Origin of the sequence: Acetivibrio mesophilus, assembly GCF_004102745.1 — a bacterium.
Classification (GTDB): Bacteria; Bacillota; Clostridia; order Acetivibrionales; family Acetivibrionaceae; genus Hungateiclostridium; species Hungateiclostridium mesophilum.
Genome location: NZ_RLII01000014.1, coordinates 1 through 57,671, shown reverse-complemented (window position 1 = coordinate 57,671; position 57,671 = coordinate 1). Strand labels below are relative to the sequence as shown.

Sequence of the window (57,671 nt, the reverse complement as noted above, 5' to 3'; positions counted from 1 at the left end):
TTCTCCAATATAGATCCGCGTCATCCATATTATCCAGAGTGATTTGCCCAAAAACCATGTCTTTAGATGGAGAGTTCCAGATTTCCGCTCCACGCTGCACTGTTCTGTCAGCAATAGCCTGTATGCATGATTTTTGATACAGGAATTCGCTAATCAGTATCAATGCAAACATGATTAGAATGACAGTAGGAACAATTACAGCCGCTTCTACCGTAAAACTCCCCCTATTATCCTTGATAAGCCTTTTGATACTTTTTCTACAATTCATATAACCTGCCCTCTTAGACAAAAATAATATACAAGTACTAATAAGAAAAGAATCTATTAGGGCATAAGCCCATGCCCTAATAACATTAAAGATCGGTACATCGAGTCCCTTTGCTTTAGCCTCTTTAATTTCACTTCAAGAGACTAAATAACAAGCAAATACTGTAACATAATTTAATCGGGCACTCCCTCTAAAACTTCACCCTCTAGTTCTTCACCAAATATCTTACTCATTATGTTCTTCACAAAGTTGAATATGGCCCTTCTGAAGATAAGGGCAATTGCTACCAAAACAGCCACAATTATTACTACCTCAACTGTGCCCATACCATCTTCTTCTTTAATAAAATTTCTTATCAACTTTAGCATTTATTTCACCCCCTTTCACCAATAAATCCTATACTGCCGCAAATTACATACTGCTAGTGAGTGTCAAAATCGCTGGAGTCGCAACAATCAGAATCACGGCTATAAACATTAGCATCATTGGAAACAACATCTTTGAAGATGCTTCTTCCCCGAGCCTTTTTGCTGCATGCTTTCTCATTTCCCAGCACTCTGTAGCCTGAAGCCGCAATATAGATATCATCTCCGCATTTCCTTTGTTAAGGTTCTGCAAAAGAGCTGATACAAATTTGGTTATTTCAGGAATTCTACACCTTTTGGCAAAATCCTCAAATGCACTTGTCTCTGATTTGCCACCTCGGATATCTGCCAATACCATTCTTAGCTCCCTATACAAAACAGTATCCTTGTCGTTATCGGTTACGGACTTCTCCCAAGCTTTTGAGACTGTCATGCCTGCATTTACAAGTAAAATAAGCTTGTTTAAAAAGTCGGGAAAGTCAATCTGTATGCTAAGTCTCCTCTTATTAACCTTCTTTGTAAGCTCCCGGTCCATAAAAAATGGGATGGACAACATTACTAAAATTCCAAACACTGCAGTTGCCACATCTCGGGTTGCAGCAGATAATAAAATAGAAAAAAGCAGTATTACAAGCATAAGAACTATCTTGTTGGCATGATGAATCTGCAAATAATACACTGAATACTTCACTCCCTTTAATTCAGCAACTTTTGAATGAAGTATCCTATCATACTTGGAAGTATACTTGTATTGCACTTTATCAAGAATGAAAAGCCCTATGGGTAACAAGCTTCTTAATTTGTACTCATTCTTATCCAAAGGCTCAATATAATCGTTATACTTGTTTCTTGACAAGAAAAACAATAGTAAAAAAAGTACAAAAATCACAGCAAAAACTATAAAACCTACAATCATACGCCCTCCACCATCAAATCTCTATGTCGATAATTTTTTTCGATATAAAGTACCCCACAGCTATAATAATAATTGCGAACGTCATCACTATTCTACCGATTATTGTATTGAACACAGGAGCCATATAATCATCAGTGGTTACAGATAGAATAATTATCATAATAAGGGGCATAACAGATAAAATCTTCTGTTCAAACTTCTTTGCCGCCAGCAAAGTGTTTATCTCCTCTTTAATCTCAATCTTGTCGTTGATAATGTTAGTTGAGTTTCTTATTACATTTACCAGATTTCCACCCGTCCTCTTACAGGTCTTAAAAACATCGGTGAAATTCTGTATATCCTCTAGATGTGCCCTTCTTGCGAGGTCTTCCAATACATCTTCGACGGTTTCATTCATTTCCAGTTTTCTTATTATGTACTCTACTTCACGAATAATATATGTATCAGGATCCGGGTATAAAATGCTCAAATCCTTAAGCGCTTCTTTAAAAGACATCTCCACCGACCTTCCCGCAGTAAGGGAAGACGAAAGCGAATAAAGCATGTCTTTGAACTGCAAATTCAATTCATTCTTTCTCTTCTTAATTATATCTTTGGTCCGTCTTTTCGGATATAAAAGCGCAAAAGGCGTCAGAAACAATGCCAGTATTATGTTGTGATAGAAAATATATCCTATAGCAAATAACACTGATGCCGCAAGCAGAATATACAAAACCGTCTCTTTAAAGCTCATGACATATACATCATAATCAATCAAACTGCTACTTTGCTCGATACTTACTTCTTCCAATTCTTTATTTTGCAACCCCAGCTCCATTTATTAAGACCTCCTTGTCGGCAAACTTAAAACTTGTCCGATATACCTGACATTTTGAATTTGAGCTTGTTAATCATTTCATTTTTTGTCCTTATAAGAGAACCAATTACCTGATTTTCCGGAGTTTCTCCTTCTTCAACAAACTCATAAAGCGGATTTAACACAATCTGTCCATCCTTATATCCTACAACCTCTGTGATCTCAAGGGTTCTTCTCGATTTGTCCCTGAGTCTTCCCAGATGAATAATTATATCTATTGCAGAAGCTATCTGCTGCCTTATGGCCTCTAACGGCATATCGGAACCACTCAATACCATGGTTTCAAGCCTTGAGAGCATATCCTTTGTAGAGTTTGCGTGTCCGGTGGAAAGGGAACCGTCATGTCCGGTATTCATCGCCTGAAGCATGTCCAATGCCTCTTTTCCACGCACCTCACCGACGATTATTCTCTCAGGCCTCATACGAAGGGAAGTTTTGATGAGATCTCTAATCGTAATCTCTCCCTTTCCCTCGGTATTGGCATTCCTCGTTTCCATCCTGACAATGTTTTCTATCTCGACAATCTGAAGCTCGGCCGAGTCTTCTATTGTAACAATTCTCTCATCCTTGGGAATATAATTGCTAAGAGCATTCAAAAATGTTGTCTTTCCCGACCCTGTACCTCCGCAGATAAATATGTTATATTTGGCCTTTACTAGCCTTTCCAGTACATCAGCAACTTCTTCGGTAATTGAACCGTATTTTATAAGCTGCTCCACCGTCATCGGTTTCTCCGAAAACTTTCTTATGGTGACAACAGGTCCGTTTAAGGCTATCGGATGCAAAACCACGTTTACACGGGAGCCATCTGCCAGCCTCGCATCAACAATCGGAGATGACTCGTTTACTGTCCTGTTTACCCTTGACACAATTGTCTGAATTACGTCCTCAAGCTTACGGCGATTTTCAAATCTAATATCCAACTTGGAAACTCTGCCGTCTCTTTCAACAAATATTGAATCCGGGCCGTTTATCATTATTTCAGTCACACTTTTGTCATCAATGATGGGTTGAAGAACATCCAGCCTTCTCATGGAGTTAAAAATGGCGTCGGCAATTTCCTTCTTCTCCCCGACATTGAGGTAATAATCCTTGGACCTTTCAAATACAACATTTGTAATAACATCCCTTATCTCTTCATCTGAGAAGTCCTTTCTCAAATCGATGCTATCACTTATCTGCTTCCTTATCTGGGCAATAAGCCTTTCCTTTTCTTCTATCTCCACTAACAACCACCCGTACTTCCTTGTAATATGTTAATTATCTGCCTTACAGCAGATCCAAGGGGATTTGAATCTCCTATTAAATTTTCCAAGCCATAGCTTGCATTCAGGCCTTTTATGTAAGGTATCCTGATAGAAGCAGATTTTCCGTTCAAAGTAAGATTTTCAACATCGGTAAGTCCGGAATTCAAGCATTTATTCAGTATAAGCTCTACCTTATCCATAAAGTTTAAGCCTTTTCTCTTGCTAAGAATCTCAAAAGCCCTAAGGAGTGTTGCCAGCTTAATCTTTGACGTAGTATCATAGGGCAAAACGCAGAACACCAAATCACTGCTCTCCAACAACGGTATACTTACGTCATTCAATTCCGATCCCATATCAGCTATAATCACATCATAGCACTCCATTGTCCTCATCTGTCCTATAAGCCTCTTAATTTCATCGGAGGTCAATTCATCAAGGTCAAAGATATTTTCCGGGGGCAGAAAATAATGAACCCCTGTTTTATTGTCTATTGACCTGCTTCCTTCTATTTTTAGACCAAGATTTTTATTGTTCTCCTTTAGAAAAAACAAAATATTCGAAAGACTCTCTCCACTGCCATAAGCATCAAAGTATGCTGTAGTGGCAGGAAACCTTTCAAAGTTCAGATAAAAAGCATTCCACCCATTCTGCGCACATTTGGCGCTCAGGCCCGCAGCTAATGTAGACGTACCGGCACCGCCGCATGGAGAATAAAAGGTAATAAGACGGGTCTTCTTTTTACCGTCACCGGTGATAAACTCGCAATTGCTTTTTTCGGAAAAAATGTTTAATATATTGCCGATAAGCTTATCACCCATCTGATATTTACTGATTATCTCACAGTTTTGAATATCCTTTGAGAGAATACCGGTTGATAACACAATAGGAGCAACTACCTTCTCTAAGTCAAGTTCATCATTATAAAAGTCAGGACTTATAAGAAGTATGTCAATTTTATCTGTTTTGCTAAAAAAGTCATTAAAAGTATCCTCAGTGGAAAAAGCCTGAACATAAAATCTGTTATTGTATTTTGAATAAATGAAGTCAACCACACTATAAAGATAAGCCCGATCTTTGTCAGCGATTACAAGATGAATTACAGCCATCGATTTACCCCCATTTTATTACTTATTAATAACAAAAGCGCTTCGCAGCAATTCTCAATTCTAGCTATTATCGCATTGCATATTTTTAATATACTGTAAACATATCATTTGTTGTAAACTCTTGTTGAAAATTAGGCATTATATATTAATATAAAATATATTATAATATAAAATATTACAATTTCAAATATATTTTAATATTTTTTTTGTCAAATTAAACCTCTAAAAACATTATAATATATAATGCTGTCATTATTCAACATTCTTAGTAAGAGATTATTGATTTTGAAAATATAGATTATTCTCAAGAATTTTTATAGAAGTGTATTTTTTCTTTCAATCATTTCGTCAATTCGGCTAATATACTCCTCAACACTCTTTACATTAAAAGCCCTTTCAATCCTGTTGCTTTCGGGGAAAACCACCTTAGTTATAGCTCCTGCCCCCAACGCAATAATAGACTGCTTTTCTTCCATAATCTGTACATTATATATTGACTCATAGCCCAGCTTGCTGTATCCCACATTCTCCAGATTGCCCAGCATATTCTTCTGCCTGTAAAGATAATAGGGCTCCAACCCCATTTTTGTCAGAATATCATATGCGGCATCAACCATTTGTGCCACTTCATTTCCCGATGTCAGGCTATAGTTTTCCTTATCTTCATTAAGCCGTGACGCGCGCTTGATTGCCATGGTATGAACAGTAACGCTTTCAGGCCCTAAGCCCCCTATTTCGTCTATGGTTTTTACAAAGTCCTCAAGATTGCTTCCCGGAAGTCCTGCAATAACATCCATGTTTATATTGTCAAAGCCTATGCTGCGGGCAAGTTCAAAGGCATCAACTATATCCTTGGATGTGTGAAGCCTTCCAATTTTCTTTAAGATTTCATCCTTCATGGTCTGTGGATTAATGCTTATCCTATCTACCTGGCTATTTTTAATTATCTCCAACTTCTCGCCAGTAATGGAGTCGGGTCTTCCGGCCTCCAATGTATATTCCTTTAAATCCTTTAAGTCCAATATCTGCTCAATATACATAAGAAGCTCTTTAAGATGTGAAGCCTCAACAGAAGTAGGTGTGCCGCCGCCTATGTATATGCTCTGTATTTTCAGCCCTTTTTTGTCCAAAATACTGCCGACACTCATTATTTCCTTCTTTAGTGCCTGAATATAGCTTGCAACCATATGCTCGTACTTCTTAACAGGATTGGAGGTAAAAGAGCAGTAAAGGCAACGGGTAGTACAAAAGGGTATGCCAATGTAAACCCCTACCATATCCTGTCCGGTAGCATCGAGTATATGTCTCTCCTTTTTTGCAACACTGTATAAAATCTTTGACTTTTCTTCAGAGACAAAATAATACTGGGTCAATTTTGAGTTTATTTCCTCCCGGGAACAGCCCATATCAATCAGTTCATGAACTATTTTTGCAGGCCTTATCCCTGTAAGCATCCCCCAGGGCATGCTTTTCCCAGTGAATTGCGACAGCGCTTTATATATCTGTCTTTTAACTTCTCTCTTTTGAATCTTTCTTTCTTCGTAAATAGAGCTTGCATCCTTTGCAGGCAATGAAACCGAAAAGAAGTGATTTTCTTTGAATACATTCTCCCCATCTTCATAAATCATAGTTTCTATTTGATATCCCCCATCATCTTTAGAGGGTGCGTCAAAGCGTGAATAAAGCAAAATTCCCCGGTAATCCTCTCCGGGGTCCTCATAGCATATTCTTATATTCTCATATCCAAAAAACAGTTTTAATACATCCTCTATCTCGTATTGAAACTCATGTCCTTCAAGCTTTATGTATATTTCCATGCAAACTCCCACCAAATTATAGAACTCAATAAATTGCAGTTTTTCTAAAAATTTCAAAAATTTCACACAGTGAAGCCTATCAAAATATATCAAACCTAACGAAACCTATTTCTTTCACGTCCAATGGTAGTCGGCTCCCCATGTCCGGGGTAAACCACAACATTATCATCAAGCTTCATAAGCTTATTCTCAATAGAATCTAAAAGAGTATTCAAATCACCATCGGCAAAGTCAGTGCGACCTATACCCATATTAAACAAGGTATCCCCGGTAAAAACCTCATTCCCCACTCTTATGCAAATGCCCCCTACGGAATGTCCGGGCGTGTGAATTATCTCAAAATCAAGTCCGCCAGCCGTTATCACGTCACCGTCTTTTAAGAGACTGTCAGCTGCTTTGCATTCCCTGCCCAATCCAATTCCAACGGGATCATTTAAAGACGGATCTGTCAATTTATCCGCTTCCTTTTCATGAATAAGAACCTTGGCCCCTGTCATTTCCCGAACCTCATCCACCGTCAACAAATGGTCGATATGTCCGTGGGTTATTATTATATACTTAATTTCCAGATTATTTTCATTAACGGTATCCACTATTTTTCTCGGGTCACATCCTGGGTCAATAATTATTCCTTCCCCATTCTGTCCCACAATATAGCAGTTTGAACCAAAAAGTCCAATCGGCAGACACTTTATTATCATGTTATCCTCCACCCTAAAATTCTTTTTTGCTGTCAATAAGCATCGTAACAGGCCCGTCATTATGGATTTCCACCATCATCATGGCCTGAAATCTACCAGTTTCAACCTTTACACCGTAGTTTTGGCACTCTTGAACAAATTTCTCATACAGCTCTTTTGCCGCCTCAGGTCTTGCTGCCTTGTCGAATCCCGGCCTTTTACCCTTTCTGCAATCTCCGTAGAGGGTAAACTGGGATACAACCAAAAGTTCTCCTCCAACATCCTTCAGGGATAGATTCATTTTCCCATTTTCATCTTCAAAAATCCTTAAGTTTACGATCTTGTCTGCAAGGTACCCAACATCCTTTTCGCTGTCATCGCAACCTACCCCCAGAAGCACCATCAGACCTTTTCCTATCTCTCCAGTTATCTCACCTTCGACCGTAACCTTCGAGGCTGTCACCCTCTGTACAACTGCTCGCATAAAATCCCCTTCTTAACTTCATCTGAAGCAAATTGCTTCAGTTCTTTTATTGTCTGTTTCTTGTTACTTCAAATACCCCATCAACCTTTTTAACCTTTTTGATAATTTTCTCAAGCTGCTCGGTATTTGTAATCTCCAAAGTAAGGTTCATAATCGCAATCTGATCCTTTGTGGTTCTCGCATTTATTGCCTTAAGCGGAATCCTTGACTCACCAATGACATTGGTTATTTCCATCAAAAGCGCCGTTCTGTCATTGGCCATAACAGTGATCTCAGCCTTATATGCCACGTTGTTTGCGGTATACCAGCTTACCTCAATAAGTCTGTTGTCACCGTCGATATTATTTATAACATTAACGCAGTCGTTCCGGTGCACCGAAACACCTCTACCCCTTGTGATATATCCGATAATATCATCACCGGGAACAGGGTTGCAGCACCTAGAAAGTCTTACCAAACAGTTATCTATTCCTTTAACAATTACACCATTTTCCGGTACTTTCTTACGCTGGGCCTGGTTTTTCCTCTCGTCGGCTTTGGCTACCTGCTCTGCAAGTTCCTCGGCCTTGACGGTTTTCCTATATTCTTCCCGCAGTCTGGAGATAACCTTGTTTGCCGTAAGTGCTCCATAACCTATGGCTGCCCAAACATCTTCAAGGGAGACAAAAGTATATTTTCTGAGTATTATTTCTATCCACTCGGGCTTAAAGAGCTGACTTGCCGTAAAGCCTTGCTTTTTCAGCTCCTTATCGATCATTTCCTTGCCCCTAATAATATTTTCTTCCCTTTTTTCTTTTTTAAACCACTGATTAATTTTGTTCTTTGCCTGGGAGCTCTTTGCAATTTTCAGCCAATCCCGGCTTGGTCCGTGAACATTCGAAGAGGTAAGTACCTCAACAATATCACCATTTTTAAGCACATACTCAATAGGTACAATCTTATTGTTTACCTTTGCTCCGGACATCTTGTTTCCGATGGCACTGTGGATTGAGTAGGCAAAATCTATAGGCGTTGAGCCGGCAGGAAGACTTATAACATCCCCCTTAGGTGTAAAGACAAAAACCTCATCGGTGAAAAGGTCTATTTTCAAAGTCTCCATAAACTCATTGGCATCACGCATTTCCTTCTGCCATTCCAGAAGCTGCCTTAACCATGCCAATTTATTGTCGGAATCATCCGCAGTTTTTCCCTCTTTGTATTTCCAATGGGCTGCTATACCCACCTCAGCTACCCGGTGCATATCCCATGTCCTTATTTGCACCTCAAAGGGAATACCCTCATGTCCAATTAATGTGGTATGAAGGGATTGATACATATTCGGCTTCGGCATGGCTATATAATCCTTGAATCTGCCCGGCATAGGCTTGTAGATTTCATGCACAAGACCCAAAACAGCATAACAGTCTTTTACCGATGTAACAATAACCCTCACTGCAAAAAGGTCATATATTTGCTCAATGGTCTTATTCTGCTGCACCATTTTCCTGTAAATACTGTAAAAATGCTTCGGTCTGCCCTCAATATGTGCATCAATGCCAATCTCTACGGTTTTCTCCTGAATGGTTTTAATAATATCGGAAATATAGGCCTCCCTTTCCATTCTCTTCTTGGCTATCTTGTTTACAAGGTCGTAATATCCTTTAGGGTCAAGATAGCGTAGACAAAGATCCTCAAGCTCCCACTTTATCTTTGATATACCAAGCCTGTGAGCCAAAGGAGCATATATCTCAAGGGTTTCCTTAGCCTTCTCATGTTGCTTTTCAGGGGGCATATACTTAAGAGTACGCATATTGTGCAAACGGTCTGCCAGTTTAATGAGAATAACTCTGATGTCCTTTGCCATTGCAAGAAACATCTTCCTGAGGTTCTCGGCCTGCAATTCTTCCTTTGTCGTGTAAGGAATCTTGCCCAGCTTGGTTACTCCGTCCACAAGACTTGCAATCTCCTCGCCAAACTTCTCCTTGATCTGTTCAATAGTGTAAGTAGTATCCTCAACAGTATCATGAAGAATGCCCGCAACTATAGCAGTACAATCCAATTCAAGATCCGCCAGTATGTTGGCAACCTCCATGGGATGCACAATAAATGGATCCCCGGATTCTCTCTGCTGCCCGTTATGCGCCTCTTGCGAAAGATTGTGAGCCATTTCAATGAGTGCAAAATCGCAGCTTGGGTTATATTTTTTAATTTTTCTTATGAGTCTGCTGTAACCATCACCCATCAAGTATTCCCCCACATCGATTCAATGCTAATTCTACTTTATGTATTCCCCATATATATTAATACGAAACTATGGATTCTACATTGTATCCTTTCAACTTGTCTCTTCCATTTAGAAATGAAAGCTCAACAAAATAAGCAATTCCCACAACTTCTCCCCCAAGCTGCTCCACAAGCTTTATGTTTGACTTGGTGGTCCCTCCTGTTGCAAGAAGGTCATCAACAATAACTACCTTCTGCCCCTTTTTAATTGCATCTATATGCATCTCAAGCATATCCGTGCCATACTCAAGCTCATATTCAACACTAATGGTCTTGTATGGGAGCTTTCCCTTTTTCCTAATAGGTACAAAACCTTTTCCCATAGCATATGCCAGCGGTGTACCAAAGATAAATCCCCTGGATTCGGGCCCTACAATAAGGTCGTAATCCCCAAAAGATTCTATTTTCGCTTTCATGACATCAATACACTCTTTAAGAGCCTCTGCATCCTGAAGTACGGTGGTAATATCAATAAAGTTTATACCTTCCTTCGGAAAATTGGGTACTTCTCTTAGTTTTGTCTTTAAATCCATACTAAACCCTCCATACATTAAATATATATATTTTCCAGTAACATTTGCATACTTCTAAACAAGCAAGAGTTTTCAAGATTTGTTCTGTTATTTCCGATATCGTTCAAAATAATAATATGACCCTTCTGACCGTAAGGAAGCTTCTTTACAAGGGATAGTTCCTCAAAAACCTGTATTGCTGTCTTTACCTTGAAATAATTCATGGGTATATGATATTTTCTCGAAACATCCCGGGCAACCGCAAATAAATCCTCCAAAACAACACGATTATCCTCTTTTGAGCCGGATTTCAAATACTTATATACCGCAGCCATATCTTGCCTTTTTAACACAATATCATCTTCAATAAAATCGATTATTATTTTATTATAAACATAAACCCTGCTTAAATCAATCTTTCTTACAATCTGATACACATAATCCTTCGATATCCACGCACCGTATAATATCACACGGTCAAAGCTCGATAGCAAAGCCCCTTCCGGATGAGGATTCACCACAATAGATACCGATTCGATATTATCATGGGGCAAAAAAGAGTAAAATATTCCATATTTAATTTCTACAGACAGCGAAGCTTTTTTCAAAACATTTTCAATATACTCAAGACTTGCAGGAGAATTTATCAGAATAGCCGTCTTCTCCCCTCGGGCAGAAAAAACATCTATGGCTTCCCCAATCCCCCCGGGATAGTCAATGGCAGGTAGCTTTGCCAAAACTTCATCAACAATATTATCCTCCTGAGGAATAATAAAATCAATACAACCGTCAAGGCTAAAATAAAATTTATTTTGCCTTTCCATCGCCCCTGCGGGTCTGATATCCTTTATGTTCAGCTGAACATTTTCCCTCCCGTTCCATGAATTCACCTCCATGGAACACACAACGTCCACAAAATCCGCTTCACCGTAACATTCTACCAAGTCGCCTGAGTTAAAGAAGATGCCATCAATAACAGCGCCGTTGTCATCAAACCTGATTTTTGCATGCTTACTGTCCTGTCCCACAGAACGTATTTGTCCAACTTTTAAGTTGTCATATCTTAATACCGGTAGAGGATTGCCTTCCCCGAAGGGTGCTAGAAGCTTCAGTTCTTTGCAGTTGTCAATGGTCATATCCTCCCCGGTTATGGAAACATCAATCTTCATCCGCGGAACAAGGTCATCTTCTCCAAGGACCGAATCGGCATATTCATTTATCATTCTTCTGAATTCATCGATGTTTTCCGGCTTTAGTGCAAGACCGGCCGCCTGCTCATGGCCGCCATACTTTTCTAAAATCCCCTCACAATGCGTCAGGGCTTTAAACAGATTGAATCCTTCAATGCTTCTTGCAGAACCTTTTGCCGCGTCACCATCAATAGAGATAAGTATGCTTGGCCGATAATACTTCTCTGTTATCTTGGAAGACACTATCCCGATAATACCATGGTGCCATCCCTCTCCTGCGACCACAATCACCTTTTCCTTGCTTAGGTTTATATCGGTCTCAATAGTATTAACCGCTTCCTCCAATATGGCAAGTTCATTTTGCTTACGGTATATATTCTGCTCATCCAGCTCCTTCGCAATCTTTAGCGCCTCTTCTTCATCATCTGTGGTCAAAAGTCTTACAGCCCTAGATGCATCTCCTATTCTGCCTGCTGCATTTATCCTTGGAGCGAGAATAAAGCTAAGTAAAAAAGAGTTGATTTCCCTGTTCTCTGCCCCCGCCACTTTGATGAGACTTCTAAGTCCTATATTTGACGTCTTCTCAATCATGGAAAGACCATATTTTACAATGATTCTATTTTCCCCCAAGAGAGGAACCACATCCGCCACAGTCCCTAATGCAACAAGGTCAAGATAACGCCTCTCAATACCCTGAATACCCATTTTCTTTGCAAGGGCTTCAAGCAGTTTGTATGCAACCCCAACCCCGGCAAGCTCCTTAAAAGAATAGGTACAGTCAAGCCTGTGGGGATTCACTACGGCACAGGCATCGGGAACGCTTTCCCTGCATTCATGGTGGTCGGTTATTATTATATCTATGTTTTTGTCAGTAAAATATTTTACCTCTTCGAAAGCGGTAATCCCACAGTCAACAGTAATTATCAGATCTATATCCATATCCGATATTTTTTCTGCAGCAACCATGGAGATTCCATAACCTTCATTTAATCGATCGGGAATATAGTAGCAGACATCTGCATTATGTTTACTAAAAAAATCATAAAGAATGGATGTGCTAGTTACCCCATCCACATCATAGTCACCATATATCAGAATTTTCTCATTATTATGAACAGCCTTGATTATTCTGTCGGCAGCTTTTTCCATGTCACGAAGCTCAAATGGATCATTGAGCTTGTCCAATGTGGGATTCAAAAAATCTTTTATATAATCCGGATCATCCACTCCCCTGGACAAGAAAATCCTGGCAAGGAGCTTTGATACTCCGGCTTCTTTTGCAAGTCTATCAACCTTTTCCTTAGGCAAATCGTTCATTAACCATAGTCTGTCCCGTTCCATTCCATCACCTGCCTAAAATAGTGTAATAATGACTTATATAAAGTATCTAAACCGAATACAATGTATTAATTATAATGTATTTGATTCTATTGTTCAAATGAAATATCTAAGACAAAGCAAAGGAGATTTTTCAAATGAATCAACTATACTTGTGACTTGTGTGGCCATATCGAAGTCAGGTATTGATACATAGTATCCGTCATTTTCTTTTGTGATTATTACTGGATAAGCCTCTTTCATTTCATTCCAAGAGGGCAAATAAAAAAAGCTCGATTATTTATCGAGCTCTTGGCCTTAGCCTAAATACTTCTTAACAATATTATTCACCATTTTTCCATCAGCTCTGCCTTTTACTTTAGGCAGCACAGCCTGCATCACTTTGCCAATATCACTGGCCGAACCTGCTCCCGTCTCGTTTATTGCTTCCTTTACAATAACCTCTAGTTGATCCTCAGTTAGCTGTTCAGGCAGGTATTTTAGTAGAACATCTATTTCAGCTTTTAAGCCGTCTATAAGATCCTGTCTGCCGGACTTTTCATAATCCGTTAGTGAGTCTCTTCTTTTCTTCACTTCTTTAGCAATTATTTCTAATATACCATCGTCGTCAAGGGTAATCCTACTATCCTTCTCAACCTGAAGCACTGCCGACCTGGCCATTTGGATGGCGTTCTTTCTAATATTATCCTTATCCTTCATGGCTGCTTTCAAATCATCCATAAGTTTTTCCTTAAGGGACATCCATACTCGCCTCCCTTATTTAAACTTTCTTTTTCTTGCAGCTTCAGATTTCTTTTTTCTTTTTACACTTGGTTTCTCATAGTGCTCCCTTTTTCTTACTTCTGCCAATACGCCTGCCTTAGCGCATTGTCTCTTAAATCTCTTAAGAGCACTATCGAGAGATTCATTCTCTTTAACTCTAACTTCAGACACGTATTTCCCTCCCTCCGATGGTAGCAATTGTGCTAAGACTAAAACTACGACCTTTTTAGTGTGGATTTAATTGGGAACTCAGCTAAATATAGCACACACTTTATTATATATTAGACGGAGAACGCGTGTCAATACTTATTTTTACTGTTCTTTAAGCCATAATTGTTATTTTCTTTCTATTGGATAAAAATATTCTTTATTTTTTCCCAGAATAGTGCTAAAATATTCCTTAACAGCATTAATAGTATATTGATAAGGTAGGTAAATACGATGCATAGACTCAGTAGACAAGCTTATTTAAATGTAATTCAATTGATGCTGGACATTCTCTTTTTAGTAGCTTCATATTTTTTATCATACTATATTGCTTCATTTAATACAAGTCTGCATGATTATAAAGAATACTTATGGATTTTGGTAGTTTTTATTCCTCTATGGTTTTTCAGCATGAGTAATCTAGGAATGTATGATAAAACAACTTTTTGCTATCCCGATAGAATAATTCGAAACTGCCTTCTTTCCACACTAATATCCAGCATCACCCTTGCTTCAATGATATTTTTTATTAAGGAAACAATGTTCAGCAGACTTCTGTTTATAACCTTTGTTATTTCGGTAATGACACTTTTGATTCTGGAAAGACTTGTTTATACCTTCTTTATATGCAGGAGAAGCAAAGCCAAGGAGGACACCACCAGGGTCATCATAATCGGTTCTCCCAGTGAGGCGCAAAAGTACAGCCAGTATATCGATAAGACCAATATCAACATAAATATTATTGGTTATGTAAAGGTAGATTCAATTGAGGACGATAAATATTATTACAACCTCGGACATATAGAAGACCTCCAGCAGATTCTAAAGGAAAATGTGGTAGATGAAGCAATATTCGCTCTTCCAAAGGATTATGTAGGAAAAGTCGAAGAATACATCCTATTGTGCGAGGAAATGGGCATTACCGTTAGGATGGTACTAAATCTCTATGACTTAAAGCTTTCCAAAACCCATTTAACCAGCATAGGAACTCTTCCTGTACTTACATTCCATACGGTTTCTTTTAATCCTCTACAGCTCTTTTTAAAGCGTTTGCTGGATATTGTGGGTGCATTGGTCGGTTTGTCTTTGACAGCTCTGGCTTCAATTCTCATAATTCCCGCAATAAAGTTTGATTCCCCCGGTCCGGTCATATTTCAACAGGATAGAGTTGGCCTTAACGGTAGGGTCTTCAAATTGTACAAATTTCGCTCAATGACCTCGGATGCAGATTTTAGAAAAGCGGAGCTGTTGGCATTAAACGAAGTCAGCGGTGGACTGATGTTTAAGATAAAAAATGATCCAAGAGTAACAAGGGTCGGGAAATTTTTAAGAAAGACAAGCCTAGATGAGCTTCCCCAGTTTATAAATGTCTTAAAGGGAGATATGAGCCTTGTAGGTACAAGACCTCCAACAGTAGATGAGGTAAAGAAATACGAAACATATCACCGGCGAAGAATCAGCATAAAGCCCGGCATCACGGGATTGTGGCAAATAAGCGGCAGAAGCAGCATTACCGATTTTGAAGAAGTCGTCAAGCTCGATACAAAATACATAGACCAGTGGTCCATCTGGCTTGACATAAAGATTATATTAAAAACAGTGCTTATAGTATTAAAAAGGAATGGGGCCTGTTAATTCCGAATAATTTATACTATTTTTTAATCAAATACTAGTAATAGGATCTTTTTTTACTTAAGTCCTATGGATTTATTTTTCATTACGAATTATAATATTAGTGTCAATATATTTAAAGCTCGAATCATATTTTTATTTTTCTAATTTTTCTTTTGTTTAGGGGGCAATTATGCATAGTTCAAACAGACACGCTTTTGTTAGCATAGGACAATTATTTTTAGATATATTTTTTCTCATATTGTCGTTTTTCGTTTCATACTATATTGCGTCGCATCTTAGAGTATTGCAGAGTATTACCGCTTTCGTGTGGGTGCTGCTTATATATATTCCCCTCTGGATTTCATCCATGGGGTTCTTAGGTATGTACAACAAAACAACCTTTAATTATTATGACAGAGTATTAAGAAATATATTATTCTCTTCTCTCATATCGTGTATGTTTGTTGCATCCTTTATGTTTTTTATTAAAGAAACCATGTTCAGCAGAACACTTTACTCAGTTTTTACCGTTACCAGCATAGTTTTTTTGGTCTTTGAAAGATTCATGTCCGTTTATCTTGTCGGCAAGCACCGGCGCAAAACGACTTCCAACGTAATATTTGTTGGAGATCGCAATGTAGCACTTAAATTTGTATACTTCCTTCAGAAAACAAATATCACTATAAATGTAATAGGTTATGTAAATGTACATAAATGCAACAGAACATTTAATAGCAAAAAAACGTTGGGATATATTGAGGACCTTGAAAATATACTTAAAAACCAGGTTGTCGATGAGGTGATTTTTGCCCTCCCGAAAGACTATGTCGGAGATGTGGAAAAATATGTATCCATATGCGAGGAAATGGGAATAACAGTTAGAGTCATTCTGGATTTGTACAATCTCAGAGTTGCAAAGACGCATTTTAGCTGCATGGGTACTCTTCCTATGCTTACCTTCAATTCCGTAAGCCTTAATCAATTTCAACTTATGATTAAGAGAATTATGGATATTCTCGGTGCTCTGGTAGGGCTAGTTATTACCGGGATAGCTTCGATATTTATAATACCTGCCATAAAGCTGACATCCCCGGGTCCGGTTTTATTTAAGCAGGACAGAGTCGGAATGAACGGAAGAGTATTTAAGATATATAAATTTAGAACAATGTATATCGATGCGGAAGAACGCAAAAATGAACTTATGGGACAAAACCAGGTCGAAGGCGGTTTAATGTTTAAAATCAAGTCTGACCCAAGGATTACTCCTGTGGGTAAGATACTCAGAAAAACAAGCCTTGACGAGCTTCCCCAATTCTTTAATGTATTAAAGGGAGATATGAGTCTTGTAGGAACAAGGCCTCCTACAGTGGATGAAGTCAAGAAATATAAAACCTATCACAGAAGGAGAATAAGCTTCAAGCCGGGTCTTACAGGCATGTGGCAGGTAAGTGGCAGAAGCAACATCACAAACTTTGAAGATGTTGTAAGGCTTGATACAAAATATATAGATGAGTGGTCAATCTGGCTCGACATAGTCATAATTTTAAAAACTATATGGGTAGTTATAAGAAAAAGTGATGCCTACTAAAGGCATCACTTTTAAAATGGCAAATCATCATCTTCTATCGGGAAAAATCCTTCGGCATCGGTATTTTTGGGTTCAAAACCGTCCGATGTATAATTATCCTTTTTGCTGTCGGCAAAATACGCTTCCTCTGCAACAATTTCCGTCATAGTACGTTTATTTCCCTGCTCATCGTTCCATGACCTATTCTGGACCCTGCCTATTATCGCAACCTGCTGTCCTTTTCGAAAATAGTTATTACAGAATTCACCGGTCTTCTCCCATGCAATTATCGGGAAAAAGTCAGCCTGATCCTGCTCTCCCTGTCTTGAAAATCTCCTGTTTACCGCAAGGCGAAAATGACATACCGATTTACCGGTAGTAGTGTGTCGCATTTCGGGATCCTGTGTCAATCTCCCCATTAAAATAACTTTGTTCATATATCCAACCTACTTTCAAATAGTTTTTCCATAATTATATCAAACACTTGTTCGGTTGTCTATATTCTTTTTAGCAAAAAGCCAACATATCAGAATAGCCACAAGCGCACCCGAGCAATCTATAAGAACATCCATAATTTGAGAATTGCGCCCCGGCACGGTTCTCTGATATAACTCGTCACTAATAGCTGTCAGACAGGCTATTAGCATCGCAAAAGCCGAAGCTTTAGTCTTATTTAGTTTAAGAAATCGCAGCGCATTAAAAGCCAACAGAGTAAGAATAAAATACTCCGAAAAATGCATTGCTTTTCTAAACAAGTAATTTTTGTTTTCCATAAGTACTTCATTTCGCGCAATGGTATCATCAAGGTTTAAAAGGCTTATAATCTTGTCAACAATTTTTTCGGAAATACTTACAGAATCCCCACCATTTTGACTGGAGAAACCAAGTATTATTACGATCATAGCAATTACAGCAACCCATGCTACATATAGTGAAACAGCTTTTGCTCTTTTCATACCCTAACCTTTCTTTAAGTTTTAAGCTTTAAACTCCGGTGCCTATAAACACAAATCCTTTTTCTTCTATATCCTTTCTTGAATAAATATTCCTTGCATCATAGAAAATATTACCCTTCATTATTTTTTTAAGAAGAGTCAAATCCATATTGCGGAACTCATGCCATTCTGTAATAATAATCAAAGCATCCACATCCTCAGCAGCATCATAGGCATGCTTACTGTAATTAATATTATCCGCATATTTATCAAGAATCTTTTTTGCCTCATCCATAGCTTGTGGATCGTAGGCTCTGATATTAGCTCCCTTTTCAACTAAATCCGGTATTATTGTCAATGAAGGAGCATCTCTCATATCATCCGTCTCAGGCTTGAATGCAAGCCCAAGTATACCAATTGTTTTGCCCTTCAGATCTCCTGCAACCTTTTCAAGTTTTTCCGTCACCATCTTTTTCTGCCTGTGGTTTGCCTCTATTACCGAGCTTACCACAGACATATGAACACCATGCTTTTCAGCTATTTGCACAAGGGCCTTGGTATCCTTAGGGAAGCAGCTTCCTCCAAAACCGGGGCCTGCATGCAGGAACTTCGGACTTATCCTTCCATCCCTCCCCATAGCCTTCGATACTTGCTGAACATTTGCCCCTACCTTTTCGCAAAGATTTGCAATTTCATTTATAAAAGTTATCTTCGTTGCAAGAAATGCATTACATGCATACTTAATCATTTCTGCAGTCTCTATGTTAGTTATTATGAAGGGCGTTTCATTAATATACAAAGGCCTGTATACCTTTTTCATTATCTCTGCAACCTCTTTACTTTCAACACCTATAACAACTCTATCAGGATGCGTAAAATCATAAAGGGCTTTGCCTTCACGAAGAAACTCCGGATTTGACACAACACCAAATTCGTATTCTACTCCTCTTTCCTTAAGCTTATCTGCTATTATTTTCTTTACAACCTGGCCTGTCCCAACAGGGACAGTGCTCTTATCAACTATAACCTTATAACCGTTCATATGCTCTCCGATGGTTTTTGCAACAGCATATACATACTGCATGTCTGCCTCTCCATTCTCCATTGGAGGTGTACCTACAGCAATAAACAAAACATCGGATTCTTCTATTGCTTTCTTTGAATCAGTAGTGAATTGTATCCTTCCTGCTTTTATGTTCCTTTCAAGGAAAACATCAAGACCGGGCTCATAAATAGGAATTTTTCCATTATTGAGTCCATCAATCTTTTCTTTATTAACATCAACGCAAATAACGTTTACACCAAAATCAGCTATGCACACTCCGGATACAAGTCCAACATAGCCAGTCCCGAACATTGCAACTCTTGGTATCATGTTGATCCCATCCTCATCTACTTATATTTACTCATTTTACATCTTCTATGATATACTATTTCTTTTTCTTTTGGAAGACTATCCTGCAAATTAATAATATTGCTTGTACCATCTTGCAAACCTCAATAATTATTGAGAAATTCTATTATATTACTATCTGTATACTCTTGCAAGTTCAAAATACTGCATCTTACTCGTGCCTGGACTACAAGACAAATATACAAACTAAGAATCAATTTAGTAAGAGTTATCCTTTGAGGAAAGATTTGGTATTATAGTTGAAAAAGAATGGGAGTCAAGAAAAAACTCTAGGATTAAGAGATATATGCATAAAGCATCTTTTAGTATTAATGCTTGCATTGAGGATATAAACTATGCAAACTCTTTCTACTTGCGCCTACATTATTCAGAAGCCAAATATAGTTATCGCTAGAAAAACCTGAAGCACCAAGACATTTCTAGCACGTGGGTTTAGTAATATCGCTTACAGTCATGGTTATACTGCAAAATACTACCGTATTTCTGAACTTTTGCTTGAAATACAAGATGCAAAAAATGAAAAAAGAGGGCTAATCTTTTAGATAAAATACTTGAAGGGTATGTCTCATTTCGGGATCCTGTGTCAGTCTCCCCATTAAAATAACTTTGATTATATATTGGACCTACTATCAAATAGTTTTTCCATGATTATATTAAGCACTTGTTCGATTGTCTATATTTCTTCTAACAGAAAGCCAACATATCAGAATAGCCACAAGCGCACCCGAGGAATCTATAAGAACATCCATAATTTGAGAGTTGCGTCCCGGTACAGTTCTCTGATATAACTCATCAATAATAGCTGTCAGACAGGCTATTAGCATCGCAAAAACCGAAGCTTTAGTCTTATTTAGTTTAAAAAATCGCAGTGCATTAAAAGCCAACAGTGTAAGAATAAAATACTCCGAAAAATGCATTGCTTTTCTAAACAAGTAATTTCTGTTTTCCATAAGCACTTCATTTCTCGCAATGGTATCATCAAGCTTTAAAAGGCTTATAATCTTGTCAACAATTTTTTCGGAAATACTTACAGAATCCCCACCATTTTGATTTGAGAAACCAAGTATTATTATAATCATAGCAATTACAGCAGCCCATGCTACATATAATGAAACAGCTTTTGCTCTTTTCATACCGTAACCTTTCTTTTAAGTTTTAAGCTTTATTTAGTATTTTTCTGAAAAGTTTTTTCACGCGTTTTCTCTACTATTCTTACTTAGAACGCTACGTATCCTTCTTTTTATTCTCACATGTATTGCTGGTTTAAGTAATTGAAGAAGTTTTTCAGTTTCAACTCCACGATTCAAGAGGCTAAAAAACTTATCTCTCTTGGGGTGCATCAATACTGACTTTCTGGAATCCGCTGAAGGAGGAAGAATTTTATCTACTTCAGCTTCCTCAAAAGTCATCTTCTCCTTACATGAATCAAATAAACGTCTCCCTTTCTCAGAATGAATGAGTACAACAGATGTACCTTTATCATCATCCATATGTGGTTTATACTTTTCTATTCCCCAACTATCACCTAAAGTAATATCCGAAAGCCGATTCAAACTTTTAAATTTGCAATCATGACACGACAGACGCAAACAAATATCATTTAAAAACAGCTTCATATAAGGGTTTTTATAGGCAGATTCTTTGTATACTTTATCATTTTCAAATGTAAATTTTACATCATACTGCTTCCAGCCATTCTCTTTATCACGAAAAGAAACCGATTGTCCTTTTCCATACAATTTGTTTTTCTCACTCCAGTATCTCTTCCATACTTTTGGGCTGGGTACACCATGGCATAATACATCTATTGTAAACAGATTGTCGTATTCACATCCTAAAAAATGCTTCAATCCTTCGATCTGGCAACAAGTGCCTGAAAATAGCACAGTCCTTCCCTGTTTCAAAAATTGCTCAGCCTCATTAAAACTATTGCCTATACAACTCTCTAAATATTTACTTCCCTGCAATTTCCAAAGTTCTTCCAACTTATCTATTTTTATGTGCTGTACAGCAAAATCTTCATCAAAAGCAGCTCCAAATACCACGCCACCCATCTCTAATACTCTTTCAACACATAAAGAGAAAATTGCTCCTGAAGAACTTCTTTCTCTCAATTGTAAATCATTTGCATATGCTACATACGCACCTAAAAAAGATTCTTTTTCTTCTTTATTTTGAATAGGGCACACTTTCTCGCACAACCCACAAGAAATGCAAGCAGCATTATTTATATTTGGATAAAGGAAACCTTCAAAATTCTCTTTCATGGTAATACATTTCTTTGGACACCGCTGTGCACAAGCAGAACAACCACAACAATCCTTTTTATTTGTAATGTCTATCATAATCTTCCCCATCTTTAGCTCCAAGTTTTTTTAACAATTTTATTTTTCCCTTAGTCATTTTATCCGCAAGCTGTACACTTTGCTTAAACTCATCCATATTGCGGTATGCCAAGAAGAAAATTATATTTGGAATTATGCAACAGCAAACCAATCGAACTACAACTAGTAATATATCGGTCAAACTAAAAAGACTACACACAAAAAACGTAATAACACAAGAAATAAATACTACTATTACATATCTCGCTAGTTTTTTTAGATATGGAATCAAATTTTCTCTGTCAAATAATGTTGTAAACAAGTTATGAAGCAACCACGGCATCCCGACAAATAACATTGATAAAATCGTCGAAAGAACAACCCCATATAATCCCATAAACTGTACTGAAATTAAATTTAATGTCAGATTTGTCAAGGCTGTTATCAGCGGTCGAAAACGATCCTCATGCCATATTCCAGCAGCATCTTTATATGTATTTAATAACTGATTAATCTCAAAGATGAAAAAGTATATGCACAAACAGACCACAATTGAAAAATCCAACAATAAATCTGTTCCTACCCATAGTCTCATAAAAGGTTGATACAGACATAAAAAACAGGATGTACATACTCCTGCAATCCAGGCAATAATGAATGTGAACTTTCGTAAATCATTGAAATTTTTCTCTTGGGTTTCTACTACTATACTATTACCTATGCCTGCTGTTACTGAAGCAAATATAATAGTAATCATACCGGTTACTGCAGTAATTAGATAAAAATAATTCTGATAGACAGCAAGTACACTTAGTCCAAGAAATGCAGAAATAACAATCGTATCTGCAGAGTTTACAACTACTGCTCCAATTTTTGAAGTAAATAAGTCACGAATCCTATGATTTATCTGCTGAATCATTTCTTTTGGCAGATTACCCTTTGGCTGATACTGCGGATACATACGGTTTGCCACAATAGCAGTAAAAATATTAGTCAGCACCTGAGTAAATAATAGAACAATTACAAAGTAATAATAGTTATGAAAAACTGCTAATGTAGCAAACTGTATTATATACTTTAAAGTTTCAGTAAGTAACATTACCTTACTTATTATATCTGTTCTCTGATGCGCCTGCAAAATACTATTTTTATATGCAAAAAGCCAATAGGATAAGACTGTAGCGCCAAGGTTTAAGATATATAAAATGTAAACATTTATATCAGGCGGCACTTCTCCTTTAATCAAATATGGTATAAACGGCAACAATATCAATCCCGCCACACATACTACCAATCCTATTATTCGGTAATATATTTTATATAAGCGCATTAAGGCACAAATAGCGTCCGCGTCATCATTCGCAATCGGTTTATACATGGAGTAGACCATTGCAGATCCAACTCCGAGTTCCGCTAAATTTAATACCTGCAAGACCGAAGTAAATAGGCTATTCAATCCCAAATATTGCACGCCTAAAAGATAAATCATTGCCGTCCGCATCACAAACGGAATTAACAACTGGTATATTTTTAAAATGCTTCCGAAAATCATATTTCTAGATGCATTTTTAGTTCGTTCAATCCTCATTTCTTCACAATCTCCTTACTATTCTCACGAGCTCATTACGCTCTATAAGAAATTACGCTTTAGCAACTACACAAGAATGTTTATACAATAGTATACTTTATTATCTTCGCTCATTTTGAAAAGCAGAAGTTAAAAAATCTTTGGCAATATTTCGTTCATTTAATAGTACTTTTTGAGATTTACTGTAGTCAATATCCAATGCATTTTTTAATTCAATATTCTCTCTCTTTCTGTTTTCCAATTCAAATTTTTTTAACAATGTATTTAATCTCGAATTCATTTTCTCCGCTCTATCTTCTCTATCATATACAATAAACGGCACTTGAAAATTGATAGAAAAAGCACTTCCATGAAAAGAATCTGTGCATATTAAATCAGCATGAGCCAACATATATAAAAATTCTCTCGGTCCAACAGACTGAAACTCATTTGAATCATCAGTATTTAAATAAACAATACCTAAATTATGTATTTGGGATATTGAATCAAGTTCTTTTTTGCGCTGGGCTGAGATATTGCCCAAAAAATAACACAATATATATTTTTCAGGAAGACCCTTGGGCTTTTTCATAATTTTAGACCACTCTTCTTTATCAATCAACATTGTTGGATCCAACAAAACTGTTGCCTCACGGCCTGTCAATTCTTTAATTAAATCAGCTCCCTCATGCTCCCTAACAGAAATATTTTTAAATCCGCGTACACCTTTAACAAATTCATCAATGTATTGATCGCTAATCTTTGATATTCCAATACTAGCAGCAAAAGAAATTCTCTTATTTTCAGGAGCAAACCCAAGAAAAGTATATGAAAGATGTCTATTATTACAAGAAAAAGTAGGATTCCAAATCTGATCACTTCCACAAACAAAAAAATCATATTTCTCAACTAGTTTAACAGGCACATTTCCTTTAATTGGTTTTGTATACCGAAGATATTTTCTTCCAAAACTATCAAATCGAAGTTCTTTTAACCTCTTCTTGTAATCGCCCTTTTTTAAAATAACATATACATAATTCTTAATCTTATGAGCAAAAGAGCACCAATATTCTGCTCCTTCAACATTATATAATGTTTCGCTGTTACTGATTCCAATCTCCTCAAGGAACTTTAAAACAGCAAAATTTTGTAATTGATTTCCATAGTTTGGACCATTGTTTGTAATTGTAACAATCCCAATTCTCACTATAATAACTCCTCTTCCTATTGGTAAAAATATAATTTTTATTATCAATCTGAAAACAACCTTTTAATTTTCCTCTTAACTCTCACAATAAACTTATCCTTACCGTATTTATCCAAAACATATTCTAATCCTTTACATTCATAATCATCCCAGAATACCTTTCTATTTTGAGGACATTCTGTTGGATGACACAAGTTTGGTTGCAAGCAACTTTTTATATCACTATCCCACACATCAAAAACTTTTTTAGTTTTTTCGAACAGCTCTTTTCCTCTCAAAGTATGTATCAAAATTAAAGAACAGCCTTTTTCGCTGTGAAATTCCGGATTTACTTTTTCTATCCCCCAATAGTCACCAATAGTTATATCAGTGTTACGTTCTAAATTGGTATACGGACAATGATAGCAGGCTGGCCTTAATACGCAGTGTTCATAATAAATCTTAATATAATCCTTTAACATAATCTCTTTATTCTGACCAATTTTAACTGCTGCTGTTGGACGATTCCATCCATTTCTCTTGTCTTTAAATGTTACGTAGGTAATCTCACCTTTATATCTTCTTTCCAAATATGTACAATACTGTGTCCAAAATTGAGGGCTAGGAGCTCCATGACATATAATATCAACAAAATATACTTTATTCAAATAATTCTTATCAATATTTTCTATAAATTCTCTAAAACCTGCTGTTTGACACCCTGTTCCAATAAAAAGTAAATCTTTGTCAGGGTTATTTATGATCCAACCATATGCATCTAAAAAAATGTCTCCTATATAGCTCTGCACATAAATAGATCCTCTCGCTAAATCTCTTTGTTTCTTTTCAGAAGCAATCACAAACTTAGGTATTTTCACTTTGTAATCAAACATACTACAGGCAATAGCTCCACCTTGTTCCAATATGATATCGGATAATCCTGTAAAAGCTGCACCAGATGAGCTATTAACTAAAATATTTTTTTCTTTATGCTTAACTGCATATACTAGAGTATCTTCTGAATGTGGTATATGTTCCTTTTTAAAATTACAAGTATTAATACACTTATTGCATTTGACGCATACTTCTTCATCTATGACAGGATAATAAAATCCTTCTCCATCTATTTTCATAGAGATTGCCTTTTTAGGGCAAATACTATAACATGCGAAACACCCACAACATTTTGCATTATCAGAACTTAAATCAGGAATCGAATATTTCGGTGATTTACTCAAAAAATCATTCATATCTTATTCTCCTGCTACAAATATATAATAAGATGTCTATATTAATAAACTTGTACAAATTTATATAATTTAAACAATCGTCGATATGCTTTATTTTTCAATAAAAATAAGCTCACTAAATAAACAGGAGCTAATTTTCTTAATTCTAAAAATTGGACATAACGTACTTCTTTTATAGCGTTATTTATATCAGAAGTACTACATAACTCTGCAAAATCAGATATCTTTTTGTCCATATCCATATTGTTTTGATTGTGCAAGTAGTATTTAGAAATGCATGCTAATGCTCGTTGTACAATAAACTTTTTTACTGAATATTGAATACTTCTTTCCTGACATATAGCCCACTTGCTATATAATTCGGCAAGATTTTTCGTGTTGGCTACTCTTTTATTATTAAACCCTCTGCTTGCTGAATTATCATTGCTATTATAGAAATATGTTTTTTGAAAACTTACTTCTACACTACTACAATAGTCGTAGCAATTTAGCAGAAAAAAGATATCTTCTCCCAATGTCAGGTCTGAAGAGAATAAAAGCCTATTTTCTATCAAAAAATTTTTCCTGTATAATTTTCCCCAGCAGGTCCAAAGCAAAAAAGCATCGTTTAAATGTTTATCTTTTTTTAGATACCTTGAATCCAGCGTTAACAACTTCATTTCATAGGCCTTTTTAGTAATAGCCTTTTTCCTTTCTTCACAGGTTAATTTATTGGTATCATAACCAGTTATAATTATATCCGTATTATTGTTTGAAATTAAATCAACCAAAACGTCAATTGCATTATCCATTAACATATCATCTGCGTCAATAAAATAGATCCAATCACCACTCGCCAATTCAATTCCTTTATTTCTAGCTGATGATACTCCACCATTATCTTTTCTATAGTATTGAATCCATGGATACTTTAAGGAATAGGATTTACAAATTTCACTTGACTTATCAATTGAGCCATCATCTATTAAGATAAGTTCTATCGAATGATTTTTTCTATTATTAATTATTTTTTCGATATTGTCTATTATGACTTCTTCTGCATTATAGACTGGAATTACAAATGATATGCTGCTTTGCTTTTCCATCGTTGATCTCCTTTTTCTTTTGCACTTCTATAGATTTTTTTACCTTAATTATTAACATTCCAGCTAACACGAACCAAGCAAATTGATGAAAATAATATAATACATTTCCTGTAATACCATAGATTAAAGTCATAGAAACTATATAAAACGCAAAATAGCTATACCGCAACATTTTTTGAGTACAATACTTTTCCCTTTTCTTTATATCCCATAATTGCTTATATATCACAATAACCATAATAGCGAACAGAATAATTCCAATCAAACCTATCTCAGCCAACATTTCGTAATATATGCTATGCGCATAGTAGTTCCATATACCTCCAGCAATTTTATACCCCGAATCAGCAAAATAGGAATTAAAAGAATTTATTCCCCAGCCGGTCAGCGGCTTCGTTCTATACATCATCTTACAGAAGTTCCAAAATATAGCTCGTCCGCTTATTGTTGTATCACCTCTGCCCTCAATAATCCTTTCTATAATTATAGAAACAGAAGGTATAGTATATAAGGCAACCAAAAAGGCCATTGCCCCCATGGAGACTATTGAGAAAATTTTAATAAATTTATTTTTAACACCGGAGAGCAAAGTTAAAGAGCAAATCATAACGATTGGTATTACCAATAACATTCTTTTTCCGGTCAGAGCCATTGCAAGAATATACATTATTAGTATTACATCATTCTTTATGTTTTTTAATGAAAAGTTTGAATACGCCATCATATCTGAAACTTTTAAAGCAAATCCTATATTAAGCAAAAAAGCAGCCTCCGCTTTTTCTCCAGCCAATCCAGAATATTGTCCTGCTGCTATTTCTGACGCTGTGACGCTTGGGGTAAAGATCCAAAACCGGAATAAATCAATAGCCAGATTATGATAGAAAGCTGAAAGTAAAATTGAAATTGCTACAACGAAACAATACATAGAACTGATTTTCAAAAATCCATCAATTATACCGTCCGAATACTCAAAACATATTAGACCTATAAGACAAGTATACATAATTGCCGAATGGATAGCCAATGATTTATCATATGCATATATAACACTTATAATAATCCAAATAAGGAAAAATACCATACTATACTTAATAGCATTATTAGTAGATAGCTTAACTTTTTTCATGCTTGCAAAAACAATTGTTAAAGCAAAAAGCAGTTCAATTTTCAAATCTCTTCCCTTAATAAGAATTGTTTGTCCACTCAAAAGGATAGTTGCCAATAATATTATTATTGCAAAGTGTACAATATTTATTTTTATGTTTCGTTTTATTTTTATTTTCATATATGATATTCCTTCCTATTTATAAGCCACATCTCATATTTATTAATGGCATATTGCCCAAATAAAGCATTACGATTTGCATTGGCTTACAATACTATTCAAGTAATCTATAGATCCCTTCCTAAGATTTTGAATTGTTCTGTTTACATAATCATAATCAATCTTACTTAACGTTTTTTGCTTTTCACCGTTACTTAGTAACCTGTCTTGTAATTTGCAAATATTTAAAATATCAATCAATCTAGAATTGTCGTGATTCGGATTACTATTCTTTATTGTCACAAATTCCTTATTAAATATTATCGAAAAAGCTGTGCCATGAAACGAATTCGTAACAACAAAATTGGCATTTAAAATGTATCCCAAAAATTCAGTTGGAGATACAGTAACAACATTTTTTCTGTTTTTAACAGTAAACAAATTATCTAGAGTACAAAATACTAGCTGCAATCCTGTGGCTTTTTGCAACTGTTGAGCATAATCAACAACTTCCTCCGGCATTGATAACGAATACACGAAAATATAATTATTTATACCTACAGGCTGTGCTACTTTTAACCATTCTTCTTTTGATAGCAAAAATGTTGGATCTACACTTTGAACGATGTCTTTTGCTTTATCCTCATTTAAAGTATTCTGTAATATCTGAATTGAAGATTCTTCTCTTACAGATATCTTTGAAAAATCCTCCAATAAGTTTTTAATATGCTGACTTCCCAAAAAGTTGTAATCTACTACTCCTAAACAAGCTGCATAAGAATACTTCTTCTCTTTTTCTGTTACAAAATCCAAAAAATATGTTTCGTCTTTGCCTGTACACAAAGGTGCCCAAACTTGATCACTGCCGACTATAAACAGGTCATATTCCTTATTTGCTTCACCAATATTCTCTCTAGTATAGCTCCTTTTTGAACCATCTAACAAATATCTATCAGTAAATTGCGTAAAAATATGATTGCGCTTGCGCTGAACATGCCATGTGAGCAAATTTTTAAGTGTCGTTTTAACACTATTTCCATGACGATATATTTTATTATAAAAACTCTCTATTTCTGTACAACGGTAATCTAAAATGTCACATTTTATTCCGTATTCCTCAATAGTGTGTTTTAATGCATATGCTTGCAAACATGCGCCATAATTTATTGCACGATGAAAAGTTAGAATCGCAATTTTTTTCATCCCTTATCCTCTCTATGTTTAATTATTTTTCTCCTTTAAATATGTTCAAAATAAATGACAATACCCCGTAAAAATCTTGCATTAATAAGAATTTTCTTATCGAATCTGCCTTTCCTGAATAGGAAATATCTAAAATTGTTTTATATACTTTACTTTCAACCAAACCTCTCTTTATTTCACGCTTTGTTACACTCACATTTTTCAAATTTTGAATATCCCTTGTTATAATATGTAATAATAGTATTTCGTTTTCTTTTTTATAGGTATCATCAAGTTTGCTAGATTTAATATATGTACCTATTTTGCTATATACCTTTAATTGCTGTGCAAAAAAATTAGTGTTCACCCTAGAACAAGCACTTTCATCATTTTTTCGATAATAATAAAAAGGCAAATCAAAGTATGTAAAACTACAAATATGGTCTAGATAGTCTAAGAAAAAGCAAATATCCTCTCCCATAAACATATCCTCAGGAAAACGCAAATCATGCTCTAAGATAATATGAGACAAGAATATTTTTTTCCATGGCTCATTTAACTTCTGCCTAACAGTTAACATATTCAATTCATCTAAATCGCTATGCTTTCCTTCTTTTATTTCATATGATTTTAATAGATAACCATCTTTATCATTTCCCTCGAAATAAGGAAAAACAAACAAGTCTGTTTGCTCGCTGCTTTTTAACATTTCAATACATTTTTTCAAAGCAATTGAATCTACCTTATCATCGCTATCTACAAAGCAAGTATATGTACCGTGTATATGTTGCAGTGCTAGATTCCTGGCGCTGCTCACACCTCCATTTTCCTTAGACAAAACAATAAAATTACTTGCTTCTTTTGCATATTCCTTTGCGATACTTAAAGACGAATCGGATGACCCATCATCTACCAAGATTACTTCAACGTCTTTATCAATAGCAGCAATCAGCGAATCTAAACAACTCGGCAGAAACTTTTCAACATTGTACATTGGTATAACAATGCTTAATAGGGTTTTAGCTGTTCCCATAGATTATCCTCGCTTTTTGGCTATTACTTTTGCTCCTACAAGTGCTAAAAAATGCATACGCATCTTTAACAATATGAGATATAATTTTGCCGATTTTGGTAGTCCCTTTAACTTTATTCCGTCTAATACTCTTGTCTGTTTAATCTTTTTCCTTATATGAATCGTGGATTCTAATATTTTTCTTCCACATTTCACTTCATGAAAAACCGCCATAATCAGCCAGTATGCCTTAAAAGCATTAATTTGCTCATCTACAATTGGGCTTTTTCCACCTAGATTTTTTTCGATATAGTTTGTAAGAAGTTGATTGTTTTCAAAGCGTTCTGCATCATAATTACTTGTCATGGATCCACTATTTAATTGATTATAATAATACAACATATCATTACAGAACACTACCGAATTCGCAACAAATAAGCATTCAAATATAAAAGCATTATCTTCGCCCATTTTTATGCGTTCTTCTTTACAATAATGTTCCTTCAATAGCTCTCTTTTAAAAACTTTATTCCAGGCAACTGGGAAAATTAATCCTGTACAAAACGGCTTACGGTTATCATACATCATATAAGGATATATATATTCATTTAATTTATTTTTATCATAATAACCCTCTTCGATTTCAGATGAATTAGACAATTTTGTTTGATAATCCTCAAATTGTCTGACAGCATTAAATACAACCATGTCAGGGTGATATGGCTCAATTGCTTTTTGCCATACTGTTTGTAGAAGCTTCTCCGAAACCCAGTCATCACCGTCCACATAACAAATATACTCTCCTGTGGCAGCTAAAACACCAGCATTTCTTGCGCTTACAAGTCCACCATTTTTCTTATGAATAACCTTCACTCGATTATCTTTTTGTGCATATTCATCACAAATCTTAGGGCAATTATCTGTGGAACCATCATCCACAAGTATTAATTCAAAATCTTTAAACGTTTGATTTAATATACTATCTACACACTTATGCAAATATTTCTCAACCTTATATATAGGGACAATAACAGAAAAAACTGTAGCCACTTTTTACATCCTTTCACTAATTACTTTTTCAACTGTTCTGCAATATCTGCATCTACGATCTCTTCACCTGTCTTATTTTTGAGCTGTTCCCTAGATGCTTCACTCAAACCGTCATTAACGACACAATTTAAGTCACAAGTTGAGCATTTATCAAGCTGCTCTTTCGTTACTTTTCCATCTCTATAGTCCCTAACAATTTTATTCTCATACATGCTATATTTCTTTTTTGTCCAAAACTTTGCCTTGTGCCTAATTACCCACCACATCGGGACCCAGATATATTTATGCATAGCAGGAGACACAGATCCAATCATCCAACACTGACGATCACATTTACGAACCTTATTTCTGACAGCTTCCGCCTGCGGACTGTTCCAAAGTTCATCCCAACTCTGTGTATTTAAATTACCCATAACTTCTTTATCCTTTGTTCCATTACAAGGCATAACATCTCCATAGGGATCAATGAAAAAAGTGTCAAATGCCATATCACAAGGGAGAAGACGCTTTTGTCCATAAATATAGTTGATTAATCCATGGTTGAAGTAAGCACGAAACCATTTTTTTGGGCTCTTAGAAGCAAGCAGCTCATTGACCAAATCTTCAAAGTTTTTTGCAACCATAGGGCGATCATGAATAATGTTCTTATTTTCCACAAAGTAGAAACTATTATGTAAAGTAGCTGTTGCAAATTCCATGCCCATCTCATTTGACAGTTCATATAGAGGAACCAAATCCGGAGCATTTTTATCCTGAACAGTCATACCAAATCCAACATCTTTCATTCCCATTTCACGGAGCTTTTTCAACGTTGTATAACCGCGATTAAAGCCATCTTGCAAACCACGGATTTCATTGTTTGTCTGTTCCAATCCTTCGATGGAAATACGAATACCCACCTGAGGGAATTCTTTACAAAGATCTATAATACGGTCGGTAAAGAAACCATTTGTAGAAATAACTATACGTTCACTTTTCTTATACAGCTCTCGTACAATGTCCTTCAGATCCGTGCGGATAAACGGCTCTCCACCTGTAATATTAGTAAAGTACATTTTAGGCAGCTTTTTAATTGTATCTAGAGAAATTTCCTCCTCTGGTTTAGATGGGGCCTTGTAACGATTGCACATTGAACAACGTGCATTACAACGATATGTAACAATAACAGTTCCATTTAACTTTTTTTCCGACATAATTATTCTCCTTAACTTACAACTTGATATTTTACTTATTAATCAAACGAATAATTTGCATTACCTATGAGACTTTTCTCAATTTTACTTCTAGTATATTGACTATGTGTAAACATATAAAAATACCTCCTGGCGAAATTTAATTTCAGCTAGGTACTCTTATTAGATTATTTTCCATAGTATAATTCTAGAGTTCGATCAACTACAGCATTCCAATTATATTTACTACAAATAAAGTCTGCAACTCCTGTTTTATACTTTAATACCATATTCTTATCATCACATACTTCTTGTAGTTTATCTCTCAAGTTAGCCACATCTGCCTTCTTAAAGATAATTGCCTTATTTTCGACAACATCAGTGATTTCCGGAATGCTAGAACCTATAACAGCATTTCCAAAAGACATTGCTTCCAGCAGACTTAATGGCATTCCCTCTAAGTTTGAAGGAAGTACATATACATAAGCATTGCTAAATAACTCTTCAAATAAATTACCCGATACAAAGCCAGTAAAAATTATATTAGGATTTCCTGCTGCCATGTGTTTTAACTTCTTAACATAGTCATCTGTATCACTGGTATCCCCAGCAATAACTAACTTCTTATCAGTTTTTACTTGCTGATATGCTTCAATTAGATAATGAATTCCTTTTTCTTCTGTTAACCTAGACAATGCACATATATACTCATCTTTATGGAGCCCAAACTTCTCTGTAATTAACTGAGCTTCCCGTATTTGTGGGCGACTTACTCCATTAGGAATAAGTACGGTTTCTCTCCTGTAAGTATCCATGAAATACTGTTGTACGCTTTTGCTTAGTACAATGACTTCATCTGCGAATTTTGCGGCAACCTTTTCACCAAATTTTATATATTTTGAACCAAAGCCACCTTTCCACTTTTCTCGTTTCCAATCGATTCCATGGATAGTACAAACGCATTTTTTCCCAAAGAGTTTAGGGATCCACAAAGCCGCACATGGACCTTCGGCATGAAAATGAACAACATCATATTTTTTAAAGGAAGCACAAATAGCCGCAGAGAATGAGGATGTCATCGCCGCCAATCCCTTTTTATTAACTGTGAAAACCTTCTTAAGTTTCACACCTTTATACATATTATTTTTAACTGTTCCGGCATATTCGTTTTCAGCTTCCCCACCTGAACGATTATAGCAAGTAACATCATGTCCCTTCTCTACCATTATGGGACACATGGTTGTCAAAACAAGCTCGATCCCTCCTCGTCGAGAAGGAACCGCCTTATGCCCAATCATTGCAATTTTTAATTTTTCCTTTTTTATTTTTTCTTTCATAACTCAATCCTTTAAGTATAATTGATAATTTATATATTAAATCACAATTTGTGCGATAGCGCTCTTAACTTAGTTATTTAACGACATCAAGCCTGTCAGTGGATACCTTTTCTCATCCGTCAACAGGCTTAATCTCATCTTTCCTCATATAGAAAATTTTATCATCGCCAATATCAACAACTGTTAATAATTTATTATTTGCATTCCAATGCGGTTGTAACTTTGATGTAAATGCTATCTAATCATTACAATCCGGAACCTTCTTAACAACTTCCAAAGCTACGGTCACCAATCTGACATCTCCCATTATCTCTATCTCGATTAGTGCCTCTCTCTTATGTCTATTCACCTTTCTAACAATACTTTCCATGCCTTTTAACGGTCCATCAAATATATGTATTTTATCTCCTTCAATAATTCCATAAGATACCTCAATACAATGGTCGTTATTGCACAAGCTAAGTAACCTCAGCTTTTCCGATTCTTTCATAGCAACTTCTGTATCTGAGTATTTTAATAGACTTATAATATCTCCAGACTTATTAATCAAATAATTAGTTTCTTCTAAAAAATCTTGTCCAGGTAAGATAGACTCAATAAACACATATCCGGGAAACAAAGGCCTTATTTCTTTTCTTACAGTTCCCGATCTTCTGAACAATATTTCTTGTAATGGAATAAATGGTATAGATATATCGGTATCTAATTCTTTCCTTAAACATTGCTCTACTTTTCTCTCCTTACCGGACTTTACAAAAAGTACATACCAATACATAAGTCTATCCTCTCAGTGCTATATTTCAATATACATAGCTTCGCCCATTCACTTATAAGTAAAATAAGCTACAATAACTCTCACTGTATATTCCCCATTGACAGATAACGTGCCCCCCCAACGATTACCCACCAATAAGTGCCTCAAAAAACACCCCTATATATTAAGAATCCAATACAATAACATGGTTTATACAAACAGTATATCTCTATAAATCACTCATACTTGTAGCTGTAATAACCTGTTCTTTCAGTATCCAATTTCGTAAGAACTGCACCTACAAATCTTGCCTTTACACTTTCAAGTGATTTAGTAGCCCTTTTTGCCATTTCAATTCTTGTTTGGCCGCTTGCCAATACAAGCATGACCCCATCTGTAATTCCGGCAACAATTGCCGCATCGGTAACCTGTCCGACTGGAGGAGTATCAATGATAATGATATCATATTCCTCCTTCATTTTTTCCAATAATTTTTTCATTCTGTTCGAGTTAAGCATTTCCGCAGGATTCGGCGGAATCGGACCGCTTGTAATAATATACAGGTTTGAAATATCGCTTTTTTCTGTTGGTTTAACTTTTATGTCTTCCTTTGAATCAGTAAGGATATTAGTTAAGCCTTCTTTGTTCTTCACACCAAAATAATGGTGTACCTTCGGCTTTCTTAAGTCAGCATCTATAACAAGAACCTTCTTACCGGAACGCGCAAGAGTAACTGCGAGATTTACAGCAGTAACCGTTTTTCCATCTCCAAGAGTTGGACTTGTTACTACTATAGTTTTGATTTCCCTGTCTACACTTGAATAATACAAATTTGTACGAAGCTCTCTGAATGCCTCCGCAGAAGTAGCCTTCGGATTATTATGTACAATAAGATTCTTAAGATATTGTTCTTGAAGCTCCTTCTCATCCTTAGCTTTTTTCTTTCCTCTTTTGCCGCCTTCAAATTCCGGTATTGTACCGATAACATTAATCCCGAGCGTTCTTTCAACCTCTTCCGGCTTTTTAAATGTATGGTCAATTAATTCAAGAAGGAATATCAATCCAACTCCCAGCACCAAACCAAACAATCCCGCTGCGCCCACATTCATTTTCTTATTGGGCTTTATGGGGTTCTCCGGTATTTTTGCTGTATCTATAACCTTAATATTCTTTACTTGTATAATCTCATCTGCCATCTTTTGAATAACTGATGCCAGCTCATTTACCACATCTGCCGCACGTTTTGGGTCAGTGTCCTCATAGCTTATACTAAAAAGTCTCGAATCTTTTACTGTTTTAACATTTACATTATTCTGAAATTCGCTTATACCAACGCCAAACTTTTGATTAATAATCTCTGCCACGCGTCTAGATTGAAGTATTTCTCTGTAGTCCACAACAAGCTGATTATTCACCTGTATATCTGCAAAGCTCAAAGAAACCTGGTCCTTCTCTTTACCAAGAAACAGCGTAGTTTCAGCTTTATAGATTGGCTTTATATAGAACTGAGTAACAACAAAGGCTGAGCCTGCTGCAAGAACAAAACATAATACAATAAGATACCACTTCTTGAGAAGAAGATATACCATCTCGCGTATATCAATTTCTAAGATATCATCCTTTTCCATATTCTTATGACCCCTTTTCGTACATCCTTAGCTTAATTATTATAGATATGATAAGCAATATACCCCTAACATTACCATTTTACATAGTACGCATTTTATTGTCAATATAGTATCCTTACAAATTTTTCATATATTGCAACTTAATTAGTTATTATCCCATGGATATAAACATTTGAATCTGCTGATTTAGCATTCTTTACGTTGGCTACCTCAATTCTTAATTTATGCAGCCCCAATCCTATATTATCACTTATCAGTACATGTCTTAAAGCTTCATTAGGCGCATAACAATCATAGGTCTGAATCAACTTGTCATTTAAATAAATATCAACAGTTCCGCAATCAGGGCCTCCCAGCAATGTTACCCCCAACACACGGCTATTATTTACCTCATATGTGATAGAGTCGTTACTGCGATTACTTTTCATAAAAATCTTATCACAGGCCAACACACTGTTATAAAAACCGCGAATTGTTAGAAATTCTGTAGTAATTTTTCCATTAGTAAATGCATTACTTTCTTCAAACAGCAAAGGCTTTTCTTCTTCAAAACCGGGCTCTCTTTTATTATCAATATTTGACTTAATCAAGTCGAATACTGCATCGGTATATATTTCGTAACCTTGCTCACTTGGGTTTGCACCATCTTCTGTCAGAACATCAATTGCCATTCGTGAGTCTATAAAGGCTTTAATAGTATCAACATATGTTATTTCGTAATAATCGGATATTTTCTTTAATGTATCTATGTACGCTTCACTCTTTATGCTGTTCTCTATGATTGTTATTATTTCTGTATTGGATTTTGCTCTTTTTATATTTCTGATTAAGCCTTCCATAATTGTTCCAAAAACTGTTTGATTGAAATTCAACTCTTTTTCATCACTTGATCCAAAGCACAGAAAAACGAGATCATATTCTTTAGGTTCGCTGTCTGCAATATAGTCTATCCATCCTCCAAATGCAGTCCCTCCAGGTGTTGTAATAATTTTAAAGGTGGAATTGGCTCCATACTCTTCTTTTATTTTTTTCCCCAATCGGTTATACCACTTTTTTTCCTCATCTGCTTCCAAACCACCTTGGGCAATGCCGTTCCCGATAATTAACACTTTGATTTCCTTATTATTCATGAGCTTTGTATATACATTCCTGGATTGAGCTTTTTCAAGCTCCGTTTCCTGTACTGCTTCAACTTCAAATTGATTATTTAGTTCTACTTGGTCTATTTCACTCCTCCCGTCGAGATATCTCCCGGACACAAGTATAACTGCAGTCACAACTAAGATAGAACTAAATAAATAAATAGCATTTTTCCACATAATGTCACCACTTTCTAGTAATATTTTTGCCATTAATTATATTACTACAATATCCGCGGATTTTCAACCAATAATTTACTTCTGTTTTATATCCTTTTTTATATACAAGTATAAATAAATTAAGCACCTACTTTCCGTAGATGCTTTTATACTGAAAACTCTTAATCTTCTTCTAGTATATATGAATATCTATAAAATAATATTTTCGCTCTTTCGTAATCTGCTCCTCCAATAGTTCTATAGAGGTAAGCCTTTAATTGCTCCATGTCTTCATCGGTATATCCACCGCTTCCCAAACTCTGTACATATCCAATATCGATTTTCGGAAAAATCCTTCTAAAATCAGCAAGATCATCATCTAATATTTCATCCCTGTGCTCCTCGATCTTTTTATCTATCCATGCTTGTGAACCTTTTACCAAACCTGCAGAACCGGAAGGCTGTGTGTTCTCTTGATACTCGGTACCAGTGTCTTCTAAATCCTCAGGCAATATATAATCGGTCGGTGTTGGACTGCTTCCAAGAGCCACCTCCGGTGTTGTATCGCCTTTTGGGGTTGATAGAGGTTCTTCTGTGCCGGCAGGTGTATATGTCGTATTGTCCGGGCGCCCGTTTGCTCTGCTGACATCTCTATTGATCATTATTGGGACAATAAGTCCCCCACCAATTGTCAGCAAAACTACCAGTACGACAATAATTACTTTCTTCATCTTACTTCTACTCCTTTAAAGCTATTGGAATGTCAATCCAACTCTACATTCCTAAATGTCGGCAGGTTTTTATCCTTTTCAGATAAAACATATTCCCCTTCAATTTCAGGCCAAGCAATGCCTAAATCTTCATCATAATATATTATTCCCGATTCAAACTCCGGATGATAAACATTAGTAGTTTTGAAGTAAAGCTCTGTGTCGTCCTCCAATGTAAGAAATGCATGTCCAAAGTTTTCAGGTATATAAAGCATTTTATTGTTTTTCTCGGAGAGCTCTATTCCATACCATTGCCCAAAGGTTTGGCTATCTTTTCTTAAATCAACAGCCACATCATAAACGCTGCCTTTAATTACTCTCACAAGCTTCCCTTGAGAAAACTTCCTCTGAAAATGTATACCCCTCAAAACCCCTATCCTGGACTTTATATGGTTGTCTTGAACAAATTCCATACTAAGCCCCAGTTCGCAAAATGACTCTTTGTTGTAGCTTTCCATAAAAAATCCCCTGGTGTCTGTGAATACTTTCGGTTCAATAACTACAAGTCCTTCAATTGGAGTCTTAATTACTGTGAAATTATTCATATATTAATCTCCTGACATGTATTTATGTAAAGCAGCTCATACTTTTATATTACTAAAATTTAAACATTTTGTCAATTTACACACAGGGCATTGCTGCTCTATAATGCAATTAGTCATAATGCTTTATTTTTCGGAACAAGTTTAACAATGAAAACCTTTCTTTTACAGTACTTGTTTCCTCTACATCTCCATCTTCAAAAACTCTTTGAGGGTTTATATATAGAAGTTTTTTTGCATTTTCTACTCCACAGATTTCAACAAGCTCCTTTTCAACTTCCGATAAACCATAAACCGGTCTTCTGCCACCATGAGCATCAGTAGCTATAAGATGAACCATTCCACTTCGTAGAAGTCTTATTACTTCTTCTCGTACTTCAGAACCATGTGCTCCCATAATACTTCCCGAATTGACCTGAAGCAACGATCCGTTTTCTACAGCCTGCTTAATAATACCGCTCTTCCTGTATCGGATGTTATAGCGCTCAGGATGTGCAATTATTGGAACATATCCCTTAAGCTGCATAGAGAATAAAAGCTCCGACATATATTTAGGAATATTCTCAAAGGAAAATTCGATAAGCACATATCTGGAATTATTTAATGTTAAAATCTCACCATTCTGTATTCTATCAACGGTATCATTAGATGCAAAGACCTCCATACCTGGATATATTTCTAGCTTGATACTCTCCTTGTCCATTTCTCGCTTAAGAGCAGATATTTTCTCGTTTATACTCTCAGGAGTCGGCTTCGAATCATAATCTCCGATAAAATGCGGTGTGGCAATAACTTTGTCAATACCCCTTATTTGAAGCATTCTGCATAATGATATCGATTCTTCTAATGTCTTCGGTCCATCATCTATCCCATACAGAATATGACAATGAATGTCTACAACCATCTCACTTCAGTCCTTTTCTATTATGCTGGTAACACTCCTGTTCAATTACAAAATTATTATAACATCTACTTAAAACTTCCACAAGACAATTTCTAATTTTTAATGTAGTAAAAAGGTAGAGCAATCATGCTCTACCTTTTTAACTTTTCAATTTAAATATTTTAATTATAATTAATTACAATAATTAATCCTGTGAAGCTTCTTCCGAACCACTCTCAGCAGATGTTTCCTCTGTTGCTTCTGCAGTATCAGCAGCTTCTCCAGTCTCTGCAGCTTCTTCTGCTACAACTTCTTCTGCTGCAGCTGCTTCCTTTGCCTCAATTCCTTTTACAAGAACTGTAAATGCTTCAGCTCTAGTTACATTTTTCTTAGGCTTGAATGTGTTATCTGGATAACCCACAACAAACCCTAATTCAACTGCCTTTGCAACAAATGCCTTTGACCAGTCTCCAATCTCACTTGCGTCTACAAAGCTGAGTTCAGGATTTTCAGATACTTCATATCCATAAGCCTTTATTGCTAATACTACCATTTCTTCTCTGGTAATGTTTCTTGACGGTCTAAATGTATTGTCTTCATACCCTGCAATAATACCTGCCTCAACTCCTGCCTGTACATATCCAGCTGCCCATGCAGGTATCTGATCTGCGTCATCAAACTTCAACGACACATTTTCAACAGGCTCAAGCCCTGCAGCCTTAACAGTAATTACAGCCATTTCTGCCCTTGTTATCTCTGCGTCAGGCTTTACACTTCCATCCGGATAACCGCTTACGATATTTCTAGCTGCCAACTTCGCAATGAACTGCTCTGCCCAGTGGCCTGCTATATCATTAAATGGCGCTGCCGGAACTTCACTAGGTGAAGGCTCTACAACTTCAGAAGTAGGTGTAGGTGTGGGTGGTGGTGTTGGTGTACTAGCTGAACCTCCTCCAGAACCGCCAGACCCACCGGAACCACCGGATCCGCCACCGGATGTAGAAGTAGGTGTTGGTGTTGGTACTGGTGTTGGTGCTGCTGACGGATACGGAAGTGTACCGCTATATACACTGTTTCCATACAAATCATGCAACTGTTTCTTAAAGTTATAAATTTGAATATTGTCATTGTCATTAACTATATCTTCAGCTACGGCAAGGAAGGATTCAAAATCTGTCACTCCCCTGTCTTCTAATGACTTAATCAGCTTTATCAATCCATCAAGATGACGTTTCATTGTGTTGTTATTCGGAACATTGAAGTCAACCTTATAAGAATCTGCAGCTCCATCAAACACCATTGGACCTGTAAATGTTGACAGGTAGTTCAACATTCCTACAACAAATTTCGTTCCTGTAACGTCACTAGCATCTCCAGTAACTTCAAGGTTTATTTCGGCTGCCAGATCTGCGTATCCTGTAGTATCAATTTTAACTGCCGACAAGTCAAATCCTAAAATCATGCCTTCAATCTGTGCACGATAGTCTGCTGCATAACCGGCATATACTTTGAGTGCAGCCTTCATCTCAGCATCGGAAATTGTAGCTCCAAGAATTCTCTTTGCTGTATATACATATTCGGTATAATTGCTTGGTGTAAGCTTAACAAGCACATTCTCTACAAAGGACTTCCTGCTCTGTTGTGGAAGACCAAGAACAGACAGAATTACTTTTTGCAAAGGATCAATTTCAGAAGGCTCCGGCAAAGTACCTTCATATGCACTAGTTCCCAGCTCATCTTTTAAGAACGCCTTTAATGCGTATATCTGAGCATAGGAGTTAGTGTTAATTTCATTTTCAATATAATCAGTGAAACCGTTAAAGTCTTCAATACCTCTGCTTTTCAAGGACTCTATTGAAGAAATAAGAGCATCGATCTCATTCTTCAAAGTATTGTTTCCTTCAACTTTAATGTCAATTTTATAAACATCATCAGAACCATCGTAGAATACAGGTGACATATTAAATGTCCTGATGGCTTTGAAAATTTCAACAAAAAGTTTAAAACCTCTGCTGTCATCGGAATTTCCTGTTATTCCGTAATTAATTCTTTTTTCAATGTCTTTGAAGGATGCTGTATTGTATGGCTTTGTACGCAATCCGAACACTTTTATCAAGTTTTTCAAATCGCTTTTGTATGTATTCGGATAATTTGCATAACTTGCAAGTGCTTTTTCCATATCCGAATCAGACATTGACAGACCAAGAATAGCTTTTGCATCATCGACATAATCTTTATAGTTTGAAGTACTGATTTTGTCAAGAACATCATCGACGAAATCTGTTCTCTGCTCTTCTGTAAGACTAATCACCTGTAATACTACCTTTTGAAATGCATCCGGCGCTACCACTTCTGCATATGCCACCGTTGCAATAACACCAAAAATCATAACAATAGCAATAATACTACAGATGATGTTTTGAAGTTGTTTGTTATGGAACTTTTTCATTTTTGCCCCCCCTATAAATACTCCTTAGTTTTAATTATTTCAATGCTGGATCTGAGCATAAGACCCAACACTTAAGATACAACATATTCAAAATAAACATACCTAAGAACCAAAAAAATTCATTTGTGATTATACTATCACAGATGGCATATTATTGCAATAAGAAACTGGTGTATTAAAGAATTTTAGGACCCATATCAACACCACCCAAGAGATGATAGTGAAGATGAAAAACTGTTTGCCCTGCTGCTTCCCCACAGTTGGTTATTATCCTATAACCCTTCTCCGAAATCCCCAATTCCTGTGCCACTTTGTTTGCAGCTTTGTGAATGTCTATCAGTATTTGAGCATTTGATTCATTGATTTCTTTAACATTAGCAATATGCTCCTTCGGAATAATGAGCACATGCACCGGCGCAGCGGGATTTATATCTTTTATGGCGATTACCCTGTCATCTTCATAATAAACTGTTGAGGGTAATTCTTTGTTAATTATCTTGCAAAAAATACAATTATCCAAGATGCACCTCTCCCTATAAAAATAATCCTTTTTTTACAGTATTATGATATATTGGTTTTGTAATTTATAGCATTATGATAACATAAAAATGTTATTTATACCAGTACTATTTTTTATTATTTCCCAACTAAAATTTGAGTCACCAAATGCCTTGAATATGGAATATAGTGATAAATTCATTATCCGATTTTCTGCTGCATTAACCATACTTTCATCATCATTTTTTGAGGTAAAAGCTTGGCCATCAGATGACAGAATTTCACGTATATGCCGTAGACAGAAATATCTTTATTTTTCTTAGCATCCTTCAGTGCCTTTTTAGCAACTTTATCAGGGGTAACCATACCACTAAAATTATTCGTAGCTTTTTCTGCGCCTATTGCAGCTCTATCAAACAATGCAGTTTTCATCCACCCCGGACAGACTGCCGTAACCGATATTCCTCTATCCTTTAATTCAACATTAAGAGCTCTTGAATAGTTTCTTACAAATGCTTTTGTTGAACTATATATATTTTGGTAAGGCAACGGCTGGAATGATGCCTGCGATGAAATGTTTAAGATATGACTTCCCCTTTCCATATATGGAATACATACCAAGCCCATCGCCACTACTCCACTAACATTCAAATCAACCATATTGATTGATTCATCAATACTCAAGTCATCATATGAGCAGAATTTTGCAAATCCCGCATTATTAATTAGTATTTTTATTACAATATCTTGTTTCTTAATTTCTTCTTCAAATTTCTTTATCTCATCTATTATTGACAGGTCGATAGAAAATGGCTTTATTTTCTTCCCACCTTCCTCTAAAAGTGCTTGCAATTTCTTTTCATCCCTTGCAATCGCCCAAATTTCATCAATTTCATCATCATTCAAAATCAGATTTACAAATTCTTTTCCCAATCCGCTACTTGCACCTGTAATTATTGCGACATTCTTTTTTTTATTCATCTGCTATTTGTCCTCCATTAAAGCAACTACATTAAGTATTATTAAGTATTATTATATAATACCCATTTTGCAGGCTAAGTAAAAGCTCGGGACATCGAATCCCTTCGCTTTTGCCACTTTCATTTCAAGAGGCCCGATTGCAAAAAGCAGCTAAAGTAAAAAGTACTTTAGCTGCTTATCAACATAGATTCTTAGAAAATTCGGGTAGTTTTATCAAGCTCAATTTTTGATATCGTAATAATTTATCCGCTCGATTAGTCCATGGCTTCGTTATCGAACCCTTCATTATCTACAGCTTCTATGTGCAAAATCAACTTCGTTCTCCTCGCATATGTAAATTTGTAGGTTATGTCTCTGTTATTTAGCGAAATATTCGCTCTATAGGTCTTTGGCAAGTCATAGTACACATCGTCAATATGCATAGCTATTCCTGTCCTCATGTTATTGTAATATGATGTTATCTTTCCTTCTCCATAAAGGTAGTCTTTTTTTGCATAATCAAGGCTTAGATTTATTGTGTACGGAGCAATAATACATAACACAAGCAGAGGTAATAATCGGTTTACAATAATCCTTACGCCTTTCTTCATCTTTATTTCCCGTACTACTACTCCCTTTTTCTTTATTTTAATAACATCACTTGCAAACCAAAGCACTATACAGCCTACAAGAACTATAATATCAGCTATTGCAGTAAACACAACTTGATTAAAGAGTACTTTATTGTATATTTCCTCCACCATTTAACCTCCTTGACTTAATGAATCTAATTTGCAGTACATTTACTATCGCCACCTATAAATTCTGATGCAATTCCTCCAGACACTTTATCAACAAAAGCACTGATTACTTCCACTATTTTGCTTTGGAATAGCCTTTTCTTAATAAAGGCTCTGGCAGCCGGACCACTATAGTCTCTTCCTTGATTTCTTAAAATATTTCTCGCAACCTGTCTGGATTCCGGCACATGAACATCAGGAATTAAGTTTCCTATTATACATCCAATAGTATTTCCTATAACATTCCCAAGGAAATCTCCACCAACTTGCCCCCAGTCTATTCCATTTATCTCTCCGGTACGTATATCTTGAATTCCAGAGTCTATTAATGTACTGATACTTGTAGTCAATACACTATCACCAATTATCAACCCAACATTTCCGAGAAAACCGATACCACCCGGAATCAGGCCGCTAACTGCTCCAGAGAAGATATTTGCTATATATGTACCCGGAGAAGATGATGGCACAAAGTTTGAAAGTGACCATTTCCAGTCATTTTCTGCAAAGTTGGAAACAACATCTGTCACATAAGTTGCTGCCAAACCTACACCCGCACCAATTGCTATACCTACCAGCGGGGCTGCTGCTCCAAAGGTTGCAACAGTTAATGCAACTGCCCCTACACCTATAGCAATTCCACCTATTATCTTCAAGCCGCCGACAACATAGGCTCCAACATTATTTTCTACCCACCAGTCCTTAACGTTGCTTGCCGTATCTGTTATGAAATTACCGACATCTTCGACCCTGTCGCCTACCCAATCAACTGCATCGCTAACCCTATCTCCTACCCAGTCAGCTGCATCGCTCACCTTGTCGCCTACCCAGTCAGCAGCGTCGCTTACCTTGTCTCCTACCCAATCTACTGCTTTGTCAATAAATTTGGGCCAGTGTCCTGTAGGGTCAATATACATTACCGGATTGTTCTCAACATATGTGTACAGGTTCAAACTTGCAGGATTATAGGTGAAACCTCTCCATGTATCCTCTTGGGTAAAACGCCCTATAGCCGGATTATAATATCTTGCTCTCAAGTAGTACTGACCTGTCAGGTCATCATACTGCTCCCCGGCATAGCGGAACCTGTTGCGTACTGTTTCTTTCTCCTTTACAGTGTTACCAAAGGCATCATAATCGTAGCTGTTAATAATCTTTCCTGAACTATCTGTAAGATTAGTTACATCGCCATGCACATTATGTAAATAGTGGTATGCATTATTGTTTTCATCCTCCAATTCCAATAGCGCATGCCCTCTTATGTTCCTGCTCTTTAACTCCCAATCCTCTCCGACCTCGGATATGATCTGTTTTCCGTCAAATATGAATCTCCGGTATTCACCATTTTCTATGGTCTGAACCCTCATTCCTTCGGCATCATATATGTTTTCAAGATATGTGCCGTCAGGATTTACTACTTTTGTGAGTCGGTTAAACTCGTCATACTCAAAATTCCTTACGGATTCTCCTTCAATTTCCTTTACAAGGTTTCCTCTGACATCATATTCATAGTCTGTCACTATGCCATTAGACACCTTCTGTATCAACCTGTTATTTTGATCATATTTATAGTTCTCAATTGATTCTCCAAACTCCCTAGCAAGTCTGTTTCCTGCATTGTCATAATCAAATTTCTCATTATTGCCTTCGGGATAGGAAACCTTCTCAAGCCTGTTTACACTATCATAACTGTATAACGTTGCCTTCCCGTTTTCTTCTTTCATCACCTGGTTGCCGTTTGCATCATAGGAATATTTTCCGTTGAACAGTTCTTGTCCAAAGGGATCAACACTAAGAAGACCAACTATCTTTTTATCCATGTTGTAGTCATACTTTGCACAAACACCGCTGCCATACAGAATCCGGGATATGGTATTATCCGGATTGTATTCATACTGTGCTGTTTGCCTTCCGGCGTTTGCCACACTGGTGAGCCTGCCGAGAATATCATAATTATACTCTACAGTTTTTCCGCTTACATCGGTAAGCCTCGTCACACGTCCGTTCTTGTCATACTCATAATCCAATACTCCAACACCATTTGTGTTCTTCCTCTTGAGTCTTCCCGATGGAGTATAGGTATATGAATGAATCGTTCTGTCGCTAATTGAGGCCGCAAGGCTTCCGTCAAGATTATACTCATATTTTTCAAGGATTCCATCCTCATTCCAACTGCTTACAAGCTTATTGTCAAAGTTGTATCTGCAGTGTATAATCCTTCCTTCTTTATCGGCAGCCCAAACCCTTCTTCCCTGTTTGTCGTATTTATAAGAGATCTTGCCACCCAATGGGTCTATAATCCCCGAAATGAGGTTAAGGCTGTTGTAATTGTATTGTGTGGTATTTCCGTTTCCATCAATTACTGATGTAAGGTTGCCGGCATAGTCATATTCGTATCTGGAAACAGAACCGCTAGCTTCGTGAACTTCCTTGATTTTCCCCCATAAATCGAGATTGTATTTTGTTGTATTCCCTTTTCCGTCAACAAATTCCGTAATATGCCCCAGAGAATTATAGCTATATTGTTGGCTGACAATGCCCTTCGCTTTTGCCTCCGGTGTTGCAATATATTTGAGTCTTCCTCCCAGATCGTATCCGTATTCTACACCGTATCTGTCATTATCATCGGATGCAGACATGTATTCTGTCGCACCGATTCTCTTTATAATCTCTCCGGCTGTATTATACAGGTTTCTTTCTACAACAACACCGGCTGCATTTGTCACCTGCAAAAGTCGGTTCATTGAGTCATAAAGATACGATGTTCCAGGACCGTCATCGGTTTCGGGGTCATAATTTTCAGGCAGCACACGTTTTATCAAATTGCCTGACACATCATAGAACAGCCTTGTTGTATTTCCTTCCGCATCCCTTACCCTGATTTTTCTGTTCATTTCGTCATACTCGATTTCAATAGTATTGCCGTTGGGAAGGGTTTGCCTTACAAGGTTGCCGGCTTTATCATAGCTGTACAGCGTTCTTCTAACTGTAGTTTTTAGCAATGCATTGGCAGCATTGCCGGATATTTTTACACCATCCGGCGGCAAATGAGCCTCAACACTTGTTCTCCTGTTTGCCGCGTCATAGGTAAACCTTTTTCTATATCCTTCAGGAGAAGTAATGGCTGTTATATTGCCGTTCTTGTCATACTCAAATAAGGTGTCCGCTGTCACAGTTTCCTTTTCTTCACCAGCCAGATCTTTTCCATCGTACACTTCGGATACTTTTTTGAGTTTTCCGGCACTGTTATATTCAAATCGTGTTATCTTATATGTGCTATCATTTATTTTTTTCTTTTCCAGAGTCTTTTTGCCAAGGCAGTCGTACTCATACTGAATATTTGATCCAATGCTGTCCGAAACCTCAATGACTCTTCCGTTTTTGTCATATTTATAGTTAATGATATTCCAGTTCTTCGGATAGCCGGTTTTAGTCACATACTCAGGGGAAGTTTTTTGCTGTACAATACGGCCGTTTCTGTCATAGACATTTTCCGTAACATTGTAAACAATCTGCCCATCGAGGCTTTCAAGGGGCACCCTTCTTTCAAGAAGCCATCCTGCAAGATTATATTTGTACAATGTTCCCCAGCGCTCTTCATCATTGTCTGCGCTCATGTATCCCTTTGCATTTATTTCCTTTATTACTCTGCTGTCCTCATCATAAACATACCTATTAATTACATTTCCATCCGGGTCAATAATCTCCACAACTCGGTTCATTTCATCATATGTAAACTGCACTCCCGGACCGTCGTCGGTACTCTCATCGTAATCGCTCGGCAATATGGTTTTAATTATATTCCCTCGAGGGTCATATTTTATTCTGGATTTGCTTCCGTCAGGGAAAATGGTATTTATTTGCCTATGGTTGGAATCATACTTAAAGGCAATTCCTATGCCGTCATCTTTCTCTTCGTTGTAGTAATTGGGGTTGACTTCTTTGATTTTATTACCATTTTCGTCATACTTCACCGCAAATACATTTCCCAATGGGTCAACCTGCTTTATCATGCGATCCATTGCATCATACGCAAAGGTATATCCCTGGCCTTTATCACCTTTTTCTGCGTATTGCTCGGGAGTAATAACTCCAATCATATTTCCGACGGCATCATATTTAATCCTGATCTTATTCTTTTCCGCATCAATCAGACCTGTTACCTTATCTTGCTGATTATATTCAATTTTTACTGTTCCATAGCCTGTTGTTATTTCTACAACTCTTCCAATGTCATCAAAATCGTAGGCAAATTTGCTTCCTTCTGCGTCTATTATTGCCGAAGGCTTATTTATATCATCATCATAATATTCAAAGGATGTTGTGTTATTCTCGGCATCGGTAACTGTCAAAACTCTTCCGAATTCGTCATATGTATATACAGTCTCAGAGTTACTGCTGCTACCTGTCTTTACAATGCGTTTTAAAAGATTTCCTTTTTCATCATACTCAAATCTTGTCAGGCCGCCTCCTGGCGTACTGATTTTTGTCCTTCTGTTGTTCTCGTCATAGCTGTACCTTATGGTATAATTGAAGGGCTCCGGCATGATTTCCGCCGTCAAATTGCCTCTTTCATCATATTTAAACCTCTTTGTTCTGCCATTTCTGTCCGTTATACTGTCTCTGTTGTTATTCTCATCATAGGTAAATACTTCTTTGGTGCCATCATCGTATATGGTTTCCGTCAACAGCTTTTCTTCGTTGTATTTATATATACGGGTTATGCCGGTTTTTTGCCATTTATATATATTCTTGCATTCTTCGGGGTAGTATTCAATAATTAGCTCATTTCCTTCGTGATCAAGCTGCTTCACAACCCGGCCTGCTTCATCGTATGTATTTTGAACATAAGTATTCCCGTTCTGGTCGGTTATGGATATCATTCCCATATTGTCATATCCATACTTGATAGATCCGCCGTCGGGGTACTTTACCTGTATAAGATTTCCGGATTTGTCGTAGGAGTAAGTTATTTCCCTTCCCGTATGATCGGTTATTCTTCTTAACCGGGATCCTTCATACGAAAAATCCAACCGTTTTCCACCTGGCGATACTGCTGATGAAATCATTCCTTGGCGGTCATATTTTATAGAAATTTTATTCTCGTTGAGATCACTTATTGATATGAGACTTCCGGATTTGTCATACCTGTAGGTAGTCCCATCATGGAGTTTCAATGTGTAGCTTTCATCTTCATTCTTTTGCAGTATGTCAAAAACTCCCCGTGGAGCGGTATACTTATTGTCTTCTTCATTATATTCAAATACGTTTACACTTCCGTCAGGATACACTACCAGTATATTCTCACTATCCTCCATGTTCATTAGACTGGTTTCATATCCTATTCTCCAGCCCTTTCCCAAAATTCCATAGGTTTGGTCAATCGAATTATAATATCGCTTTATTTCAAGGACTATACCCCTTGAGGGGATTTGGATATCCTTTTTGGTTACATAAAAGTTTCCCGATGTTACATTTATAGGGTCACCTACAAATGTATTCGGGCAGCTTGCCGTTCCCGGGCCAAGATTTTTGTAGTCCGATGTATAATTTACGCTGGCAACTTTTGCATTGCCTGCAGAAGCTACTGCTGCCACAGAAGCTCCAATTGTTGCACGCTTCATTTTTTTAGTAGTATTTGCGGCCTTTTCGTCTTCCTCAATCATCCTGTCCCTGGCAAATTCAAGATCCTTTGCCATCGAATCAAGTCCGCTGGATATCTTTCTTGCAGATTTAATGGCTGAAGATGCTTTTTGATCTACTCCCTCACTGCTTCTTAATTCCCAGTCAATTGACTTCACTATACTGTTTATGTCTTTTATTATATCATCAAACTTATCGGACAAACGCCTTAGATTGCCCGCTACTTTTGTCATCTCTTCCGGTGATATTCTAATTCTCAATGACCTCACTCCCAACCCATATATTTCATTTCATAAAAATTATATCACCGTATATTTCAAGTTTCAATTAATTACTTATGTCGATAATATAAAAACTTTACCTTTGGCACATACTCTTTACTTTGAGTTTTCGATAACAGTTATATGCTATATACATCTTATATTTAGTTGAGTTGATAAAATTCTTTTCAGATAAAAATTGCATCATTTGGAGTGAAAATTTATTATTAATGTGTTTTTCTCTTTGTAAAACATCTCAATATAGTCTTCTTTCCCTTTTTTATTCATACCGAAGTGGAACAACATAATAGCTTAAGCCCTTCTTTCTTGCCTAACGGCAATTTCTGACTTTGATCTGAATTTACCGCGCAAGCAAATATCTAAGAAGGGCTTAAGGATAATGGATAATATTGCAAATTAGTATGAAATGTATAGGTAGTATTGTTCACTATTGTCTTTACTAATAAAAGCCCATACTTCACGTGATTTAACAGCGTATCCAAATAGCTTTTTTTTACCGGTTACAAACCTTGTATAACAGAACTCAATATTTTTGGTGTCCAAATCCCACCACGAACATGTGCTTGAAAAGTTTGGTATCCTCTCAGTAGTAATCTCATCCGCTAGTCCGCCAAAATACCTATCAAGTTCCTTTTTTATACTATCAACGCTATCCCTTCCAATTGATATTTTTACATCAAAATATTCACCAAACATATCATAATTGAAATTTATAACTTTTGATTCAGCAGGTAGTTTGATTCCCAACTTATCCTCAATTACATTTTTTGGTCTACTTTTCTGGAACAATAAAATACTAACTAATCCTACTATCAAAACTATTGTTATTATAACAGTAATTATAACTTTTTTTGCTTCAAACATACTTATATCCTCCTAGTCCATTTCATCAATCATTTCCGAAAGTGTTAGGTTCCTCCCTAAACCATCCAAAGTACTAAGCCCATCAACTCCAAACGTATATATTACCCAACCTTCATTACTACGTGTACTACCTTCTGCTCGTTGCCTTTTAAACGCTTTATCATTTTTTGATTTGTACACATAAGAACCAAAAAGGCCGAAAATTTTCCTTCCTGCGTATACAGTACCATCACTTGCAAGAACGGGGGCTCCTTCTACTATTTTAGAGAAATTTGCAGCAGGATTACTGTCTCTATGATCAAGGTGTCCCGCGTTACAACCGTAGAGTATCAGTTGGCCAACACTTTTGACATCAAGAGTGGATACATCACTCGCCATAATAATTGCATTTCCATCGCCCATATACAGCCCCGAACTGTTTGCATGGGTATTAAGTACGACAGTCCCAATATTTACATTCTCTCCATCTACAACACCCATTGAGTTCCAATCCTCTTTAAATTGATCTGACGAAGTAATTTCTATTAATACTATATCTTTTTTACTTACTCCGTAGTAATCAGCCAACCTTTTTCTATCGTCTTTCGCCTCACCCTCCCATTCCGGCAAATAAAATACATAATGAACAGTACGATCAGGTTCACTGTCACTTACGCCCTTGGCCTCCACATTTTTGAGGTAGCCTGAAATCCAATCCAATCCCAGAATATTTGTGAAAGTATTATTCAGGTTGCGACCTAAAACATTACCGATTCCATTACTAAAGTCAACGCCCTCTTTACAGTGACCGGTTGGGTCAATGTACTTTATAGGGTTGTTGGAAACATAGGTATATAAGTTTAATCCGTCGCCTCTGAAGGTGTCTTCCTGCATAAATCTACCTATACTTGGGTTATAGTATCTTGCCCTCAAGTAATACTGGTCTGTCACAGGATCATGCAGTTCCCCCGAGTACTTAAATCTGTTATCTACAGTCTCAACGCTGTCTAGTATATTACCAAAAGCATCGTAGCTGTAGCTATTTAGCACTTCTCCTCTACTGTCGGTAAGGGCAGTAATATCTCCGTGGGCATTGTGTATATAATAGTGGGTATCCTTATTGCTGCCTTCCTTATGCAATATTGTATGCCCTCGGACTATCCTATCTTTTAATCCCCAATCCTCATCCACTTCACATGCTATGCTGCTTCCGCTATATACATACCTGTTATATTTTCCGTTTTCTATCGATATAGATCTCAAATTCTCGGCATCATATATATTCTCCATATATGTTCCGTCAGGATTCTTTACATGGGTCAGTCGGTCAAATCCATCATAGTTGTATAGTTTATTTAATTGTCCTTCTTTCTCTCTTATGAGATTTCCTCTTTCATCATACTCATATTCCGTTGTTAATCCATTCTTAATCCTTTGGATTAATCTATTGCAATTATCATATTCATAGTGCTCCCATATATCTCCGAATTCCCGCTTAAGTCTATTGCCGTTGGCATCATAGGTAAATCTCTCTTTAACCTGCCCCGGGTATATTACCTCCTCCAGGCGGTTTAGTGCATCGTAGCTGTAGGCTGTGACTTTGTCATTCTCCTCCTTCAGTATCTGATTGCCGTTTCCGTCATAGGCATACCTGTACATAAACATTTCTTTGCCTGAAGGATCTATATTTAGAAGTCTTGTTATATTCTTATCCAAGTTGTATTCATATTTTGCGCATACCCCACTGCCATACAATATCTGGGCTATGGTATTGTCAATATTGTATTCATACTTTGCAGAGTCTTTTCCCCCATTTGATACTGCCGTTAGCCTGCCAAGCATATCGTATGTATACTCCACGGGAGTTCCGCTTATATCGGTAAGCTTCGATATGCGTCCATTTTTATTATAGTCATATTGCAGTACCTTTTGGCCGTTGGTTGTCTTACTTTTTAGTCTTCCTGCCAATGTATAGGTATAAGTATGTATAGTGGTACCGCTTATTGATGCTGCGAGACTTCCATCAATATTGTACTCATATTTTTCCAACTGTCCTTCTTCTTCCCAACGGCTGGTAATATTATTGTCTGCATTGTAGGTGTAATAGGTGCTGCGTCCGTCTTTTCCTGTCCTTTGCACCCTTCTTCCCTGCCTGTCATATTTGAAGGTTATTTTCCTTCCCACAGGGTCTATTATCTCAGACAGGAGATTTAAGCTGTTGTACGTGTATCTGGTAGTGCTTCCATTGCCGTCGGTGGTGGATATAATGTTTCCTGCATAGTCATAATCGCATTTTATATTGGTTCCGTCAGGTTCTGTGACGTTTACTATTCTTCCCCACAGGTCCAGAGTGTATTTTGCGCTGTTTCCGTTTCCGTCAACTATACCGGTTATGTTTCCTGCAGCATCATAGTTGTATTGCTGGCTCTTTCTCTCTTGGAGCTTTGCTTCCGGGGTTGTTATATCTACAAGGCGTTTTGCCAGGTCATAGCCAAATTCCACTCCATGCCTGTCATTGTCATTATCCGCCAATTTATAGCCGGTTGAGTCAATTTTCTTGATTATCTCTCCCGCGGTGTTGTATATGTTCCTTTCCACAACTATTCCTGCAGCATTTGTTATCTGCATAAGTCGGTTCATTGAATCATAAAGGTATGTCGTACCAACACCATCATCCTTCTCAGGTACATAGTTCTCAGGATCAATATATTTTATGATGTTTCCTGAGGTATCATAAAAAATCCTCGATGTATTTCCGTCAGGGTCGGTAACTCTTATCCTTCTGTTCATTTCATCATATTCGTTTATTATGGTTCCTCCATTAGGCAAAATTTGCCTTGTAAGATTACCAGCCCGGTCATACTCATAACTTACACTTCGAGCTCTTGTATTTAAAATGGCACAGTATGCACTACCGGTTAGTTTTATTCCGTTCTGAGGTTGATACAGGGTGCTCTTTATTCTTCGGTTGGCATCATCGTATTTAAATACAGTCAGATAGCCTTCCGGAGAGATTACTTCTATAAGGTTGCCATTCTTGTCGTATTTGTATAATGTCTCAGCGAAAACCTTTCCATCACTGTAACCTGAAAGGTCTTCACCATCCAGTTCACGTATTACTTTTACCGGTTTTCCCATACCGTTATATTCGTAACGGGTTACTCTTTGTTTCTTTTCGTTTATCCTGATTTTCTCCAGGGTCTTTTTACCCAGGCAGTCATATTCGTAAGTTATGCACGCTCCAAGGCTGTCGGTCACTTCTATTAGATTTCCATTCGGATTATGTTTGTAGTTTATTATATTCCACTTCTTTGGATATCCTGTTTTAGTCACATATTCAGGAGATCTTTTTTCCTGCACTACTCTTCCGTTTCTGTCATGTATGTACTCAGTTATATTGTAATATACCTCTCCATTCTTCTGCTGTAATGGAGTCCTTTTTTCAAGGAGCCAGCCGGCAAGGTTATATTTATATATAGTTCCCCACCGTTCTTCGTCATTATCTGCGCTTATGTACCCTTTCGCATCTATTTCCTTTACAATTCTTCCGTCTTCGTCGTATACGTATTTTTTGATGGTATTTCCTTCGATATCTATTATTGACGTAAGTCTGTTCATTTCATCATAGGTGTACTGCATACCAGGCCCATCATCCAAAGTCTTATCATAATCCTTCCAGGATATGGTCTTTATTATGTTGCCTTGAGGGTCATACTTTATCCTGGACATATTCCCATCTGGGAATATTGTCTTTATCCTTCTATGGTTGGTGTCATATTTATATTCTACTCCTATACCGTCATCCTCTGTGTGATTGTAGAAGTTCGGATTGATCTCTTTTATTTTATTGCCGTTTTCATCATACTTTACTGAAAAGACATTCCCCAATGGATCAATGGTCTTTATGAGCTTATCCATTGCATCATATGTAAAGGTATACCCTGCTCCGTCTTTGCCCTTTTCTGCATACTGCTTAGCAGCAATAATGCCTGTCATGTTCCCTGCCTTGTCATAACCGAGTCTCGATGTATTTCCTTCAACATCAGTTATGTGGGTTATTCGATCGCAGTCATCGTATTTTAACTTGACTTCACCATAATTTGTGATTATTGACTTAACTCGTCCCGGTTTGTCAAATTCATATTTGAATATATTTCCGACAGCATCCTTTACTAATGCCGGTTTGCTTACATCTTCTTCTCCGTACTCAAAGCTTGTTGTATTGTTCTCTGCATCCTTTGATGTTATTATCCTTCCATATTGGTCATAGGTATATGACCACTCGGAATAGCTGCTACTTCCTGTCTTTATGGTACGTTTTAAAAGGTTGCCCTTTTCATCATATTCAAAGGTCACCTCTCCGCCACCCGGTGAGGTTGATTTTATCAGTTTGTTGTTCTCATTGTAGCTGTATTTTGTTGTAAGTCTTAGTGGTGAGGTTATTTCTATTAAATTGCCTCTCTCATCGTATTTTTTATATGTTGTGTTACCATTTCTGTCGGTCTCACTATTTCTGTTAAGATTGTCATCATAGGTATATTTTTGCACGCTTCCATCATCATATTTTATTTCGGTGAGAAGCATGTCCGAATTGTATTTATATACACGGGTTATACCGCTTTTTATCCATTTAAAGGTGTTTTCACAATTCTCTTCGTTATATTCTATAAATAGCTCATTATTCTCATGGTCAAGCTGCTTTACTACTCTTCCGTTTTCGTCATAGGTGTTCTGGACGTAGGTGTTGCCGTTCTGGTCGGTTATTGAGATTAGTCCTATGCTGTCGTAGGCATAGGTAATTTTTCCTCCGTCAGGGTATATTACCTGTGTTAGGTTTCCTTCGTTGTCGTATTTATACTTTAATTTTCTTTCTGTATGGTCAGTTATGGTGCTTACCCTGTCGCCTTCATAGGAAAACATCAGAAGCTTTCCGCCCGATGATACTGCTGAGGATAGCAATCCCTCACGATTGTATTTAAACTCTATTTCGTTATTGTTTGGGTCTGAAATTGATATTAGGCTTCCGGCTTGATCATATTTATATGTAGTTCCCTTTTGAAGCTTTAGTATGTATGTATCATCCTCTGTCTTAAAAAGCGTGTCGTATACACCCTTGGGAGATTCGAAACTTCCGGTTTCCGTATGTTCGAATACTCTTACGCTCCCTTCCGGGTATACTACTATTATGTCTTCACTGTCTTCCTTCTTTTTAAGGCATGTTTCGTAATCTGTCCTCCAGCCTCTTCCGAATATACCCTGTGTGTTATCCATGGAGTTGTAGTATCTGGTTATTTCAAGACCAATACCCCTTGAAGGTATGGTTATATCTCTCCTTGTTAAATAGAAATTCCCCGACACTACGTTTATAGGGTCTCCTGCAAATGTGTTCGGACAACTTGCACTTCCGGGACCTAAGAGTTTATGCCATAATGAATAGCCTGCTTTTATAGCTGATGTGAGACCACCGGAAAGTATTGCTGAGGCAACTCGGCTTTTAAAGCTTGCAGTCTTCATCTTTCTCGCTTTGGACGCAGCCTTATTGTCTGCATCTATCAATCGGTCTCTTGCCATTATGAGGTCTTTTGACATTGTTTCCAATCCGCTAGCTATCTTTCTTGCCGACGATTGAGCCTCCGATGCCTTATAATCTATTCCTTCTCTGCTTCTAAGCTCCCAGTCAATGGATCGTGCTATTTTTTTTACATCCTGCGCTATATCCTCAAACTTGTCGGATAATTGCTTTATGTTGCTAGCTATCCTTGTCATCTCTTCAGGCGTTATTTTTATCTGCATATCTACTTTAAGCCCCCCTACTTACAAAACTGATTTAATATTAATTATGGTAATTGTACCATTAGTTACTTTTCAATTCAATGAAATTTATGTAAACGCCAAAAATAGCCTCACATAGTGATTGAATGAGCTCTCAAAAAGTATAAAGCATTTAAACCCGCGGTAAAACACTATCTAAAAAACTATAAGAAAATCAAGAACTACTGATTAGTTTTGTACGTTTCAATTATATAAAAGACTGCCTATCTTCTCTTTTACTTCCTTTTAAAAATGCATCATTTTGACAATGCCACAATAATTCCTACAACCAACAGCACCAAAACAGTTAATAATGATGCATATAACCTCTTCAAAATATAAACCTTCAATAGATTTGCTATTTCTTTTGCTAATTGAACAAATAACCAACCTCATCATCAAAATCATTGGCTTGATCCAACGCTTGTTTAGAAATTAACGTCTTTATGGCTTTCCCATCTTTATATTATAGCCCATCTTGAACTACACAAAGAACTACCATAAGCTTAAAATGCAAACAACTATTCGTTAAATATATAACA

44 protein-coding genes (1 of these 44 running past the window's edge) are annotated in these 57,671 nt (G+C 36.7%); 2 read left to right on the top strand and 42 right to left on the bottom strand.

Going from position 1 to position 57,671, the window contains the following annotated elements:
• The 14 genes from EFD62_RS11035 to rpsU form a co-directional block, all read right to left on the bottom strand.
• Nucleotides 1-268 carry the beginning of a TadE/TadG family type IV pilus assembly protein gene (locus EFD62_RS11035; RefSeq protein WP_069193202.1) on the bottom strand. The gene continues 425 nt to the left of window position 1, outside the view, so the window shows 268 of its 693 coding nt (coding positions 1-268); the start codon lies at nucleotides 266-268; the stop codon falls past the left edge of the window.
• A 173-nt stretch (nucleotides 269-441) separates the two neighbouring features.
• Nucleotides 442-636 (bottom strand): Flp1 family type IVb pilin, encoded by a 195-nt coding sequence (locus tag EFD62_RS11030; RefSeq protein ID WP_069193201.1) that lies wholly within the window; start codon nucleotides 634-636, stop codon nucleotides 442-444.
• A 43-nt stretch (nucleotides 637-679) separates the two neighbouring features.
• A complete protein-coding gene (locus EFD62_RS11025) occupies nucleotides 680-1,549 on the bottom strand; it encodes a type II secretion system F family protein (RefSeq protein ID WP_128706121.1) in 870 nt (289 codons plus the stop codon).
• 13 nt (nucleotides 1,550-1,562) lie between these two features.
• Nucleotides 1,563-2,366, bottom strand: coding sequence for a type II secretion system F family protein (locus EFD62_RS11020; protein WP_069193199.1), 804 nt, complete (start codon nucleotides 2,364-2,366; stop codon nucleotides 1,563-1,565).
• Between the two features lie 26 nt (nucleotides 2,367-2,392).
• Nucleotides 2,393-3,631, bottom strand: coding sequence for a CpaF family protein (locus EFD62_RS11015; RefSeq protein WP_069193198.1), 1,239 nt, complete (start codon nucleotides 3,629-3,631; stop codon nucleotides 2,393-2,395).
• Nucleotides 3,631-4,758: a P-loop NTPase family protein gene (locus tag EFD62_RS11010; protein ID WP_128706120.1), complete on the bottom strand. Its 1,128-nt coding sequence runs from the start codon at nucleotides 4,756-4,758 to the stop codon at nucleotides 3,631-3,633. The genes EFD62_RS11015 and EFD62_RS11010 overlap by 1 nt, the downstream gene beginning before the upstream one ends.
• Nucleotides 4,759-5,072: 314 nt before the next feature.
• Nucleotides 5,073-6,575, bottom strand: a complete 1,503-nt coding sequence (gene hemZ / locus EFD62_RS11005) for a coproporphyrinogen dehydrogenase HemZ (RefSeq protein WP_128706119.1) — start codon at nucleotides 6,573-6,575, stop codon at nucleotides 5,073-5,075.
• Between the two features lie 95 nt (nucleotides 6,576-6,670).
• Entirely contained in the window at nucleotides 6,671-7,276 is a 606-nt protein-coding gene (locus EFD62_RS11000; protein ID WP_128706118.1) for an MBL fold metallo-hydrolase, read from the bottom strand.
• Nucleotides 7,277-7,289: 13 nt separating this feature from the next.
• Nucleotides 7,290-7,739, bottom strand: coding sequence for a D-aminoacyl-tRNA deacylase (gene dtd, locus EFD62_RS10995; RefSeq protein WP_069193194.1), 450 nt, complete (start codon nucleotides 7,737-7,739; stop codon nucleotides 7,290-7,292).
• Between the two features lie 46 nt (nucleotides 7,740-7,785).
• Complete coding sequence (locus EFD62_RS10990; RefSeq protein WP_128706117.1) at nucleotides 7,786-9,960, bottom strand: RelA/SpoT family protein; 2,175 nt, start codon at nucleotides 9,958-9,960, stop codon at nucleotides 7,786-7,788.
• Nucleotides 9,961-10,018: 58 nt separating this feature from the next.
• Nucleotides 10,019-10,534: an adenine phosphoribosyltransferase gene (locus EFD62_RS10985; RefSeq protein WP_069193192.1), complete on the bottom strand. Its 516-nt coding sequence runs from the start codon at nucleotides 10,532-10,534 to the stop codon at nucleotides 10,019-10,021.
• Between the two features lie 17 nt (nucleotides 10,535-10,551).
• Complete coding sequence (recJ, locus tag EFD62_RS10980) at nucleotides 10,552-13,044, bottom strand: single-stranded-DNA-specific exonuclease RecJ (protein ID WP_128706116.1); 2,493 nt, start codon at nucleotides 13,042-13,044, stop codon at nucleotides 10,552-10,554.
• A 294-nt stretch (nucleotides 13,045-13,338) separates the two neighbouring features.
• Entirely contained in the window at nucleotides 13,339-13,782 is a 444-nt protein-coding gene (locus EFD62_RS10975; RefSeq protein ID WP_069193190.1) for a GatB/YqeY domain-containing protein, read from the bottom strand.
• Between the two features lie 15 nt (nucleotides 13,783-13,797).
• The gene (rpsU, locus tag EFD62_RS10970; RefSeq protein ID WP_010247912.1) at nucleotides 13,798-13,974 is read right to left on the bottom strand and encodes a 30S ribosomal protein S21; all 177 of its coding nucleotides are present in this window, start codon (nucleotides 13,972-13,974) and stop codon (nucleotides 13,798-13,800) included.
• A gap of 270 nt (nucleotides 13,975-14,244) precedes the next feature.
• Between rpsU and EFD62_RS10965 the strand changes: the two genes are divergently transcribed.
• Both EFD62_RS10965 and EFD62_RS10960 read left to right on the top strand, forming a co-directional pair.
• Entirely contained in the window at nucleotides 14,245-15,645 is a 1,401-nt protein-coding gene (locus tag EFD62_RS10965) for a sugar transferase (RefSeq protein WP_128706115.1), read from the top strand.
• Nucleotides 15,646-15,814: 169 nt separating this feature from the next.
• Nucleotides 15,815-17,212, top strand: coding sequence for a sugar transferase (locus tag EFD62_RS10960; RefSeq protein WP_069193188.1), 1,398 nt, complete (start codon nucleotides 15,815-15,817; stop codon nucleotides 17,210-17,212).
• Nucleotides 17,213-17,223: 11 nt separating this feature from the next.
• On the opposite strand, the gene EFD62_RS10955 is transcribed toward EFD62_RS10960, so the two are convergent.
• From EFD62_RS10955 to EFD62_RS10815, 28 genes are all read right to left on the bottom strand, one after another.
• Entirely contained in the window at nucleotides 17,224-17,628 is a 405-nt protein-coding gene (locus tag EFD62_RS10955; protein WP_069193187.1) for a single-stranded DNA-binding protein, read from the bottom strand.
• 39 nt (nucleotides 17,629-17,667) lie between these two features.
• Nucleotides 17,668-18,147 carry a VanZ family protein gene (locus EFD62_RS10950; RefSeq protein ID WP_128706114.1) on the bottom strand — a complete coding sequence of 160 codons (480 nt, stop codon included), beginning with the start codon at nucleotides 18,145-18,147 and terminating at the stop codon, nucleotides 17,668-17,670.
• Nucleotides 18,148-18,175: 28 nt separating this feature from the next.
• Nucleotides 18,176-19,501: a UDP-glucose dehydrogenase family protein gene (locus tag EFD62_RS10945; RefSeq protein ID WP_128706113.1), complete on the bottom strand. Its 1,326-nt coding sequence runs from the start codon at nucleotides 19,499-19,501 to the stop codon at nucleotides 18,176-18,178.
• Between the two features lie 692 nt (nucleotides 19,502-20,193).
• The gene (locus EFD62_RS10935) at nucleotides 20,194-20,673 is read right to left on the bottom strand and encodes a VanZ family protein (RefSeq protein ID WP_128706112.1); all 480 of its coding nucleotides are present in this window, start codon (nucleotides 20,671-20,673) and stop codon (nucleotides 20,194-20,196) included.
• A gap of 57 nt (nucleotides 20,674-20,730) precedes the next feature.
• On the bottom strand, nucleotides 20,731-21,885 hold the full coding sequence (locus EFD62_RS10930; RefSeq protein ID WP_162302512.1) for a Coenzyme F420 hydrogenase/dehydrogenase, beta subunit C-terminal domain: 1,155 nt from the start codon (nucleotides 21,883-21,885) through the stop codon (nucleotides 20,731-20,733).
• Nucleotides 21,866-23,452, bottom strand: a complete 1,587-nt coding sequence (locus EFD62_RS10925) for a lipopolysaccharide biosynthesis protein (protein ID WP_128706110.1) — start codon at nucleotides 23,450-23,452, stop codon at nucleotides 21,866-21,868. Before EFD62_RS10925 ends, EFD62_RS10930 begins: the two co-directional genes overlap by 20 nt.
• A 100-nt stretch (nucleotides 23,453-23,552) precedes the next feature.
• Nucleotides 23,553-24,686, bottom strand: coding sequence for a polysaccharide pyruvyl transferase family protein (locus EFD62_RS10920; protein WP_128706109.1), 1,134 nt, complete (start codon nucleotides 24,684-24,686; stop codon nucleotides 23,553-23,555).
• Nucleotides 24,683-25,867 (bottom strand): Coenzyme F420 hydrogenase/dehydrogenase, beta subunit C-terminal domain, encoded by a 1,185-nt coding sequence (locus EFD62_RS10915; protein ID WP_128706108.1) that lies wholly within the window; start codon nucleotides 25,865-25,867, stop codon nucleotides 24,683-24,685. The genes EFD62_RS10920 and EFD62_RS10915 overlap by 4 nt, the downstream gene beginning before the upstream one ends.
• Before the next feature lie 41 nt (nucleotides 25,868-25,908).
• Complete coding sequence (locus EFD62_RS10910) at nucleotides 25,909-26,952, bottom strand: glycosyltransferase family 2 protein (RefSeq protein ID WP_128706107.1); 1,044 nt, start codon at nucleotides 26,950-26,952, stop codon at nucleotides 25,909-25,911.
• On the bottom strand, nucleotides 26,909-28,237 hold the full coding sequence (locus EFD62_RS10905) for an O-antigen ligase family protein (RefSeq protein WP_128706106.1): 1,329 nt from the start codon (nucleotides 28,235-28,237) through the stop codon (nucleotides 26,909-26,911). Before EFD62_RS10905 ends, EFD62_RS10910 begins: the two co-directional genes overlap by 44 nt.
• Before the next feature lie 69 nt (nucleotides 28,238-28,306).
• Nucleotides 28,307-29,419, bottom strand: coding sequence for a polysaccharide pyruvyl transferase family protein (locus EFD62_RS10900; RefSeq protein WP_128706105.1), 1,113 nt, complete (start codon nucleotides 29,417-29,419; stop codon nucleotides 28,307-28,309).
• Between the two features lie 22 nt (nucleotides 29,420-29,441).
• On the bottom strand, nucleotides 29,442-30,431 hold the full coding sequence (locus EFD62_RS10895; protein WP_128706104.1) for a glycosyltransferase: 990 nt from the start codon (nucleotides 30,429-30,431) through the stop codon (nucleotides 29,442-29,444).
• A 3-nt stretch (nucleotides 30,432-30,434) separates the two neighbouring features.
• The gene (locus tag EFD62_RS10890) at nucleotides 30,435-31,460 is read right to left on the bottom strand and encodes a glycosyltransferase family 2 protein (protein WP_128706103.1); all 1,026 of its coding nucleotides are present in this window, start codon (nucleotides 31,458-31,460) and stop codon (nucleotides 30,435-30,437) included.
• A gap of 20 nt (nucleotides 31,461-31,480) precedes the next feature.
• Nucleotides 31,481-32,653, bottom strand: a complete 1,173-nt coding sequence (locus EFD62_RS10885; protein ID WP_128706102.1) for a radical SAM protein — start codon at nucleotides 32,651-32,653, stop codon at nucleotides 31,481-31,483.
• 167 nt (nucleotides 32,654-32,820) lie between these two features.
• The gene (locus EFD62_RS10880) at nucleotides 32,821-33,969 is read right to left on the bottom strand and encodes a glycosyltransferase family 4 protein (RefSeq protein WP_128706101.1); all 1,149 of its coding nucleotides are present in this window, start codon (nucleotides 33,967-33,969) and stop codon (nucleotides 32,821-32,823) included.
• A 238-nt stretch (nucleotides 33,970-34,207) separates the two neighbouring features.
• Nucleotides 34,208-34,744, bottom strand: coding sequence for an antiterminator LoaP (gene loaP, locus EFD62_RS10875; RefSeq protein ID WP_128706100.1), 537 nt, complete (start codon nucleotides 34,742-34,744; stop codon nucleotides 34,208-34,210).
• A 215-nt stretch (nucleotides 34,745-34,959) separates the two neighbouring features.
• Nucleotides 34,960-36,351 (bottom strand): polysaccharide biosynthesis tyrosine autokinase, encoded by a 1,392-nt coding sequence (locus tag EFD62_RS10870; protein ID WP_069193172.1) that lies wholly within the window; start codon nucleotides 36,349-36,351, stop codon nucleotides 34,960-34,962.
• A gap of 140 nt (nucleotides 36,352-36,491) precedes the next feature.
• Nucleotides 36,492-37,670, bottom strand: coding sequence for an SGNH/GDSL hydrolase family protein (locus tag EFD62_RS10865; protein WP_128706138.1), 1,179 nt, complete (start codon nucleotides 37,668-37,670; stop codon nucleotides 36,492-36,494).
• A gap of 161 nt (nucleotides 37,671-37,831) precedes the next feature.
• A complete protein-coding gene (locus tag EFD62_RS10860; RefSeq protein ID WP_069193170.1) occupies nucleotides 37,832-38,380 on the bottom strand; it encodes a hypothetical protein in 549 nt (182 codons plus the stop codon).
• A gap of 32 nt (nucleotides 38,381-38,412) precedes the next feature.
• The gene (gene rfbC / locus EFD62_RS10855; RefSeq protein WP_069193169.1) at nucleotides 38,413-38,964 is read right to left on the bottom strand and encodes a dTDP-4-dehydrorhamnose 3,5-epimerase; all 552 of its coding nucleotides are present in this window, start codon (nucleotides 38,962-38,964) and stop codon (nucleotides 38,413-38,415) included.
• A gap of 109 nt (nucleotides 38,965-39,073) precedes the next feature.
• Entirely contained in the window at nucleotides 39,074-39,865 is a 792-nt protein-coding gene (locus EFD62_RS10850; RefSeq protein ID WP_128706099.1) for a tyrosine-protein phosphatase, read from the bottom strand.
• A 184-nt stretch (nucleotides 39,866-40,049) separates the two neighbouring features.
• On the bottom strand, nucleotides 40,050-42,293 hold the full coding sequence (locus tag EFD62_RS10845; RefSeq protein WP_128706098.1) for an S-layer homology domain-containing protein: 2,244 nt from the start codon (nucleotides 42,291-42,293) through the stop codon (nucleotides 40,050-40,052).
• A 175-nt stretch (nucleotides 42,294-42,468) separates the two neighbouring features.
• On the bottom strand, nucleotides 42,469-42,813 hold the full coding sequence (locus EFD62_RS10840) for a histidine triad nucleotide-binding protein (RefSeq protein ID WP_069193167.1): 345 nt from the start codon (nucleotides 42,811-42,813) through the stop codon (nucleotides 42,469-42,471).
• 179 nt (nucleotides 42,814-42,992) lie between these two features.
• Nucleotides 42,993-43,772, bottom strand: a complete 780-nt coding sequence (locus EFD62_RS10835) for an SDR family NAD(P)-dependent oxidoreductase (RefSeq protein ID WP_069193166.1) — start codon at nucleotides 43,770-43,772, stop codon at nucleotides 42,993-42,995.
• Between the two features lie 254 nt (nucleotides 43,773-44,026).
• Entirely contained in the window at nucleotides 44,027-44,515 is a 489-nt protein-coding gene (locus EFD62_RS10830; RefSeq protein WP_088262840.1) for a hypothetical protein, read from the bottom strand.
• Nucleotides 44,516-44,538: 23 nt separating this feature from the next.
• A complete protein-coding gene (locus EFD62_RS10825; protein WP_128706097.1) occupies nucleotides 44,539-50,454 on the bottom strand; it encodes an RHS repeat-associated core domain-containing protein in 5,916 nt (1,971 codons plus the stop codon).
• A gap of 417 nt (nucleotides 50,455-50,871) precedes the next feature.
• On the bottom strand, nucleotides 50,872-51,339 hold the full coding sequence (locus EFD62_RS18070) for a hypothetical protein (RefSeq protein ID WP_235832636.1): 468 nt from the start codon (nucleotides 51,337-51,339) through the stop codon (nucleotides 50,872-50,874).
• Nucleotides 51,340-51,351: 12 nt separating this feature from the next.
• The gene (locus EFD62_RS10815) at nucleotides 51,352-57,111 is read right to left on the bottom strand and encodes an RHS repeat-associated core domain-containing protein (RefSeq protein WP_235832635.1); all 5,760 of its coding nucleotides are present in this window, start codon (nucleotides 57,109-57,111) and stop codon (nucleotides 51,352-51,354) included.
• Nucleotides 57,112-57,671: the final 560 nt, after the last annotated feature.

Bases quoted from the DNA above. Each gene is read 5' to 3' on its own strand.
- EFD62_RS10950 (WP_128706114.1), bottom strand. From the start codon at position 18,147: ATGAAAAGAGCAAAAGCTGTTTCACTATATGTAGCATGGGTTGCTGTA.
- EFD62_RS10910 (WP_128706107.1), bottom strand. From the start codon at position 26,952: ATGGAAAAGCAAAGCAGCATATCATTTGTAATTCCAGTCTATAATGCA.
- EFD62_RS10830 (WP_088262840.1), bottom strand. From the start codon at position 44,515: ATGGTGGAGGAAATATACAATAAAGTACTCTTTAATCAAGTTGTGTTT.
- EFD62_RS10895 (WP_128706104.1), bottom strand. From the start codon at position 30,431: ATGGGAACAGCTAAAACCCTATTAAGCATTGTTATACCAATGTACAAT.
- EFD62_RS10850 (WP_128706099.1), bottom strand. From the start codon at position 39,865: ATGGTTGTAGACATTCATTGTCATATTCTGTATGGGATAGATGATGGA.
- EFD62_RS11030 (WP_069193201.1), bottom strand. From the start codon at position 636: ATGCTAAAGTTGATAAGAAATTTTATTAAAGAAGAAGATGGTATGGGC.
- EFD62_RS10815 (WP_235832635.1), bottom strand. From the start codon at position 57,111: ATGCAGATAAAAATAACGCCTGAAGAGATGACAAGGATAGCTAGCAAC.
- EFD62_RS10835 (WP_069193166.1), bottom strand. From the start codon at position 43,772: ATGAATAAAAAAAAGAATGTCGCAATAATTACAGGTGCAAGTAGCGGA.
- EFD62_RS10955 (WP_069193187.1), bottom strand. From the start codon at position 17,628: ATGAACAAAGTTATTTTAATGGGGAGATTGACACAGGATCCCGAAATG.
- EFD62_RS10935 (WP_128706112.1), bottom strand. From the start codon at position 20,673: ATGAAAAGAGCAAAAGCTGTTTCATTATATGTAGCATGGGCTGCTGTA.
- EFD62_RS10865 (WP_128706138.1), bottom strand. From the start codon at position 37,670: ATGTGGAAAAATGCTATTTATTTATTTAGTTCTATCTTAGTTGTGACT.
- hemZ (WP_128706119.1), bottom strand. From the start codon at position 6,575: ATGGAAATATACATAAAGCTTGAAGGACATGAGTTTCAATACGAGATA.
- recJ (WP_128706116.1), bottom strand. From the start codon at position 13,044: ATGGAACGGGACAGACTATGGTTAATGAACGATTTGCCTAAGGAAAAG.
- EFD62_RS10965 (WP_128706115.1), top strand. From the start codon at position 14,245: ATGCATAGACTCAGTAGACAAGCTTATTTAAATGTAATTCAATTGATG.
- EFD62_RS10990 (WP_128706117.1), bottom strand. From the start codon at position 9,960: ATGGGTGATGGTTACAGCAGACTCATAAGAAAAATTAAAAAATATAAC.
- EFD62_RS10885 (WP_128706102.1), bottom strand. From the start codon at position 32,653: ATGTCGGAAAAAAAGTTAAATGGAACTGTTATTGTTACATATCGTTGT.
- EFD62_RS18070 (WP_235832636.1), bottom strand. From the start codon at position 51,339: ATGTTTGAAGCAAAAAAAGTTATAATTACTGTTATAATAACAATAGTT.
- EFD62_RS10845 (WP_128706098.1), bottom strand. From the start codon at position 42,293: ATGAAAAAGTTCCATAACAAACAACTTCAAAACATCATCTGTAGTATT.
- EFD62_RS10905 (WP_128706106.1), bottom strand. From the start codon at position 28,237: ATGAAAATAAAAATAAAACGAAACATAAAAATAAATATTGTACACTTT.
- EFD62_RS10925 (WP_128706110.1), bottom strand. From the start codon at position 23,452: ATGAGGATTGAACGAACTAAAAATGCATCTAGAAATATGATTTTCGGA.
- EFD62_RS10880 (WP_128706101.1), bottom strand. From the start codon at position 33,969: ATGAAAGAAAAAATAAAAAAGGAAAAATTAAAAATTGCAATGATTGGG.
- EFD62_RS10945 (WP_128706113.1), bottom strand. From the start codon at position 19,501: ATGATACCAAGAGTTGCAATGTTCGGGACTGGCTATGTTGGACTTGTA.
- loaP (WP_128706100.1), bottom strand. From the start codon at position 34,744: ATGTATTGGTATGTACTTTTTGTAAAGTCCGGTAAGGAGAGAAAAGTA.
- EFD62_RS10930 (WP_162302512.1), bottom strand. From the start codon at position 21,885: ATGATAGACATTACAAATAAAAAGGATTGTTGTGGTTGTTCTGCTTGT.
- rfbC (WP_069193169.1), bottom strand. From the start codon at position 38,964: ATGAATAATTTCACAGTAATTAAGACTCCAATTGAAGGACTTGTAGTT.
- EFD62_RS11000 (WP_128706118.1), bottom strand. From the start codon at position 7,276: ATGATAATAAAGTGTCTGCCGATTGGACTTTTTGGTTCAAACTGCTAT.
- EFD62_RS10900 (WP_128706105.1), bottom strand. From the start codon at position 29,419: ATGAAAAAAATTGCGATTCTAACTTTTCATCGTGCAATAAATTATGGC.
- EFD62_RS10960 (WP_069193188.1), top strand. From the start codon at position 15,815: ATGCATAGTTCAAACAGACACGCTTTTGTTAGCATAGGACAATTATTT.
- EFD62_RS10975 (WP_069193190.1), bottom strand. From the start codon at position 13,782: ATGTCCCTTAAGGAAAAACTTATGGATGATTTGAAAGCAGCCATGAAG.
- EFD62_RS10860 (WP_069193170.1), bottom strand. From the start codon at position 38,380: ATGAAGAAAGTAATTATTGTCGTACTGGTAGTTTTGCTGACAATTGGT.
- EFD62_RS10985 (WP_069193192.1), bottom strand. From the start codon at position 10,534: ATGGATTTAAAGACAAAACTAAGAGAAGTACCCAATTTTCCGAAGGAA.
- EFD62_RS10870 (WP_069193172.1), bottom strand. From the start codon at position 36,351: ATGGAAAAGGATGATATCTTAGAAATTGATATACGCGAGATGGTATAT.
- EFD62_RS11020 (WP_069193199.1), bottom strand. From the start codon at position 2,366: ATGGAGCTGGGGTTGCAAAATAAAGAATTGGAAGAAGTAAGTATCGAG.
- EFD62_RS10915 (WP_128706108.1), bottom strand. From the start codon at position 25,867: ATGAATGATTTTTTGAGTAAATCACCGAAATATTCGATTCCTGATTTA.
- EFD62_RS11010 (WP_128706120.1), bottom strand. From the start codon at position 4,758: ATGGCTGTAATTCATCTTGTAATCGCTGACAAAGATCGGGCTTATCTT.
- dtd (WP_069193194.1), bottom strand. From the start codon at position 7,739: ATGCGAGCAGTTGTACAGAGGGTGACAGCCTCGAAGGTTACGGTCGAA.
- EFD62_RS11025 (WP_128706121.1), bottom strand. From the start codon at position 1,549: ATGATTGTAGGTTTTATAGTTTTTGCTGTGATTTTTGTACTTTTTTTA.